The following is a 57,253-nucleotide window of genomic DNA, read 5'->3' as shown; positions in this document are numbered from 1 at the left end:
ACCAACTGGCATCGCGGTGGCAAGACGCCATGTGGGTCAAGCCCAAAGCCCACGGCATGGATCACACCGGTCTCGGCGCAGCGGACTTCGTCCAGCCGGACCGCAGCATGAGCGCAATCGGAGGCTGAACCCTTGCTTGTCCGTTACTTCGCTGCCGCGCGCGCGGCCGCCGGGGTCGAAGAAGAACGTCATGTCCTCCCGGAAGGCACCAGCCTCGAGGCCCTGCTGGAAGCTGCCCTCGCCGTCGAACGTCCGGTGCCTCCCGAAGGTACTCCAACACTGGCCAGGATCGTGGCGCGCAGCAGTTTCCTCCGCAACGAGGTTGCCGTGCGTGACCGCACGGCTCCCCTGGGAAATGATGACGTGATTGACGTCCTGCCGCCCTTCGCCGGGGGATGAAACTCAGGCCTTCCTGAACACGCTCTTCAGCAACGGGCTGTACCCGGCCGTTCCCTCACGCTTCAGGTCTGCCGTGTGCACCAGGACGCCGTCCTCAACCCGGAACGTATGCCGGGCCACGCCGTCGGCAGTTCTCCGGTCCAGAGTCAACGTACCCGCATGCCAGCTCCCCCGGACCGGGCTGGCCGGCGGCCGCCCCATGCTGTCCACGTAGTACCACAGCGTGTCGCCGTGGTCCCGATCCACGGTGAACATTCCATGGCCTTCGAAATGCGTGCCGTCTGCTTCGCGGTGCCGGTAGCTCTGAACCACGGCATATCCGCCCGCCGCCTTGGTGAACACCGCTTCGGCCTCAGCAGTCCGCGCAGTTCCCCACGGTGACGCGGCGATCTCCGTGATCCCCCGCCAATGACCCAGGAAATCCCGCAGCATCTCGGCGGCGTGGCCGCTTGGGGGCACATCCATCAGGTCTCCAAAAGTAGTCAGGGCAGCATGATCGTGTGATCATGCTGCCCTGTTGACAGTGCGGGAGTCCAGAGATTCCGGACGGGAACCTAAAGGCCGAAGGTCTCGGTTTCCTCGAACGGACCAACAACGGTGATGGTGCGGGGCGCCGCTGCGAGTTCACGGGCAAGGTCTTGAACGTCCTCCACCGTGACAGCCTTGATGCGGGCCAGGGTCTCGTCGATGTCCTGGAACTCCCCGGACACCAATTCCGCCCGGCCAAGCCGCGACATCCGCGAGCCTGTGTCCTCAAGCGCGAGAACAATCCCACCGCTGAGCTGACCCACAGCTTTCCGGAGCTCTTCGTCAGTGATGCCTTCCTTGGCCAGCTTGTCCAGTTCAAGGCCCAGGAGTTCCAACACCTGGCGGACCTTGGAAGGCGTGCATCCGGCGTACATCCCGAAGTACCCGGCGTCCGCATACGCTGCGGTGAACGAGTACGTGGAGTACACCAGCCCGCGCTTCTCACGGATTTCCTGGAACAGGCGTGAGGACATGCCACCGCCCAGTACGGCATTCAGAACGCTCATGACAAACCGGCGGTCGTCGGTAGCCACGATCGTGGGGCAACCCATGATGATGTTGGCCTGCTCCACGGGACGCTTGACCACATGCAGTCCGGACGTGCCTGTGATGACGGCTCGTTCAGTACCCCGGCGGTTTACCGGCGCGGCTTCGGCGTCGAGCTGCCATCCGGCAGCCTTCAGGGCATCCAGAACGAGTTGGCAGACGACATCGTGATCCAGCCCGCCGGCAGCGGTGATGACCAGTTCCTCCGGGCGGTAGTAGCGCTGATAGTGCGACCACACCGAGTCCCTTGCCACTGCTTTGATGGCATCGGGCGTTCCCCCAATGGGGCGCGCCAGCGGGTGGTTGCCGAGGACGGCAGCCACGAACTTCTCATGGGCCACGTCCGTGGGGTCGTCGCTGTCCATGGCGATTTCTTCCAGAATGACGTCGCGTTCCTGCTCCAATTCGGCGGGATCAAGGACCGCGCCCGTGATCATGTCGGCGATGACATCAATAGCCATGGGGAGGTCCGTGTCCAGGACGCGGGCGAAGTAGCAGGTGCTTTCCTTGGCTGTCGCCGCATTGGACTCGCCGCCCACTTCGTCGAACGCGGACGCGATCTCCAGGGCCGTGCGGCGTTTGGTGCCCTTGAACAGCAGGTGCTCAAGGAAGTGTGTGGAACCGTGCTGGCCGTCCGCTTCATCGCGCGAACCCACTGCCACCCAGAAACCAATGGTGGCCGAACGCTGGCCGGGCATCGCCTCGGTCAGGACGCGCACTCCGCCGGGAAGGACCGAGCGCCGTACGACGGAACCGCCCTCGGCACCATGGATCAATTCGCCACCGGGAAGTGTTTGCACCAGCGGCAAGGGTACGACAGTCATCAAGGCCTTTCAGGTTTCAGGTTTCAGGGTTAAGGCCGGAAGGGCCGGTGGAGCTCTTTCAAGCCCACCGGCCCTGCCGGGTGTAATGCTTACAGACTACTCTGCGGACTCTTCAGCGGCCTCGGCCGGAGCGTCCTCTGAGGCTGCGCCTTCTTCCTCGGCAACAACCGGGGAGAGGGAGAGCTTTCCGCGGTCGTCGATCTTGGTGATCTCCACCTGGACCTTCTGGCCCACGGAAACGACGTCATCAACGTTGTCCACGCGCTTGCCGTTGGCCAGCTTGCGGAGCTCGGAGATGTGCAGCAGGCCGTCCTTGCCCGGGGTGAGGGAAACGAAAGCACCGAAGGTGGTGGTCTTGACGACCGTACCCAGGTAGCGCTCACCGATTTCCGGCACCTGCGGGTTGGCGATGGCGTTGATCGCGGAACGTGCTGCATCGGCAGACGGACCGTTGGTGGCGCCGATGTAGACAGTGCCGTCATCTTCGATGGAGATGTCCGCGCCCGTGTCTTCCTGGATCTGGTTGATCATCTTGCCCTTGGGGCCAATGACCTCGCCGATCTTGTCCACGGGGATCTTGACGGCGATGACGCGCGGGGCGAACTCGGAGAGCTCATCCGGGGTGTCGATCGCTGCGTTGATGACCTCGAGGATGTGGAGGCGTGCTTCGCGGGCCTGCTTCAGTGCTGCTGCCAGCACGGAAGCGGGGATGCCGTCGAGCTTGGTGTCCAGCTGGATGGCCGTAACGAACTCGGACGTACCGGCAACCTTGAAGTCCATGTCACCGAAGGCGTCTTCGGCGCCGAGGATGTCGGTCAGCGCTGCGTAGCGGGTCTGACCGTCAACCTGGTCGGAAACCAAGCCCATGGCGATACCGGCAACAGCGGCCTTCAGCGGCACACCGGCGTTGAGCATGGAAAGGGTGGAAGCACAGACCGAGCCCATGGACGTGGAACCGTTGGAGCTGAGCGCCTCGGATACCTGGCGGATGGCGTACGGGAACTCTTCACGGGTGGGCAGAACCGGAACCAGGGCACGCTCTGCGAGAGCACCGTGGCCGATTTCGCGGCGCTTCGGGGAACCGACGCGGCCGGTCTCACCGGTGGAGTACGGCGGGAAGTTGTAGTTGTGCATGTAGCGCTTGCGCGTCACCGGCGACAACGAGTCAATCTGCTGTTCCATCTTGAGCATGTTCAGCGTGGTGACACCCATGATCTGGGTCTCGCCGCGCTCGAAGATGGCCGAACCGTGGACGCGGGGAAGAACCTCTACCTCGGCGGTGAGCTGGCGGATGTCCGTCAGGCCACGGCCGTCGATGCGGATCTGGTCCTTGAGGATGCGCTGGCGCACAACCTGCTTTGTGACCGAGCGGAACGCTGCGGACAGTTCCTTCTCGCGGCCTTCGAACTGGCCGGCAAGTGCGCCCAGGACTTCGTCCTTGAGCTCGTCGGAAGCGTTGTCGCGGTCCTGCTTGTCAGCGATCTGGAAGACAGCTGCCAGCTTGTCAGCGGCAGCGGCTTCAACAGCGGCGTAGACGTCGTCCTTGTAGTCCAGGAACACCGGGAACTCGACAGTGGGCTTGGCTGCGCGTGCTGCCAGGTCTGCCTGTGCTTCACAGAGTGCCTTGATGAACGGCTTGGCAGCCTCGAGGCCCTCGGAAACAACTTCTTCGGTGGGAGCCGTGGCGCCCTGTTCCTTGATGAGGTTCCAGGAGTTGTCCGTGGCTTCGGCTTCAACCATCATGATGGCGACGTCGTCGCCGGTGATGCGGCCGGCTACAACCATGTTGAAGACGGCGTTCTCAAGCTGGGAATGCTTGGGGAAAGCAACCCACTGTGAACCCTGTTCGTCGGCGATGAGGGCGACGCGGACGCCACCGATCGGGCCGGAGAACGGGAGGCCGGAAAGCTGCGTGGACATTGAGGACGCGTTGATGGCGACGACGTCGTAGAGCTCATCGGGGTTGATCGCCAGAACAGTAACGACGATCTGGACCTCGTTGCGGAGGCCCTTCACGAAGGCGGGGCGCAACGGGCGGTCCATCAGGCGGCAAGCCAGGATGGCTTCCGTGGAGGGACGGCCTTCGCGGCGGAAGAACGAACCCGGGATGCGGCCGGCAGCGTACATACGCTCTTCAACATCAACCGTCAGCGGGAAGAAGTCGAAACCTTCGCGCGGCTGCTTGCCTGCGGTGGTTGCCGAGAGCAGTGCGGTGTCTTCGTCGATGTAGACCATCGACGCGCCGGCTGCCTGCTTGGCAAGGCGGCCGGTTTCGAAGCGAATGACTCGCTTGCCGAAACGACCGTTGTCAATAATGGCTTCGGAGAACTGGATTTCGGGACCCTCCATAGAGAGTCACCTCCGTTTCTGTTAGCGGAAGTCCGCCGCATCAACCCAGGCCTCTTCTTTTTTTCTGGCCTGTACTACACCCGGTCATCGATCGAGATCCACGGGCGCCATCATCACAGGTGGTTCTCCCGGGAATCACTACCGAGGACCGCGAATGCGCGATGCGGTTGATTCCTGTTTTTAGTTGTTGGTGAAGAAGGCGGCCCGTTCCGGAAAGGAGCGGGCCGCCCCTAAAGGCAGACTAGCGGCGCAGGCCGAGACGCTCGATGAGCGCACGGTAGCGGGCGATGTCAGTGTTCTTCAGGTAGGAAAGCATGCGCTTGCGACGACCAACCATGGCCAGCAGACCGCGCTGGGTGTGGAAGTCGTGCTTGTGCTCCTTCATGTGCTCAGTCAGATCCTTGATCCGCTGAGTCAGGACTGCAACCTGAACCTCGGGCGAACCGGTGTCGCCTTCAGAGGTTGCGTATTCCTTGATGATGGACTGCTTTACAGCGGCGTCAAGTGCCACGTGAACTCCTAGAGTTGTGCCGTGCCTCCCGGTGCAGCGCCTCGCTGACGGGTTGCCTTTGGTACGTTGCCGCACACAAAAACAGGTCCAGCCACCACGGACTGCAGCCGGATCCAGTTATCAGTTTACCGGCACGTCAGCAGTGTTGTCGAAATGCCCCTGGCGCCGGGTCAGCAGCTCGTGCGCTTGGGCTACGTCGAGGCACATTTGTTCGACCAGCGCCTCAGGCCCACGGTAGGCCACCATGCCTCGGAGGCGCTGCGTAAATTCAACGGCAACGTTTTGCCCGTAGAGGTCGAAGTCCTCCACGTTCTCTTCGGGGCGATCGATCACGTGCGCCTCCACCTGTCGGCTGACGCCGTCAAAGGTGGGGTTGGAACCAACAGAAATGGCGGCGGGCCAGCGCGTGCCGGCTTGGTCGATCAGCCACCCCGCATAGATGCCATCCGCCGGCACATAACCGGTGGAATCATGGGCCAGGTTTGCCGTGGGGAAACCGAGATCCCGCCCGCGGGCAGCTCCGTGCACCACTTCCCCCCGCATTCGGTGGGGGCGGCCCAACACTGCAGCAGCAGTCACGACGTCGCCTTCGCTCAAAGCCTCCCTCACCCAGGTGGAGGAACAGCGGCGGTCGGTATCGCCGTCGTCGTGGACAGGGAAGCCTCCCGCACCGTATTCATTGACTACCTGCACCCCGAAGCCGAGCTGATCGCCCAGCTCCTGCATCGTCACGACGTCGCCTGCATTGCCGGCGCCGAAGCGGAGGTCGTGTCCGACGACGAGGTGCGCTGCGTGCAAACCCTCAACGAGAATTTCACGGACGAATTCCAGCGGGGTCATCGCGGCGAGGTCGAGGGTGTACTTCATCACCAGCACTGCATCCACCCCGGTGTGGCCCAGTGCTTCGAGTTTGTCCTGAAGCCCCATGATCAGCTCCGGAGCAGAATCCGGCCTGTGCACCTGGGCGGGGTGGGGATCGAAAGTCACGGCCACTGACGGGATGTTGTGCCGCTTGGCCGTGCCGGTCAATTGCGCCAGGACGTGCTGATGGCCCCGATGGACACCGTCAAAGTTCCCGATGGTAACGACAGTAGGTCCGAAGTCCTTGGGGACTTCGGTGGGATCGTTCCAGATGTGGACCATCAACCTCGCCTTTTACTGCAGATGTTCGTTCCGCCCGGCAACCTCCCGGCACCGGAACATTCTAAGGTTACCCGCTAGGGTGTTTGACTCAGGACGGCCGGCGTTTGTTGAGCCACAGAAGGCCCAGGATCGGCAGGACCAACGGGACGAAGCCGTAACCGCGCCCGAACAGGGACCACACAGTATCGTGCGGGAACGCAACCGGATCAAAGAGGCTGATCGCACCAACCACCAGCACGCCAACAAGCTCAGTGAGTACAGCGGCCAGGGAAACCTTGAACCAGGTCCGGCCGGGCTTCGCCAGCGAAATGGTGGCCACGATGTAGACGACTGCGGCGAAGGCCGAGAGGATGTGCGCCAACGGCGCTTCGGCGAACTTTGTGGCGATCTGGTACCCGGCACGGGCCGTGGCCGACAACGCGAAAATGGCGTAGACCGCGATCAGCAAACGCCCAGGCCCGGTGTTCCGGGTGTCCTTGGGCTGCGGCTGCCGGTTAGCCGGGTTGGTCTCGGTTCCAGTCACGTTGTGTTCTTCCTTCAAGGTCAGTACCAGATCTGATTCATGCGCGCGGCCATCACCAGCGCCGTAACGCCCACCGCCGCAAGGACGAAGTTACTCCAGTGGGTTCGTTCAAGAATGGCCCAATAGACGGCCCCCAACGGGATCATCATGGCAACAATGAGGTAGCCCCAGAACTCCCAGGCTTCACCGGCCATCTGCTCCCCCATGGCCACCCGGACGATCGAGCCCACCAGATACACCACCAAGGCCAGCTCAACGGCGAGGACCGAGAAGATGGTGGGGTCGTTAGGGGCCTTCTTCATTAAACCGGCCACGATGCACATGATGGTGGACACCAAACCGACGATGAGGATGGCGTAAAAGTATCCGTCCATGCCTATTTTGCCTGCCCGGCTGCGCTCTGCCCAGCTGCGCCGGTTCCCGTTCCCGGCGCAAAGACCAGCACGGGTTTTGCGAAATTGCCGGTATCCGCCAACAGGGCCACGAGCTCCCCTGAGGGCGCGAACGCTGCAGCGGGATTCTCTGCCGTGGCGGCGTCCGGGGTTCCTGCTCCCGGTCCGGCTGCGATGCGGCGGCCGAAGGAGATCTCCGTGGTTTCTTCCTCGCTCAGTTCCCGGTTGGGCATCAGCGAACGTGCCGCCAAGGACATCTCCAGGACCTCGAGCTCTTCCGCCAGTTCTTCCAAGGTGCGGGCCTGATCAAGGGAATACGGTCCGACCTGGGTCCTGCGCAGGGCTGTCAGGTGTCCCCCGACGTCCAGGGCGTTGCCGAGGTCCCGCGCCAAGGCCCTGATGTAGGTACCGGACGAACATTCCACGGTGACGTCGACGTCAACTACCTTGCCGCCGTCGATCCTGGTGATGGAGTGGATATCAAAGCGGTGGATGGTCACCGGGCGGGCCGCGAGCTTGACCTCTTCACCAGAGCGGACGCGGGCGTAGGAGCGTTCGCCGTTGACCTTGATGGCGCTCACGCTGCTGGGGACCTGCTGAATGGGCCCGGTAAGTGCGGCAACACCGGCGGCCACGGCGTGGTCGGTAACGTCCGCCGCGTTGCGGGCCTGGGTAACCTCACCTTCGGCGTCGTCGGTGATGGTGGTTTCACCCAACCGGATGGTGGCCGTGTACGTCTTGGAAGTGCCCACGATGTACGTCAACAAGCGCGTTGCCTTGTTGATGCCCAGCACCAGCACGCCGGTCGCCATGGGATCAAGCGTGCCCGCATGCCCCACTTTCCGGGTGCCGGCCAGCCGCCGCATCCGGCCAACCACATCATGGCTGGTCCATCCCTGCGGTTTGTCAACGATTACCAGTCCAGAAAGCACGCTTACCAGTATATGGGTGGCTAGGATGGCTCCCATGCCTGAGCTTGCCGCGCACGTCCGCGACGTCCCCGTGAACCAGATCCGCGAGATCACCGAAGCCGCTTGGTCCACCCCCGGAGCAATCGTGCTCAGCATCGGGGAACCGGGCTTTGCCCTCCCACGGCACATCCTGGATGCCGGTATTGCCTGCCTTGCCAGAGATGAGACCAACTACACACCCAACGCCGGGATTCCTGCGCTCCGGGAAGCCTTTGCCGCCCGCTTTCGGGAGCAGCAGAGCCTCACGCTCGGCGCAGAACGGGTCTATGTGGTGGACGGCGCCCAGCAGGGACTGCACTTTGCCATGAGCCTTCTCCTCTCCCCCGGCGATGAGATTCTTATTCCCAACCCCGGTTACCCCACTTTCGCCATGACCAGCCGGCTCCTGCACGCCGTGCCGGTTCGGTACCCGCTGTATCCGGAGAACGACTTTCAGCCGCACATAGAGGACATCGAGGCCCTCATCACAGCCCGGACCCGCGTGATCGTGTTGAACTCCCCCTCCAATCCCCTGGGTGCCGTGATCAGTGAAAAGGCCACCCGCGAGCTGGTGGAGCTGGCAGTCCGGCACGACCTCTGGATCGTCTCGGACGAGTGCTATGAAGCCTTCACTTTCGATGTCCCCCACGTCAGTCCCGCCCGGTTCGACAGCGAAGTCCCCGGTGAAGCACGGGTCTTCACGTCCCTGACGCTGTCCAAGACCTACGGACTCACAGGGCTTCGGATCGGGGCGCTGATTTGCCCGCCGGGGTTGGAACAGAAGATGAACAACGTGATGGAATCAATCGTGTCCTGCGTAGCGTCGCCTTCACAGTATGCTGCCCTGGCGGCGCTGACGGGCCCACAGGACTACGTTTCCCAGGCACGCGATCACTACCGAAGTAACCGGGACGCAGCGTCGGCGCTGCTGACGGACAAGGGAATCCCGTTCCTGGGCGCTCAAGGAGCGTTCTATCTGTGGGCCGACGTCTCGCACGTGAGCGGCGGGGACGTCCGGACCTGGGTGCGTAAGTTCCTGGCGGAATCTGGCGTGTCGTTCGCGCCCGGCACGGCGTTCGGGTCGATTGGTGAGGGATGGATCAGGATCGCCCTCTGCGGTGGCCAACAGGACCTGCTCGACGGCGTCAGCCGCCTCCCAGCCAAGCTCTAGTTTTCGCGGGTCTTCAGTACGCCGTCCGGTGGACGTGGTTCCGCCAGGCCTCGAAGGGTTCATCTGAGGAGGCCAACGCGGCATGCTCCACTGGCAGTAGTTCCGGCCTGGTGCCTGCGAAGTACTCATAGAACACGGCGTCGTCGAAGCCGGCCTTTGCCGCACCGTGCCGGTCTGCCGCGAAGTAGACCCGCCCGATCCTCGCCCAGAGCGTGGCGGACAAGCAGAGCGGGCACGGCTCGCAGCTCGCGTAGAGGACGGAACCGGTCAGGTCGAAACTCTTGGTGGCAGCCGCGGCACGACGAATCGCCACCACTTCGGCATGTGCCGTGGGATCGTGGTCCCGCGTCACACGGTTCACTCCCTCATGGACGATTCCGTCCGGGGTGACCACAACGGCACCGAACGGGCCGCCGCCGTCGGAAACGTTCTGCACGGCCAGTTTGATGGCTTGGTTCAGGTATTCATCACGTTGCTGAGGACTGTGCGCCGACATGCACTGATCCTAACGAGTTTGAGTACAGCTAATGCCCCTAAAACGCAGTCTTAGGGGCATTAGCTGTACAAAAACGCTGAGGTTCTAGCGGTTGGCGTCTTCGTCGAGCTCGTTATCGCCGGAGAGGTCAGTGTCCTCTTCGTCGAAGTCGTCCTCGTCGATATCCTCCGGGGCATCGCCCTTGTAGGGGTCAGCTTCGCCTGCGTGCTTGGCGCTGGCGGCCAAAGCGGCTACCTCTGCGTCACGACGCTTGGCTTCACGGAGCAGCTCTTCAAGGTTGGAGGCGTTGACCGGGATCTGGTCAGCCACGAACTCGAGGGTGGGAGTGAGGCGGACCGTGATGTTGCGGCCCACTTCCTGCCGCAGCACACCCTTGGCCTTCTCCAGTGCCCTGGCGGCATCCGCCTGGGCTACATCGTCACCAAAAACGGTGTAGTAGATGGTGGCGTGCTGAAGGTCGTTGGTGACGCGGGCGTCGGTGACCGTGATGGACTCGACGCGCGGATCCTTGACCCGGCGTCCGAGGGCCTCAGCAACAACCACCTTTATCCGCTGTGCCAGCTTGGCAGCGCGTGCGGGATCAGCCATGACTTCCTCCTGGAAAGTAGAAAAGGGAACGGAACGGGTCCGCCGGGGTTACCCGACGGACCCGTCCCAAACGGAACCTAGCTGCGCGGCTTCTCGCGCATTTCGAAGGTCTCGATGATGTCGCCTTCAGTAATGTCATTGAAGGAGCCAAGACCGATACCACACTCGAAGTCGGTGCGGACTTCAGTGGCGTCATCCTTGAAGCGCTTGAGCGTCTCAACGGTGAGGTTGTCACCGATGACCTTGCCGTCGCGGCTGACACGTGCCTTGGTGTTACGGCGGATGATGCCCGTGCGCACGATCGAGCCGGCGATGTTTCCGAACTTGGAAGAACGGAAGACTTCGCGAACCTCGGCGGTACCGAGCTGGACCTCTTCGTATTCCGGCTTGAGCATGCCCTTGAGAGCCATCTCGATGTCATCGATTGCTGCGTAGATGACCGAGTAGAAGCGCATGTCCACGCCTTCACGGTCGGCCAGTTCAGCAACACGCTCGGCCGGCTTGACGTTGAAGCCAATGATGATGGCGTTGTCCACCGTGGCGAGGTTGACGTCGTTCTGCGTGATGGCACCCACACCGCGGTGGATGACACGAAGCTGAACGTCGTCGTCTCCGACGTCGATCTTGAGCAAGGCGTCTTCGAGGGCTTCCACAGCACCGGACACGTCACCCTTGAGGATGAGGTTGAGGGTGTCGATCTTGCCTTCGGCAACGGCCTGGTCGAAGTCTTCCAGGCTGATGCGCTTGCGACGCTTGGCCAGTGCGGCGTTGCGGTCGGCAGCTTCACGCTTCTCAGCGATCTGGCGGGCCGTACGCTCGTCAGGTGTCACCAGGAAGGTGTCACCTGCACGCGGCACGTTGGACAGGCCGAGGACCTGAACCGGGCGGGACGGCAGTGCGACATCGAGTGCCTCGCCGTTCTCGTCGAACATGGCGCGGACGCGGCCGTGAGCCGTACCGGCCACGATCGTGTCGCCCACTGCCAGGGTTCCGGACTGAACCAGGACGGTGGCAACAGCACCGCGACCCTTGTCCAGGTTCGCTTCGATGGCAATGCCTCGAGCGTCCTTGTCCGGGTTGGCGCGCAGGTCCAGGGCGGCATCGGCCGTCAGCAGGACGGCGTCGATCAGTGCGTCGATGTTGAGGTTCTGGCGTGCAGAGACCTCAACGAACATGGTGTCGCCACCGTATTCTTCCGGAACCAGGCCGTACTCGGTCAGCTGGCCCTTGACCTTGTCAGGGTTGGCGCCTTCCTTGTCGATCTTGTTCACTGCGACGACGATCGGCACGTTGGCTGCCTGGGCGTGGTTGAGTGCTTCCACCGTCTGCGGCATAACGCCGTCGTCGGCTGCTACAACCAGGATCGCGATGTCAGTGACCTTGGCACCACGTGCACGCATGGCCGTGAAGGCCTCGTGACCGGGGGTGTCAATGAAGGTGATGTCGCGGGGCGTGCCCTCGTGGACGTGGCTGATCTGGTAGGCACCGATGTGCTGGGTGATGCCACCGTGCTCGCCGGCCACAACGTTCGAGTTGCGGATGGCGTCCAACAGGCGGGTCTTACCGTGGTCAACGTGACCCATGACGGTAACAACCGGTGCGCGTGCCTCGAGAACGTCGTCACCTTCGGCGTCGAGTTCGTCCTGGATGTTGATGTCGAACTGATCCAGCAGCTCGCGCTCTTCATCCTCAGGGGAAACAACCTGCAGCTTGTAGCCGAGTTCGGCGCCAAGCAGGCCAAAGGTGTCTTCGTCGAGGGACTGCGTTGCCGTTGCCATTTCACCGAGGTGGAACAGCACGGTCACCAGCGACGCGGGGTTCGCATCGATCTTCTCGGCAAAGTCCGTGATGGACGAGCCACGACGCAGGCGGATGATGGTCTCGCCATCACCGCGGGGTACCGATACGCCGCCCAGCGACGGAGCACTCATCTGCTCCAGTTCCTGGCGCTTGGCACGCTTCGACTTGCGCTGCTTGCCACGACCGGCGCCGCCCTTGCCGAAGGCACCCTGGGTGCCACCGCGACCGCGGCCACCCTTGCCGAAGCCACCGCCGGCGGGAGCTCCGCCACCGGTACCTGCACCAGGTGCGCCACCGGGACGACCCGGTCCGCCACCGGGGCGGCCTGCGCCACCCGGACGGCCTGCGCCACCGGGAGCAGGACGCTCAGTGCGGTTGGGCATCATGCCCGGAGTAGGACGGTTTCCGGCACCGGGGCCGCCGGCGGGACGCGGTGCGCCCGGACGGGGTGCACCGGGACGCGGTGCGCCCGGACGGGGACCACCAGTACCTGCTGCGGGACGGGGTCCACCGGCACCGGCTGCGGGACGGGGACCGCCGGTGCGTTCGCCGTCATTGCGGCGTTCGCCCCTGGGCATGCCCTGGGACGGTGCAAACGGGTTGTTGCCCGGACGCGGCGGACGATCTCCGTCGCCACCACGGCCACGGGGCATGCCCTGGGACGTAGCAAACGGGTTGTTGCCCGGACGGGGACCACCCGGACGCGGAGCCTGGCCACCTTGGCGTGCCGGAGCCGGTGTCTCTGCCTTGGGGGCAGGACGGGCGCCGGGCTTTGCCGAAACCGGGGTGGATGCAGCAGGCGCAGCGGGGGCTGCCGGGGCAGGTGCTGAAGGTGCTGCTGGCGAAGCGGCTGCCGGAGCTGCCGGAGCGGGGGCTGCAGGTGCCGGGGCCGGAGCCTTCGGAGCTGCAGGTCCCGGTGCCGGAGCGGCCGGACGGGATGCTGCGGGGCGGTTTGCCGCCGGAGCAGCTGCGGGAGCGGCGGCCTTGGCAGCGCCGGCACCCGGGTAGGCGTCGCGAAGCTTCTTCACGACGGGGGCCTCAATTGTTGATGAGGCGGAGCGAACGAATTCGCCCAATTCCTGCAGTTTGGTTACTGCATCTTTGGAAGTAATACCGAGCTCTTTGGCGAGCTCATGTACGCGGACCTTGGCCACATTTCTCCTGTCTCGGTCCGCACCGAGCCAGGCACGAACCGTCTACTTCTTACTGCGGGCCTTCGCCGCTTGCGCGATTGAAAGGCCCATTGCAGAGCGCAACAAAGTTGTCATCGTTACGCACTCATCGCTGGGAACTCATCGGGTTTCCATCAGTTTTCTGACCCGCTTTCAGGTTTGGACGGTTTTCCTGCGGTGGCCTGGGCCTCCACAAGTGGCGTGCCGGGCATCAGGTATCGTTCCACGGCGTCTGCGTTGGAAGCTCCCGCCAGGGCCCTTCCAAAAGCTCGCCGCTTGATCGCCAATGCCAAGCACTTTTCGCTGGGGTGCAGCCACGCACCCCTGCCGGCCATCCGGCGTCGTTCATCCACCAGAACAGCGGAAGAACCGCTGCCTTGGGCGACCAGCCGGACAAGCTCGGACCGGGAGCCTTGCTTCCGGCATCCGATGCACGTGCGAACAGGCCCGTGGCCGTGTTCAAGCAGTTCAGCCACGACGTGTCCAACCTGCCTTACGCTACTGGCACCCGACGGGCCCCGGTCCTGCGCATGCAGCTGAGGCACGCCAAAGCGCGCGGATACCGGACGTAAGCCCGGTTCCATCTAGTCTAGCCCCCCGGCCCCGGTCTCCCGAAACCAAGGACGCCGACAGCGCGGCGCGGAACCGGCGGCGGGGGCCGCCGGTTCAACCGCTAATCCGTCTTGGCCGGAGCGGCGTCCGAGACGATATCGATGCGCCAACCGGTCAGCTTGGCTGCGAGCCGCGCGTTCTGGCCTTCTTTGCCGATGGCCAGTGAAAGCTGGTAATCGGGCACCACGACGCGGGCCGAGCGGGTTGATTCGTCCGTGATTGTGACGGAATTCACTCGCGACGGCGACAACGAGTTGGCGATGAACGTGGCGGGGTCGTCGCTGAAGTCAACGATGTCGATCTTTTCGTCGTTGAGTTCGGTCATGACGGCCCGGACACGGGAGCCCATCTCGCCGATGCAAGCACCCTTTGCGTTGACGCCGGGTGTGTTGGCCTTGACGGCAATCTTGGTGCGGTGACCGGCTTCGCGGGCCAGTGCCACGATCTCCACAGAGTGATCCGCGATTTCCGGAACTTCCATTTCGAACAGCTTGCGGACCAGACCGGGGTGGGAACGGGACAAAGTGATGGAGGGACCCTTGGTACCGCGGTGTACATCCACCACGAACGCACGCAAGCGGCTTCCGTGGAGGTACTTCTCCCCCGGTACCTGCTCGGGCGGCGGCAGCAATGCTTCCACAGATCCGAGGTTGACCTGAATCATGTGCGGGTTGTTGCCCTGCTGGATCATGCCGGCCACAAGCTCGCCTTCACGGCCCTTGAATTCGCCCAGCACGTTGTCATCTTCCACATCGCGAAGGCGCTGCAGAATAATCTGGCGGGCTGTGCTGGCAGCGATGCGGCCGAAACCGGCCGGGGTGTCCTCGAACTCGCCGATGGGCTCGCCGTCGTCGTCGATTTCCGTCGCCCAAATGGTCACGTGACCGCTCTTGCGGTCCAACTCCGCACGGGCCTTTTCGAAGGCGCCGGGCGTCTTGTGGTACGCCACCAGCAGTGCTTGCTCGATGGTGGGAATCAGGAGATCCAGCGGGATTTCACGCTCACGCTCCAGGAGTCTCAGTGCGCTCATGTCAATATCCATTAGGCCTCCTCGGAAGGTCCGTTGTGCTCGTCTTCCAGCGCAGCCTCGTGGAGGTGGCTGAATTCAATCTCGACTTTTCCTTGGCGGATCCTGTCGAAAGGAATAGTGGTGGGTTCGCCTTGCTTGGGCTTCATGCCCTTCTTGACCTCATGCTCGGGGATGAGCGTCACGGCGTCGTCCCCCACAGAGGCAATACGTCCCAGGAGGTTGTCGCCTTGGATGACGTTGACCCTGACCATGCGGCCGCGGGCGCGGTGCCAGTGACGCGGTTCGGTCAGGGGGCGGCTTACTCCCGGGGAAGAAACCTCGAGGTCGTAGGGACGGCCGTCGTCATGGGGATCGTTGTCCAAAATATCGGACAGTCCACGTGAGACCTCCGCGATAGCGTCCAGGCTGACGCCTCCGGTCTCTTCCTGAGGAAGGTCCACGACGACGTGGACCGTGCGGTGTGAACCGGCAACGTGGATGGAAACATCCTCGAGGTAGAGCCTGCTGGCAAGGACGGCCGGTTCAAGCAGCGCTTTGAGCCTGCTCTCTTCCGGGTTGTGGATGGTGGCCGTTGAGTTCGATTCAGAACGGTCTTGTGAAGTCGTGGCTTCCGAGTCACTCACGTTGCCCGCCGCCTCCCGATAGATGTTGTTGTGACTACTAGCCTAACGATTTTCCCGGGAACATGGTGCACGGACTTCCCCGTCCACGTGACACCATGGTCTGTTGTGAACGGGGAAACAAGCGAAAAACGACGAACACCACCCTGGGGCCGGGTTTTACTGGTTGCCGTGGTGGCACTGCTTGTTGCCGGCACCGGAATGGTCCTTCTTCCGCGTGATTCCGGCACTCCCCCGGCTGTCTCGTTCTCCGAAGCGGCACGCTTGACGGCGTTGGAAGACACGTTGCTGCTGCGGGATTCGGCCACGACGCTTACGGAGTCCGCGGCTCCCGAAGCCGAAAGGCCGGCGCTCGGCAACGCTGTGACTTTGCTGACAACCCATGCCCAGGCCTTGTTGGGCCCTCACGGCGCAACATCAAGCGCAACATCCAGCGCGACTTCCAGCGCCATCCCGTCCGGCGCTGCGGCCACGGCCACAACCGCACCAAGCAGCCGCGGCTCTTTCCTGATGGGGTTGGCCGGCAGTGGCTGGAAGCGCCTGGCCGATGCCCGCACGGCCGACGGCGGGATTGCCCGCCTGCTTGCCGCCGTCGGATCCGCGCAGGTGCTTCAGGCCGAAAAGCTGGCTGCGGAGTGGCAGCTGCCCTTGCCGGATCAGACCACGGTCTTGGAAACCAAGGCTCCTGCGGCAACAGCTTTGGCAGCCTCCTGTCCCTCGGCCAGCCCCACTCCGGAACCGACGTCCGCTACCACCGACACCGCTCTGGCTGCGGTGGTTCGCTCGCAACAGCAAGCGGTCTACGTTTACCAAGTGGCCCTGAAGAGGCTGAATGAGACGAAGTCGGCGGCCGCTGCCAAGTACTTGCAGGTTCACGAGGCGCTGCTGCGGCAAGCAGAATCAGTCACCAGCGCCAACTGCGCAGACGTACCTACGAGCGAGGCGGGCTACCGGGTGCCGGAACAGCTCACCCAGGATCCGGCAACATTCCTTGGTTCCCTTGAACTTGCCTCCCTGCCTCGATTCGGTGACCTCGTGGCCTTATCCACGGATGAGACCCGTACGTGGGCCATTGATGGCCTTTTGGCCGCTGCCCGCAGGAGCACGGCCTGGGGCGCGCCCCTGCCTCCGCTGCCTGGACTCATGCTCGACGCCGGCGAGCTCCCTTCCCTGCCGACGCCCACCACCACGCCCACCGCAAAGCCCACCGCAAAGCCCGCCGCCACGACCGATTCCAAGGGCGGATAGGCGAGCCTATCCATGCTGGTCAGGACCGTCCGCCAGTGCTTGGCTTGAGGCATGGCCTCCACGGAAACTGCCACTACGCATGAGAATGAACCCCACCGGGACGATCTTGCACATCGGTTGAACTGGTTGCGGGCCGGCGTCCTGGGTGCAAATGACGGCATCGTGTCCGTCGCTGCGATTTTGGTGGGCGTGGCCGGTGCCACCACCAACACCGGGGTTATCCTCTCAGCTGGCACCGCCGGCCTGGTGGGTGGCGCCATTTCCATGGCCCTGGGCGAGTACGTGTCCGTCAGCAGCCAGAGCGACACCCAGAAAGCGCTGATCGAAAAGGAAAAACGTGAACTGGCGGAGCAACCCGAAGATGAGCTTCAGGAGTTGGCCGCCATTTACGAGTCCAAGGGGCTCAGCGCCAAGACAGCCCGGACAGTGGCTCAGGAACTCACCGAACACGATGCCTTGGCTGCCCACCTCTCAGCCGAGCTCAACATCCATGAAGATGACATCGTCAGCCCGTGGAACGCAGCCTTCGCTTCCGCCATAGCCTTCACCTTGGGAGCGGCCCTCCCCATGCTGGCCATGTTGCTCCCTCCACCCGGGATGCGGGTTCCCCTGACGTTCATCGCAGTCCTCCTGGCCTTGGCGATCACCGGTGCGGTGGGTGCATGGATCGGCGGCGCTTCCCGCTTCCGCGCAGCGGTCAGGGTAGTGCTCGGCGGGGCTTTGGCCCTGGCCGCCACCTTCTCGATCGGAACCCTGTTGGGGGCCAGCGGCGTTTTCTAAGGGGCGCGTGGCGACGCGGAGTTAGGCTGATGGCGTGAACCTTCACGCGATGATTCCCATCCCGGGCGACCTCCACGCCCGCTACAACCGCGACTCGGCGGGCAGGGATTGGCTGGCAAGCCTCCCGGGGCTCATCTCGGAGGCGTTGGACCGTTGGGAACTCTCAGTGGACCTGGCGCCGGGCCGCGAGCCTTGGAATGGCCATGGAGCCTTGGTAGTGCCCGTTATTCAGGGCGACATATCCGCTGCCTTGAAAATCGCATTTCCCCACGAAGAGGCACTGGTTGAGCGCTATGCATTGGCCCTGTGGAACGGTCACGGCGCTGTGCGGCTCCTCGCCTCGGACGACGCAAGTTGCTCCATGCTCCTCGAACGCCTGGATGCCTCCCGCTGGCTCCAGGACGCCCCTCTGGACGAAGCCAGGGACGCGTGGGGGGACATCATGCGCAAGCTTTCGATCCAGCCAGACCAGCGGGTCGAATGGCGGGCTTTGGACCATGTTGCCGCCACCGCCGAGCGGTGGAGCGACGAACTGCCTGCCGAATGGGACCACCTGGACCGCCCTTTTCCCCGGTGGTTGCTGGAAGCGGCCCTGGAGGTGTGCCAGACGCGCGGGGCTGTGGGGCGCCGCTCCGGAACAGATGTCCTGGTGCACACGGATCTTCACTTCATGAACATCCTTGCCACCACCGATGCCAAAAAGCTGTCCCTCCGCGGCGAGTATCTGGCCATTGATCCGCAACCACAGATTGGCGAAGCTGAGTTCGCGGTGGCCCCGATTCTGTGGAACCGCATCCACGATCTTCCGCGGACGGATCCGGAGGCCGGGTTGCTGGAGCGCTGCCATGACTTCAGCCGTGCCGCCGGGTTGGATCCTGAGGTTGCCCGGCAATGGAGCATCGCCCGTGAGGTGCAGAACGCGCTGTGGTACGCCGCGAAACCCCGGCACGCCGGTGACCTTGCCCGGTCCCTCTGGGTTGCCAGCACCCTGGCAGGCAGCACACTCGACGCCCTGCCGCGGGCGCACGATCTCCCCGACCCCGGCGAAGGGGGCCTGAGACCATGATCCTGAAAGTCGCACTGATTGGTTCCGGCGCCATTGGATCGCGGGTGGCGGAACTGCTCGACGCCGGGACCGCACCGGGAGTAGAACTCGCCGGCGTGGTTCCGCACGGTGATGCAGGGACGGGTTTCAGCTTCGAAGAGGCCCTGGACATCGCTGACGTGGTGGTGGAGTGCGCCGGCGTTGGATCAGTTGCCGAGTTCGGTCCCCGGATTGTTTCGGCCGGAAAGGATCTGCTGGTTACCTCGATCGGGGCGTTGTGTGATGCGTCCCTACGGAAAGCGCTGCTCGACGACGGTCCCGGGCGGACGCTCCTGACAACCGGGGCGTTGGGTGGGCTGGATGCGATCACGGCTGCCTGCGCAGGTGGCACCATTCACCGCATCACCGTGGAATCGCGAAAACTTCCTGCTGCGTTAATCCAGCCGTGGATGGATGGTGAAACGAAGGACCGGATTCTCACCGCTACCCACCCCGTGGAGCTACTGCGGGGCGGACCGGCCGACTTGATCAAGGCTTTCCCCAAATCAACCAACGTGGTGTCCGCGTTGGCCCTCGCCGCCGGCAATTGGGGTGTGGTGGAGGCGGTGTTGATCGCAGACCCTGCAGCCGAGCAGACGTCCCACCACGTCATGGCAGAGACTTCCTTGGGCACCTTTGACGTCCGGGTGACCAACGAGGCTTCCCGCAGCAATCCGGCGTCGAGCGCACTGGTGCCGCACGCCGTCGTCCGCGGTTTGAGGACGCTCGCCAACGCCAGTGGCAGCTTTATCTGACACCGTCTTAGTCTGGCACCGTGCGCAGCAGTTTTACGCTGCGAAGTTCTCGTTCCAGACGTCCACGCCGAGCTTGATGATCAAGGCGGCAACCACCACCAGGAAAACGATCCGCACAAAGCCGCTCCCCTTGGCCACAGCGGTGCGCGCCCCAAGATAGCCGCCTGCCATGTTTGCCAGCCCGAGGACCAGTCCCACGCCCCACAGCAATGACCCGTGCGGGAGGAAAAAGATCAAGGCTCCGGCGTTGGTGGCCATGTTGACGATCTTCGCCTTGGCGCTGGCCTCAAGGAAGGCATAACCCATGGCAGAAACGAGTGCGATCACCAGGAACGAGCCTGTACCGGGCCCGATCAAACCGTCGTAAAAGCCAATGACGGCGCCGATGAGGCACGCCACCACATAGTGTTTGTGACCGTCGTGGCGGAGGGCGGTCAGTTCACCGGCACTGGGACGCAGGGCAGTGAACACGGCGACGGCGATCAACGCCACCACAATGATCGGCTTGAAAACACTGGCAGGAAGCGACGCGGCAAGAATGGCTCCGCCGAAACTGCCGGCCAGGGCGATGACCGCCATGGGAATTGCGGTCTTCAGATCCGGCCCAACGCGGCGGTAGTAGGTTACGGCGCTGGTGGTGGTCCCGAAGATGGACCCCATCTTGTTCGTAGCCAGGGCCTGCACTGGGGTAATGCCCGGTACCAGCAGCAGGGCGGGGAGCTGAATCAGTCCCCCGCCTCCCACCACGGCATCAACCCAGCCGGCTGCGAATCCAGCCACCACAATCAGGATGAGTGTGGTGAGCTGGATTGATTCGAAGCCGGAAATCACCGGGATCGTACGGCGTTGACCACGTAATCCACGGCTTTGTCCACCGCAATGTTCTCGGCTTCGCCGCTGCGGCGGTCCTTGATCTCAACCACACCGTCCACCAGCCCACGGCCAACAGCCAGGATGGTCGGTACGCCCACCAGTTCCGCATCGCCGAACTTCACGCCGGGAGAGACCTTGGGGCGGTCATCGAAAATGACGTCCAGTCCGGCGGCTTCAAGCTCAGCGGAGAGCCTTTCAGCGGCCTCGAAGATCTCATCGCCACGACCAACAGCCACCACATGGACATCTGCCGGAGCCACGGAGCGCGGCCACACGAGGCCACGGTCGTCATGGTTTGCTTCAGCCAACGCTGCCACGGCACGCGTCACGCCAACGCCGTAGGAGCCCATGGTGACAACCTGCTGCTTGCCATTCTGGTCCAGGACCTTCAGATCCAGGGCTTCAGCGTACTTGCGGCCGAGCTGGAAAATGTGGCCCATTTCAATGCCTCGTGCAGTTTCCAGCGGTCCTGAACCGTCCGGGGCGGGGTCGCCCGCACGCACATCGGTGCTCTCGATCACGCCGTCCCAGGCGAAGTCGCGGCCTGCGACCAATCCGAAGACGTGCTTGCCGTCAGCGTTGGCCCCTGTCACCCAGCTGGTGCCGGAGACGACGCGGGGATCCACCAGGAAGAGAACCTTGGAAGAACCTTCAAGGCCCAGGACCGGCTCGTCGAGGGACAAACCGGGTCCGATGTAGCCCTTGACCAGCCACGGCAGCTTCTTGAGGTCTTCTTCGTTGGCAGCCTCCAGGCCGATTTCACCGGCGATGGGCAGGTGAAGGCCGATGTTTGCTTCCACGCGCTTGAGGTCCACTCCGCGGTCGCCGGGAACACCGATGACCACGATCTGGCGCTCACCCGTGGGGAGCGTTACGGCAAGCACGACGTTCTTGAGCGTGTCAGCGGCAGTCCATGCGCCGCCGTCGGACTCGCTGCGCGGAGCCATCTGGTTAGCGGCGTCCACCAGAGTATCGATGGTGGGAGTGTTCGGCGTGTCCAGGACCTGGGCGGCCGGCGCGTTGCTGAAGTCGATCTCGTCCGGGACAACAGTGGTCACGGCTTCGACGTTGGCATAGTAACCACCGGCCGAGCGTACGAACGTGTCCTCGCCGATCTCGGTGGGGAACAGGAATTCCTCACTCTTGGAGCCACCCATGGCACCGGCCGTGGCCGCGACGGGAATGACTTCCAGGCCGAGGCGCTCAAAGATCCTCAGGTAGGCACCGCGGTGTGCAGCGTAGCTTGCGTCCAGGCCCGCGTCATCGATGTCGAAGGAGTAGGAGTCCTTCATGATGAACTCGCGGCCACGGAGGAGCCCCGCCCGCGGACGTGCTTCATCACGGTACTTGTTCTGGATCTGGTAGAGGCTCAGCGGCAGGTCCTTGTACGAGGAGTACAGGTCCTTGACAAGGAGCGTGAACATTTCCTCATGCGTGGGGGCCAGGAGGTAGTCCGCGCCCTTGCGGTCTTGGAGGCGGAACAGGCCCTCGCCATATTCGGTCCAGCGGTTGGTGGCCTCGTAGGGTTCGCGGGGAAGCAGCGCCGGGAAGTGGACTTCCTGAGCTCCAATGGCGGACATCTCCTGGCGGATGATCTCCTCCACCTTGCGCAGGACGCTCAGGCCCAGTGGCAGCCACGTGTAGATGCCGGGCGCGGCACGGCGGATGTAGCCGGCGCGGACAAGGAGCTTGTGGCTGGCGACCTCGGCGTCGACGGGATCTTCACGCAGGGTGCGCAGGAACAGCTGGGAAAGGCGAAGGACCACGGGTACGTATCCGTTTCTATGGCAGATGTGGCAAAAACAACTGTCTACTAATCTACCGGCTGACTGCGCAGCCACTCGAACGGGCCGGGTTGGCGTCCCCAACAACGTGCACAAAGAAGAGCCACGCCGTCGCGTATGGAAGCCCCTGGCCGCATCCGGCTGGTCATCCTGCGATGGCGTGGCTCAGCGGCCGGCCGGCCGCAGACTCTGTCCGGAGACTAGATCGCCGTACCCTCCAGCGGAACGGGATCGCCTGCGGCTGGGAAGCAATGGAAACTGCCGAGCTCACGGATGGATTGGCCGCCGATGGCGCCCGTCAAGGTATTGATCATGATTCCCCCTGTACCACCCGCACCCCAACGACACGGCTTGGAAAGAACCTATGTGATCGCAGACACATTTTCAAGGATTGCCCGCTGCAACGGGGTTGCGACCCTTGACCGTGGTGCACGCCGGACTTACTTTTAATTCATCATCTGATGAATTATTGGAGCCGCACCGGAGGCCCGTATGACGCCCCTTCCAGCAGCAATCGAGGCGACGCGGCTTCAGGTGTCCCGCTCCCGCAGCAAGATCCTCAAAGGTTTGGACTTTACGGTTGATGCCGGCCGGATCACGGGACTCCTGGGCCCTTCCGGAAGCGGCAAGACAACTCTCATGCGGGCAATCGTAGGTGTCCAGCGAATCAGCCAGGGAAACCTCACCGTCCTCGGCCGCCCGGCCGGCAGCGCACCGCTCAGGCACGACGTCGGATACGTCACCCAGGGTGCCAGCGTGTACTCGGACCTGAGCGTCCAAGCGAACGTGCGTTACTTCGGAGCCATGCACGGCGCGACGGCGGCGGATACCGCGGAGGCAATTGCCGCCGTCGGGCTTGAATCGCTGGCCCGACACAAGGCTGCGGACCTGTCAGGTGGACAATTCAGCAGGGTCTCCCTCGCCTGCGCCCTGGTTGCGCACCCGAAACTGTTGGTCCTGGACGAGCCCACCGTCGGGCTTGATCCAGTGCTGAGGGCCGAGCTATGGGAGCGATTCGCTGCCATGGCTGCGGCCGGAACAACCCTGCTGGTCTCCAGCCACGTGATGGAGGAAGCATCACATTGTTCCTCGCTGCTGCTCCTGCGGGATGGCCTCCTGCTGGCGCAACTGACTCCCACGGAGTTGGCTGGACGCGGGCGGAGCGAAGATCTGGAGCGGGCTTTCCTGACCATCATCAAAGCCGCTGACCGTGGTCAGGAAGAAAGCCAGGTGACGTCTTGAATTTCCGCATGACGTTTGCCACCACAACACGGGTTCTGGGACAGCTGCGGCACGATCACCGGAGCGTTGCGCTGATCCTTGTGGTCCCCGCATTGCTGCTGACCGCCGTCTATTTCCTCTTCGAGAACGAAACACTCCCACCGGGGTTTCCCCGCACCTTTGACCGCGTTGGCCTGATGATGTTGGCCATCTTTCCCTTCGTGGTCATGTTCCTGGTCACCTCCATCACCATGCTTCGGGAGCGTACGTCCGGGACCTTGGAGCGACTCCTGACCACCCCCATCCATAAGGCAGACCTGCTGTTCGGCTATGCCTTGGCCTTCTCCATCATGGCCACCCTGCAGTCTCTGGTGGCGACGGCTGTGGCCTACTGGGTTTTCGACCTCGACATCAAGGGAAGCCCCGGCTTCGTAGTGATGATTGCCGTCATCAACGCCGTCCTGGGCGTCGCCCTGGGACTCCTGTGTTCCGCCTTTGCCCGCACGGAGTTCCAAGCCGTGCAATTCATGCCAGTGGTGGTGGTCCCGCAGATCCTGTTGTGCGGCTTGTTCGTGGCGCGGGAGCATATGAACGAGGTCCTGGAGGCTATCTCCGGAGTCCTGCCGCTCACGTTCTCCGTGGATGCCTTGAAAGAGATCGCAGGGAACGCCGATGCCACGGCAACGATGTGGCAAGACGCCCTGGTCATGGGCGGGATCGTCCTGGGTGTCCTGGTCCTGGCATCACTGACCCTCCGACGACAAACCCGATGAGCCTCCCCCAATCGCGCCGGGGACGCCGAAGCGCAGGAGACCATTCGAGGGAAGCCATCCTCTCAGCTGCACGGAAACTCTTTGCCGAACAAGGGTTCGAAGGGACGAGCCTGCGGCAGGTGGCACGGGAGTCATCGGTGGATCCGGCCATGGTGCACCACTTTTTCGGAAGCAAGGATGAGCTTTTTGCCGCCAGCGTGGAGTTGCCCGCCGACCCGGCAGAGGTTCTTGCCGGCGTCGAAACCCTGGACCCTGCAGTGAGGGCTGAGGCGATTGTCCGCGCCGTCCTGCGGCTATGGGAGAGTCCCGCTCAGCACGGGCTGGTGGCCTTCGTCCGGGGAACCATAGGTTCCAAGGCCAAGACGGCACTGATGCGCGAGATGGTCAACCGCACCATCCTGCCCAAAATCATGGCAGGACTTCCAGGCCCGGCAGACGAAGTACACGCGCGCGGCAATCTTGTGGCCACGCAAGTGGTGGGGCTGATGTTGGTCCGGTATGTGATCCGACTCGAACCGCTGGCATCGGCGGGTCAGGACGACGTGGTCCGCTGGGTTGCTCCCCCCATTCAGCGCTACCTCACGGGGAACCTGGACTCCCCCGAATAAATGCCTGCGGTGGCTCTTCCCAGGCCTGGGAAGAGCCACCGCAACCGGGCTACTTGATGAGCTCCACGGCCTGGTCCAGCAGATTGTTGACGTTTGCCAGCGCGGCCTCTTCAGAACCACCACCCACGCCAACCGTGGTGATCACAACGTTCTGCTTCACCGTTTGCGCCATGATCACGGATCCCTTTTCTCCAGTGGGCAGTTCGGTGTCCATCCGGTAGGCCACCATTGCATTTGCCGGTTTCTTGCCAGCCAGATCCGTGACAGTGAGGGTACTTGCACCGGTGGGACCCGACATTGTCATGGTGCTGCACTGGGCGAGCTGGTCGCTGCTTGCTTCAACCTTGGTCTTGGCATCGTCGCCGAGACCAGCGCCCAAGGAGATAGTGGTCACGCTGGCCGAAGCTGCATCCTGGCTGACACCAACGGCGGCCTTCATGCCGTCCATTGGTTGGGCCATGGAACCCATGGCCATGTCTTTGCAGACGGCGGGCTGAACATCGATCTGGGACATCAAGGCTTTGGTCTGCTCCATCGACCCGGAAAGGTCGGCACTCGACGTCACGCTAAGCCTGGTCCCCTGCTTGTCTTTAATCTGGCCCAGTACCGTGTTCAGTTCTTCGAGCGTGAAGTCCTTTGCCGGCGTCGGCGTAGGCGTGGGTGCAGCCGTCTCACTGGCTGGAGCGGACGCAGCGTCCGTGGAAGTACCGGCACCACCGCATGCGGTGAGGCCCATAACCAGCAGTCCAGAAACGGCAAAGCCGCGCAGCGCATTCTTATTCATTTGTTGTTCCCCGGGAAAGTGTGAGTGATTGGTGGCGTGCGCCAACCGAGATAAGACTACAAGCAGCGCCACCTGGGGCTAGAACAGGACCGTGGCGAAGGTTCCCACTTGTTCGAAGCCCACACGTTCATAGGTGGCCCGTGCTTTGGTGTTGTAGTCGTTGACGTAAAGGCTCGTCACCGGCGCGAAAGTTCGCGAGAGATTTACGACGGCGGCCATGTAGCCCCCGCTTTGGCCGCGTCCCCGCAACTCGGGATTCATCCATACGCCTTGAACCTGGGTGACGTCCCGCGTGACTGCCCCCAGCTCGGCTTTGAAGACCACTGTGCCGTTGGCGTCGATGTGGACCAGCGAGTGGCCCTCCCGAATGAGCCCTGCAACGCGCCTGCTATAGAACTCCTGCCCTCCGAGGAACGGAGAGTAACCCACCTCTTCTTCAAACATGGCGGCGCAGGCGGGCAGAATGCGATCAAAGTCCCCCATGGAGCCAAAGGTCAGGGCCGGATTGGCCCTGACTATGGGAGGACCTGAAATGGTGAGCAGTGGTTGTCGGGAGCGCACTTCGTGCGCAGCGTGGCCCAGTTGCTCAAAACGAGCATAGAGGGCCATCACGGTGTCGGCCGGACCGAAAATGGACGCGTAACGGCGCCCTGTTTCGTGGGCAGCGGTGGCCACATACCCCGCCAGGCCGGGATCTAGCTGCACCGGGACGAGGTTTGCACCCGCCCAGCATGCGCCGAGAAGCGTTTGGCCGTCGAACACTCCGAAAATACAGGCACCCCCGCTGGTGGGCGCCGCTGAACCAGTACTTTCCACATGGGCGAGGATGAACACATTGGCCACCACATCCTCGCTTGCAAGCGCGCGAAGAGCCAGGGTGTCGGCACTGCCGAGCACCCTGACTCCCAAGCCGTTCTCGTTACGAGACGCTAACCACGGGGCTACCCTTGACAGCATCTTCGCCATCGGCCTCCCCCATCTCTTCGGCGATGCGCATGGCCTCTTCGATCAGTGTCTCAACAATTTCGCTCTCAGGCACAGTCTTGATGACTTCGCCCTTCACGAAAATCTGGCCCTTGCCGTTTCCGGAGGCCACTCCGAGGTCGGCTTCGCGTGCTTCGCCGGGTCCGTTGACGACGCATCCCATCACGGCCACACGCAAGGGAATCTCCATGCCTTCCAAACCTGCAGTAACCTGCTCGGCCAGCGTGTACACGTCCACCTGGGCGCGGCCACAAGACGGGCAGGAGACGATCTCGAGCTTGCGCGGGCGCAGATTCAAGGACTGCAGGATCTGGTTGCCCACCTTGATTTCCTCCACCGGAGGAGCAGAGAGGGACACGCGAATGGTGTCGCCAATGCCGCGGGACAGGAGCGCACCGAACGCCGTGGCGGACTTGATGGTGCCCTGGAATGCCGGTCCGGCTTCAGTGACGCCGAGGTGCAAGGGCCAGTCGCCTTGCTCGGCGAGCATCTCATAGGCGGCCACCATGATCACGGGGTCGTTGTGCTTGACGGAGATCTTGAAGTCATGGAAGCCGTGCTCCTCGAAGAGGGAAGCTTCCCAGACTGCGGATTCAACCAACGCTTCCGGGGTGGCCTTGCCGTACTTCTTCATGATGCCGGGCTCAAGGGAGCCTGCGTTGACGCCAATCCGGATGGATGTTCCATGGTCCCGGGCCGCTGCAGCGATTTCCTTGACCTGGTCATCGAACTTGCGGATATTGCCCGGATTCACCCGGACTGCAGCACAGCCGGCCTCAATGGCGGCGAAGACGTACTTCGGTTGGAAGTGGATATCCGCGATCACGGGAATCTGGGACTTACGGGCAATGATCGGCAATGCCTCGGCGTCGTCGGCAGACGGGCAGGCAACGCGCACGATGTCGCATCCGGAAGCCGTCAGTTCAGCGATCTGCTGGAGGGTGGCGTTGATATCCGTAGTGGGGGTGGTGGTCATGGACTGAACGCTGATGGGCGAGTCAGAACCGACGCCAACGGACCCTACCTTGATCTGCCGCGTCTTACGGCGCGGGGCAAGGACGGGGGGTGGGGCTGCTGGCATTCCCAGGCTGACCGAGGTCACGTGGACTCCTTGGGTTAGGGGTGGATCGTTGTGGTGAAGGACGTCCGGACTAGGACGCGTGGGCAGCCAGGACGCCAATAATGGGCGACCATTCCGTGGTGCGGATACCCGCGATAACGCCGGCTTCGGCGAACGGATCCTGCTTGAGGAGGTCATTGAGTTCGGCTTCGTCAGCGGACTTGAAGATCAGCAGAGCGCCGGCGCCGTCACCGTAGGGGCCACTGGCAAGCAGTTTGCCTTCCTCGGCCAGTTCCCCGAGCCAGGAACGGTGCGCAGGGCGGGCTTCGTCGCGGAGGGCGCCCGAATCGGCGACGTATACGTACTCAACAGCGAAAACAGTCATGGAGCTAGCCTATCCCGCATACTGAACGGAAAATGCTCACTGCTCAGCCGAAAATGTTCACCGGCTTGACGATGTCCGCGTAGATCAGGAGTGCACCCATGGCCATCAGCAGCGCTGCGACAACGTACGTGGCCGGCAACAGCTTGGCAATGTCGAAGGCTCCCGGGTCCGGTTTGCCCAACAGCTTGGCCACCCGACGCCGGGCACCTTCGTAGAGCGCGCCAGCCACATGGCCGCCGTCCAGAGGCAAGAGCGGGATGAGGTTGAAGATGGCCAGCGCGAAGTTGAGCCCGGCCAACAACCCGATCAAAGTGCCGATCCGTGCCTGCATGGGTACTTGTTCCATGGCCGCTACCTCGCCGGCAACCCGGCCGACGCCCACCACGCTGATGGGTCCGTTGGGGTCACGGGGTTCCTCGCTGAAGGCTGCTTTTGCCACCCCAACCACTCTTGCTGGCAGGTTGAAGATCACACCGGATATCTGCTTGATGTTTTCTCCGGCCATGGGCAGAACGGCCGACGCCGGTTGGGGAACCAAGGCGCTTTGGGCTCCGATACCCAGGAAGCCGACCTCCTGGTACTGCAAGACTCCGTTGGCGTCTTGTGCTTGCCGCCCGTCGGGGCCCACCACGGGCCGGGAGGAGAGCACAGGAGTTACGGTGGTCTCCAGGGATGCCCCGTTGCGCATCACGGTGACGGGAACGTCCTTCCCGGCGGAGGTCCGGATCCAGCTGGTGAGTTCGTCCCAGCTGGTGACGGCTTTGCCGTCGAAAGAAGTGATGGTGTCATTCGGCTGGAGCCCTGCGGCCGCTGCAGGGGTCAGCTTGCAATCGGCGGAATCCGGGTCAACAGTCTCCCCTGCGGCAACCTGGCACTTGGAGACGTCCGCAATGGTGGTGGTTGCCTGGGCTGTGCCAAAGCCCATGAGCAGGACGGCCAGAAGGATCAACCCGATCAGCATGTTCATGGCGGGTCCGCCGAGCATGACGATGATCTTCTTCCAGACAGGGAGCTTGTAGAAGACGCGGTTCTCGTCGCCAGGTCCCACTTCCTCGTGTGCCATGGAACGCGCCTCGGTGGCGAGGGTCTGGAACATGCCTGTGCTGGAGGGGCGAACGGTGCCGTCTTCTTTGTTCGGCGGGTACATACCGATCATGGACACGTAGCCACCCAGCGGAAGCGCTTTGAAGCCGTACTCGGTTTCGCCCTTCTTCCTGGACCACAGTGTTGGCCCAAAGCCGATCATGTACTTGGTAACGCGCACTTTGAAGAGCTTCGCGGGCACAAGGTGGCCCACCTCGTGCAGCGCGATGGAAACAGCTACGCCGATCGCGACGAAGACGACTCCGAGGATGAAGAGAAGGACGGGACTCATGCCGGTGGGACTGCTTCCGTAAGGTTGTGGGCTACAGGGCGCTGCTGGCTAAACGATCAAGGGTTCGGGCACGTGCCCACCTCTCAGCATCCAGCACGGACTCCACCGTTAGCTCTGAAGAGCCTGAATGTTCGCTGAGGACGGATTCAACGGTATCCACAATGTCCGTGAAGCGGATGCGCCCGGCGTGGAAGGCCCCTACTGCTTCCTCATTGGCGGCGTTAAAGACAGCGGGGAAGGTGCTGCCCTGTTTGGCGGCGTCCTTGGCGAGGTCCACGGCCGGGAAGGCTACGGTATCCAGGGGCTCGAAGGTCCAACTGGTGGCTTGGGTCCAGTCGCAAGCCTTGGCGGCACGCGGGACCCTGTCCGGCCAGCCCAGTCCGAGCGCGATGGGCAGGCGCATGTCCGGAGGTGATGCTTGGGCAATGATGGAGCCATCCACGAACTGGACCATGGAGTGCACCACCGACTGCGGGTGGACCACAACATCGATCCTGTCCAACGGAACATCGAACAACAGGTGTGCCTCAATGACTTCCAGGCCCTTGTTGACGAGGCTGGCCGAGTTTGTGGTGACCATGAGGCCCATGTCCCAGGTGGGGTGGGCAAGGGCTTCCTGCGGAGTGACGTGGTGAAGTTGCTCCCGTGTGCGGCCCCGGAACGGGCCACCGGATGCCGTCAGGATCAGCTTTTCAACTTCCTGGTCGGTGCCCGAACGCAGGCACTGGGCGATAGCGGAGTGCTCTGAGTCGACAGGGACGATCTGGCCGGGGCTGGCGGCGGCTTTGACCAGGGCGCCGCCGACTATCAGCGATTCCTTATTGGCCAGTGCCAAGGTGGCCCCTGTGCCAAGGGCAGCCAAGGTTGGTGCCAGCCCGATGGAACCGGTGATGCCGTTCAGGACGACGTCGCAGTCAATGGCTGCTATCCGGGTGGAGGCGTCCGGCCCGGCAAAGATCTCCGGAGCAAAGTTGCGTACGCGTGCCTCGGTGGCGGCAGCGTCAATCAAGCGACGAAGGGCTTCTGGATCTCCCGTGGCAATTCCCACAGCTTGCGCCCTGGTGTGGACCGCCTGCTGTGCCAAGAGCTCGAGGTTCCCGCCTCCCGCGCTCAGGGCCACCACCTCGAAACGGTGTGGTGCGGCATCAACGACGTCAATCGCTTGTGTGCCAATGGAACCGGTGGACCCGAGGATGACGATCTTGCGCGGCTGCATGACTTAAGTATCCCTGCCACTGCCGGGGGCCGCGAACGGGCGCAAGCGTATGTGGAAAACCGATACCGCTTGACCAAGCCCCTGCCCTGCGTACCGTGGAACCGTGGAGTGGTTGTCCTGGTTCGATGCGCGGGACTACGAATTTGCCCGGCAGGTGTTGCAGCGTGGCACAGCCGCGCTGTACGTGGTTGCCTTCCTCTCCACGTTGAACCAGTTCCCGGCGCTTCTCGGCGAGCGCGGACTGTTGCCGGTACCTGCTTTCCTGGACATGGCCCGCCGGCTGGGCCGGCCCACCCTGTTCCGGTGGCGCTACTCCGACGCGCTGCTCCGGGCTGTGTGCTGGACGGGCATCGCTGTGTCCTTTCTGCTGGTCATCGGCCTGCCCCAAACGGGCCCTCCGTGGCTGCCCATGCTGGCTTTCCTTGCCCTGTGGTTCCTCTATATGTCGATTGTGAATGTAGGCCAGACGTTCTACGGCTTTGGTTGGGAGATCCTTCTCCTCGAAGCTGGCTTCACGGTGGCTTTCCTTGGCTCCGACCAGACTCCCCCACCGACGACCATCCTCATACTTGTTCTGTGGCTGCTGTTCCGGCTTGAGTTCGGTGCCGGCATGATCAAGATCCGCGGCGGACGCGAGTGGCGGGATATGACGGCGATGTTCTACCACCACGAGACACAGCCGATGCCCGGCCCGCTGAGCAGGCAAGCTCATCTCCTGCCGCGTCCGCTGCACAAAATTGAAGTGGCGGGTAACCATGTCGCGCAGTTGGTGGTGCCGTTCTTCCTCTTTGCCCCTCAGCCGCTGGCCAGCATCGCCGCCGGCATCATCGTCCTCACACAACTGTGGCTGGTGGTCACCGGCAACTTTGCCTGGCTGAACTGGGTGGCCATCGTCCTGGCTTTCGCGGCCGTCAGCGACCCTGTCGCCCACGCAGTCGCTCCGTTCATTCCGCTGGAGTGGCACGCAGGTGCCGATACCCCCGTCTGGTGGCTCGCCGTCGTCGTGCTTGTCACGGTTCTGTTGCTGGTGTTCAGTTACCGGCCCCTCCTCAACCTGTTCTCGAGCCATCAGCTGATGAATGCCAGCTTCAACCGGTGGCGCCTGGTGAACGCCTACGGCGCCTTTGGAACGGTGACCAAGCAAAGGATCGAGATCGTGGTGGAGGGCACGTTGGCCGAGGAGCCCGACATCCCGGATGAGCACTGGCTTGAGTACGCTTTCAAGGGAAAGCCCGGCGATGTCCGTCGGCTCCCCCGGCAATGGGCGCCGTACCATCTGCGCTTGGATTGGCTCATGTGGTTCCTGCCTCTGCGGACGGTCCATGAGGACTGGTTTTACACGTTCCTGGACAAACTGCTTGAGGCCGATGAGGCCACGCTTGGGCTGCTTCGCGATGACCCGTTCGACGGCGAACGTCCCCGTTGGGTGCGGGCGCGCAGCTACCTGTACCGTTTCGCCAGCCGTGCAGAGTTCCGGGAGACGGGCGAACGCTGGGTGCGGGTGCTGTTGTGTGACGCTGTCCCGCCCGTGCAGCTAAGTCCTGGGCGCCGCCTTGCCGGGTGAGGCTGGTTCCCTTGGCGGCGCCGTGGACTCCCGGACCACCAAATGGGTGGCAAGTTCCACGCGGCGGGAATCGATCTCTTCACCCTGCATTTGGCGAAGGATGAAGTTCAGCGCGGAACGCCCTATCTCCTGAAGCGGCTGGCTCACTGACGTGAGGGGTGGCGTGGACTCTTCGGCCTGGTATGTTCCGTCGAACCCCACGAGACTCATTTCCTCGGGAATCCGGATGTCCTGCCGGCGCGCCTCGGCCAGGACGCCCATGGCGATACTGTCGCTTCCGGCGAAGACGGCCGTGGGCGGATCTTCCAAGGCCACCAGCTTCTTGAAGGCCGCCGCTCCATTCTCGGGCCTGAACTGGCCCGCGGAAACGTATTCGTGTTCAACGGTGATCCCCTCGGCCATCAACGCGGCCATGTAGCCGTGGAGCCGGGCCTGGCTGCATTCGGCGGTGGCGGGACCCCCGATGTAGGCAATGCGTCGATGCCCCAGTTCCAGGAGGTGGGTGGCGGCGACCTTCCCGCCTGCCCAGTTGCTGGCACCCACGCTGAACAGATCAGCCGGGGGCGGGTTCAGGGGGTCGATCACCACTATGGGGATCTGGCGCCTTTGGAAGGCTTCGAGCTGCGCTGTCCCGAACGCCGACGTCACCACGATCATGCCGCTGCGTCCTTCATCGACCATGCGCTGGGCACGTTCCTCCGGACCCAGCGGGGGTGCTGCCTGCAGGCCGGTCACCGACAGGATGACTTCCATGTCCGAGACGTTGGCCTGCTCCATGATCCCTTTGAGGACTTCCATGTTGTAGGCAGAGTTCAGGGAATCAAACACCGCTTCCACGGTCCGCTGGGCAGGGTTGGCCTTGCGTTGGAGGGGTGATTTGTACCCGGTCCTTTGCAGGGCGGCCAGGACGCGGGCGCGGGTACTTTGAGCCACGTCCTCACGCCCGTTGACCACTTTGGAGACGGTGGGTACCGAGACTCCCACCTCTCGCGCGACGGCGGAAAGGGTCATCTTGGAGGGTCGTTCATCTAGGCTCACGGTTTACCGCTTTCGAAAAGTTTCGGTTGCTGACAGTCTGCATCGGAGTCATCCTCCCCGTCAATCCAGCAGCAACCAGAACGAAACTGTTCACGAAAAAGGGTTGACGGTGATGCGCGTCACGGCTAGGTTTGGTTGGCACTTCCGAAAGGACTTCCGAAACATTTCGAAAAGTTGCTGGAGCTGGGAATCGAAGTTGATCCTCAGACCGCGAAGTGCGGCTTTTACACGCACAACCGGGCAATCAGCGTCGAGCCCGAAGGACGAATGGAAACTGCACATGAATAATCTCAAGTTGCGCACCGCCGGAATGGCCGTTTCTGCAGCCGCTTTGTCGATCTCACTCGTAGCCTGCGGGTCCTCAGGTCCGGCCGGAACAGGAGCCTCGGCGGACTCGGCAACCATGTGGGGACTGACCGGTGGTGACCAGCCGGTGTTCCAAGCATCCGTGGACTCCTGGAACAAGTCGCACCCCGACTCCACCATCAAGCTCGACTTCTTTGCCAACGACGCCTACAAGACCAAGGTCCGCACGGCCGTCGGCGCAGGCCAAGGACCCACCCTCGTTTACGGCTGGGGCGGCGGAGTACTTAAGTCTTACGTCGATGCTGGTCAGGTGGATGACCTGACGGGATTCCTCAAAGAGAACCCTGACGTCCAAAGCCGTTACCTTCCCTCCATCCTCGAAAGCGGCGTGATCGAGGGCAAGACCTACGCACTGCCCAACAACAAGGTGCAGCCCGTTGTTCTCTATTACAACAAGGAAGTCTTCGAGAAGATCGGAGCACAACCGCCCAAGACCTGGGATGAGCTCATGGCGTTGGTACCCAAGTTCAAGGATGCCGGCGTGGCACCATTCTCCCTGGGGGGCCAGTCCAAGTGGCCGGACCTGATGTGGCTTGAATACCTCGTGGACCGGATCGGCGGCCCTGAAGTTTTCGCGAACATCGCGGCCAACAAGCCGAACGCCTGGTCAGACCCGGCAGTCATAGAGGCACTGACCAAGATCCAGGAACTCGTGGACGCCGGCGGCTTCATCAACGGCTTCTCCTCCATTGCCGCTGACAGCAACGCAGACCAGGCCCTGTTGTACACAGGTAAGGCAGCCATGATTCTGCAGGGCAGCTGGATCTACCAAGGCATGAAGAAGGACGCGGCTGACTTCGTTTCAAGCGGCAAGCTTGGTTACACCCCCTTCCCCACCGTTGAGGGCGGCAAGGGTGATCCGGCAAACGTTGTGGGAAACCCGTCCAACTTCTGGTCCGTTTCTTCCAAGGCCACGGAAGAGCAGAAGAAGACTGCCCTGGAATACGTCAAGGACGGAATGTTCAACGATGAGAACGTCCAAGGCCTGATCGACTCAGGAGCTGTACCTGTGGTCACCGGCATTGAGGACAAGCTCGCAGCCTCCCCTGACAAGGACTTCCTGACTTACGTGTACGGCATGGCCAAGGATGCCCCGGACTTCACGCTTTCCTGGGACCAGGCACTGAGCCCCGCCCAAGGAGATGCCATGCTGGCCAACCTCGACCAGATCTTCCTTAAAAAAATCACTCCTGAGCAGTTCGCTTCCACTATGAACGCGACGATCGGGAAGTAATCCAGTGTCCACTGCTACCACCACTCCACGGCGGGAGTTGGGCACTGGACGCACCGCGGGCACCCGACGGACCTTGGAAAAGGGTCCGTCAGGGTGGCTTGCTGTCCCAGCCCTGGCATTCTTCATGCTCTTCGCCATCCTCCCGCTCCTGGGAGTCCTGTTCCTGAGCTTCACCAGCTGGGACGGCCTGGGCGAAATCAAGCTGGATGGACTGTCCAGCTGGAACACGGTCCTGGCCGATCCCGTCACAGGCAACGCCCTGTTGGTGACGGCCAAGATCATGTTCTTCTCCTTCATTGTCCAGGCACCCATCAGCCTCCTGCTCGGCGTCTTCACCGCTGCAAGCCAGAAGTACCGGGCGGCTTTGGCTGTGCTCTACTTCGTGCCACTGCTCCTGTCGTCCGCGGCTGTGGCCATCGCCTTCAAGGCGCTGCTGGATCCGAACTTCGGGCTCGGCCCGGGCCTGGGCCTACCATTCCTGGCGCAGGACTGGCTGGGTAACTCTGACCTCGTCTTGTTCGTGGTGGTCTTCGTGATCGCCTGGCAGTTCGTGCCCTTCCACACCCTGATCTACCAAGGCGGCGTGCGACAGATTCCCGCTTCACTGTACGAAGCTGCCCAAATTGACGGAGCCGGCCGCATCCAGCAGTTCTTCAACATCACCTTGCCGCAGCTGAAGTACACCATGATCACCTCCTCCACCCTCATGGTGGTGGGATCCCTGGCGTACTTCGACCTGATCTTCGTCCTGACCGCCGGCGGCCCGGGCTACTCCACCAGACTCCTGCCGCTGCATATGTACCTCACGGGCTTCAAAGCCAACGACATGGGGGCTGCGAGCGCCTTGGGCGTCATCCTCGTTGTCATCGGCCTGGCCTTGGCATTGTTCCTGCAACGACTCGGCGGCAAAAACCGCAACGCCAGCCAATTGGAAGGTGCGTAATGACTTCCACCACTGAACTCCCCACAGCACCGGCGGCGTTGCCCCAACCGGCAACCACCCGCCGTCGGCCCACAAAGCTTGGCCGTTCGCGGCCAAACTTCCTGGGCGGCCTGGGCGGCTGGCTTTGGCTGGCGATCATCATTGTGCCGGTGTACTACGTGGTGATCACCAGCCTGAAGAACCAGGCAGGGTTCTTCACCTCCAACCCGATGCTGCCACCGGCCGAGCCAACGTTGGACAACTACAAGCTTGTTCTGGAGAACGACTTCGCCAAGTACTTCGCCAACAGCCTTATTGTCACCGTGGGCAGTGTGGTTCCGGCGCTCTTTGTCGCCTTCATGGCCGCCTATGCCATTGTGCGCGGCAAGGGCAGGTTCCTCAGCTGGACCAACAACGTCTTCCTGTTGGGCTTGGCCATTCCGCTGCACGCAACCATCATCCCCATCTACTGGATGATCACCAAGGCCCACATGTACGACACTTTGTTGGCGCTGATCCTGCCCTCCATTGCCTTCGCAATCCCCGTGTCGGTGCTCATCCTCTCCAACTTCATGCGGGATGTTCCCAATGAACTTTTTGAGTCGATGCGGCTGGACGGCTGCTCTGACTGGGCCATGATGTGGCGCCTGGCGTTGCCCATGACCAAGCCCGCTGTCATCACGGTTGGCATCTACAACGCACTGCATGTGTGGAACGGCTTCCTGTTCCCGCTGATCCTTACACAAAGCCCGGACACCAGGGTTCTGCCGTTGTCACTGTGGACCTTCCAGGGTGAGTTCAGCGTCAACATCCCCGCGGTGCTCGCCTCCGTGGTACTGGCCACTCTTCCCCTGCTGGTGATCTACGTCGTGGCGCGCCGGCAGTTGCTCAGCGGCCTCACGGCAGGTTTCAGCAAGTAGCCGGCCTGATGACCAACCAGAAAGGACTTCCTTTGACACAATCCAGACCCCTGCGCGTTGGCATGGTGGGTTATGCCTTCATGGGCGCCGCCCACTCCCACGCCTGGCGGACAGCGCCGCGCTTCTTCGACCTGCCGCTTGCTCCGGAACTGACCGCTGTGGCGGGAAGAAACGAGGATGGCGTCCGGGCAGCGGCTAGTAAATACGGTTGGGCCTCCGTCGAGACCGATTGGCGCCGCCTCATTGATCGCGACGACATCGACCTCATCGACATCTGCACTCCCGGCAACACCCACGCCGAGATAGCTATTGCAGCGCTAGAAGCCGGCAAGCACGTCCTCTGCGAGAAGCCCTTGGCCAACTCGGTGGAGGAAGCAGAAAAGATGACGCTGGTGGCCCGGTCCGCGGCCGAATGCGGAGTGCTCTCCATGTGCGGCTTCAGTTACCGACGCACCCCTGCACTGGCCTTGGCCAAGCGGATGGTGGAGGACGGCCGGTTGGGCGACATCAGGCACGTCCGCGCGCAGTACCTTCAGGACTGGCTCAGCGACGCCGACGCGCCGTTGACCTGGCGCCTGGACAAGTCCAAATCCGGGTCCGGTTCGCTGGGCGACATCGGCGCGCACAGCATCGACGCCGCCCAGTGGATCACGGGACTGAACATCTCCGGTGTCTCTGCGTTGCTGGAGACCTTTGTGAAGGAGCGCCCGGTGGGCGGGGACTTTGTGGGCCTGGGCGGTCACGGTGGCGCCGGTGGTCCGCGCGGTCCGGTCACCGTGGATGACGCTGCGCTGTTCACGGCCCGCTTTGAGGCACAGCACGACGCCGGTGCTGACGCCGACTCCCGCGGCCGCGCCGCCGCCGGGCCAATCGGCATCTTCGAAGCAACCCGTTTTGCCTTGGGACGCAAGAACGCCATGCGCCTGGAACTCAACGGCACCAAAGGGTCAATCGCCTTTGACTTCGAAGACATGAACTCATTGCAGTACTACGATTCCGCGCTGGAACCTGACGCCGGTTTCCGCAAGATCATGGTCACCGAGCCGTCCCACCCCTACACCGCCAACTGGTGGCCCACCGGTCACGGCCTCGGATATGAGCACGGCTTCACCCATCAGGTGGTGGACCTCGTCACTGCCATCGGCGCAGGCGAGCAGCCCACGCCGTCGTTCGCTGACGCTTTGCAGGTGCAAAAGGTGCTGGCCGCCGTAGAAGCCAGCGCAGAAAACGCCAGCCGCTGGCAGAACGTGTGAAAGGAACCATCATGAACAGACCTATCACTCTATTCACTGGTCAGTGGGCCGACCTTCCGTTCGAGGAAGTTGCACGGCTCGCCGGAGAGTGGGGCTTCGACGGCTTGGAGATCGCCTGCTGGGGAGATCATTTGGACCCCCAGCGGGTGGTTGAGGATGACAGCTACCTGCAGGGCAAGCTGGATATCCTGGAGAAGCACGGGCTGTCCGTCCATGCGATCGCCAACCACCTCACAGGGCAAGCGGTGTGCGATAACCCCATTGATGAACGCCACCAGGACATTCTCAGCCCTTCAGTCTGGGGCGACGGTGAGCCGGAGGGTGTCCGTCGACGGGCCGCGGAAGCCATGAAGATTACAGCACGTGCTGCGGCAAGGTTGGGGGTGAAGACGGTCACGGGATTCACGGGCTCGTCCATTTGGAAATGCGTGGCCATGTTCCCACCCGCATCCGAGGCCATGATCGAGCGCGGCTACCAGGACTTCGCAGACCGGTGGAACCCCATCATGGACGTCTTTGATGAAGTGGGCGTCCGCTTTGCTCTGGAGGTCCACCCTTCTGAAATCGCCTACGACTACTGGACCACAAAACGGACCTTGGACGTCATAGGACACCGGGCGAACTTTGGCCTCAACTTCGACCCCTCACATTTCATCTGGCAAGACCTGGACCCTGCGATGTTCTTGCAGGATTTCGCGGAAAAGATCTTCCACGTCCACGTGAAAGAGTCTGTCCGGCAACTCAACGGACGGAACGGCAGGTTGGGTTCGCACCTTCCATGGGCTGATCCCCGCCGGGGGTGGGACTTCGTCACTGCCGGCCATGGCGACGTGAACTGGGAGCCGATCTTCCGCACGCTCAACGCCATCGGCTACGAAGGCCCCACCAGCATCGAGTGGGAGGATGCTGGCATGGACCGGCTGGTCGGTGCTCCCCAGGCGCTGGGCATGGTCCGCGAACTGGCGGCCATACGACCTCCGGCTGCCGCTTTCGATGCTGCCTTTGCCACGCGTTGATCTCAACAATCCCTGACTCACTGACACAAGCCCCGAAACGAAGGAACCCATGACAAGCAACAACAAGACAGCGCTGGTGGTTCGCGGCGGCTGGGACGGACACCAGCCGGTGGAAGCCACAGAGCTTTTCATCCCCTACCTGAAAGACAACGGCTACGACGTCCGCGTGGAGGAATCCCCCAAGATCTACGCCGACCCCGACTACATGGCGGGCGTGGACCTGATCGTGCAATGCATGACCATGACCACCATCGAGAAGGACGAGTTCGAGGGGCTCCGCGCGGCAGTTGAAAACGGCACGGGTTTGGCCGGCTGGCACGGCGGGATCGCTGATTCCTACCGCAACAACTCGGACTACCTGCACCTGATAGGTGGCCAGTTCGCCTGCCACCCCGGCAAGCATGCCGATGAGCAGATCGGCGAGCAGTCAGATAACTACGTTCCTTATACCGTCAATATGCTGCCTGCCGCGTCCGAGCATCCCATCACTCAGGGAATCGGCGATTTCGACCTCGTTACGGAACAGTACTGGGTCCTGGCCGACGACTACATCGATGTCTTGGCCACCACTACCCAGAAAGTCCGCGAGTGGGACCCTTGGAACCGCGAAGTCACTTCGCCGGCCATCTGGACCCGCCAGTGGGGCAAGGGGAAGATCTTTGTCTGCACCCCGGGCCACCACGTGGACATCCTCCAGGACAGCAACGTCCGTACCATCGTTGAAAGGGGCATGCTGTGGGCAAGCCGCTAAATGTAGGAGTCATCGGCTGTGGAGCCATCATTGCCCAGTACCTGGCTAACTTCCGCCAGCTGGATTCCATCAACCTCGTGGCAGTCGCGGACCTCGATCCGGCGCGGGCGCAGGCAGTAGCCGACTCGTACGACGGTGTTCGGGCACTGAGCGTGGACGAACTCCTGGCCGCCGAGGATGTGGACCTCGTCCTGAACCTCACCATCCCTGCCGCCCACGCTGACATTGCGCTGAAGGCCATCGCGGCCGGAAAGTCCGTCTACGGTGAAAAGCCGCTGGCTGCCACCACGGCCGAAGCACAGCAAGTGCTGGATGCGGCTTTTGCGGCGGGAGTTACCGTGGGCTGCGCACCGGACACCGTGTTGGGCACCGGCATCCAGACGGCCCGGAAGGCCATCGACGACGGCCTGATCGGCGCGCCGATATCGGCAACCGCCACCATGGCAACGCCGGGTCATGAGCGCTGGCACCCGAACCCCGACTTCTACTACCAGCCCGGCGGCGGACCCCTGCTGGACATGGGCCCGTACTACGTCTCGGCACTGGTAACCCTGCTGGGGCCCGTGGTTTCGGTGATAGGCGCTGCAAGCCACACCCGCGGCGAGCGCACCATTGGTTCGGGTCCGCGTCAGGGACAGGTGGTTCCGGTAGACATCGACTCGCACGTCACCGGCGTCCTGGTGCATGCATCCGGGGCGTTGTCGACGCTGTTCATGAGCTTCGACGCCGTCAAGACCAAGAGCTCCAACATCGAGATCCACGGTGAAACGGGTTCGCTGATCGTGCCGGACCCCAATCATTTCGACGGCGATGTGCAACTGTTCGCGCTGGGCGCCGACGATTGGGAAACACTCCCCGTCTCCGCAGGCTACGTGAACTCGGGCCGGGGCTTTGGCATTGCGGACCTCGCCGCGACCCCTGCCGGGCAGGAACCCCGGGCGGGCGGCCAGTTGGCGTTCCACGCTTTGGACGTTATGGAATCGGTGCTGGAATCGGCCAAGAGCGGTCAGGCGGTGGCCATCAAGAGCACGGCCCCGCGGCCTGCTGTGGTTGAGCTGACGGAGCTGGTGGAGCACAAGGCGCTGGTCTAGCGCTCTGACCGCCCGCCGAGACTGCAGTTAATGCCCATGTTTCGCGGAAACATGGGCATTAACTGTCAACTCGCGGGGTGCCCTACTGTGAGACGTGCCGCCCGGCCCGGCGAAGGGTCGCTTCGGCGTGCTTGAGGATAGGGCCGTCGATCATCTTGCCCTTGAACTGGAACACTCCTGTACCTGCAGATGCGGCCGCTTCCAGGAGTTCAGTGGCTTGGGCTACGGCTTCGTCGGTGGGCGCGTAGGCCGCCCGTACTACAGCTACTTGGTTTGGATGGATGCAGGCTTTTGCTCCGAAGCCACTGGCCACTGCGTCCTGCGACTCAGCCGCCAAACCTTCGAGATCCGGGATGTTCACGTACACGGAGTCGATTGCTTCCTTGCCTGCGGCTTTGGCGGCGAGCAGAACAGCGGAGCGTGAGTGAAGCGCGACAGCCCGGTAACCGCCGTCGTCGTGCCTGCTGGAAAGGCCACCGAGGGAAGCCAGGAGGTCCTCGGCACCCCACATGAGCCCCACCACGTTCGGCTCGGCGGCGATGGCTGAGGAATTAACGATGCCCGCGGCGGTTTCGCACAGCGCGATGACCTGATACCCCTCAAGAGACCTGAGTTGCTCAGCACCCTCCGCCTTGGCCAGCATGACCGTACGGTAGGGCGTCTTGGCCAAAGTCTGGAGATCGAGCTCGAACTCCGGCGTCCCCACGGGACTGACCCGGACAATGGTGCGCTTTGGGTCAAGGCCGCCTTTACCCAACTGCTGGAGAATTGCCTCGCGGGCCGCCGGCTTGTCCGCAGGAGCTACTGCATCTTCAAGGTCCAGGATGACGGCATCGGAACGATCCGCTGCCTTTCCGAAACGCTCCGGCCGGTCTGCAGGGCAGAAAAGGAGAGCCGGGCCCATGGTGAACGGAGTTGCGTCTGAAGAAAGCATGAAAGTCCTTGCTGCTGGGTGCCCTGCGAAGTCATGGAAAGGGTGGGTCAGGATTGCGCGGCGTGCGCTTCCTTGGTCCACATCAGGCAGGTCCGGGTTGCCAAGGCCACCACTTTTCCGTCCTGGTTGTGGCCGGTGTGCTGCATGGTCACCACGCCTTGGCCGGGCCGCGAAGACGACAGCCGTTTACCCGTGATCACTGTTTCCGTGTACAGGGTATCGCCGTGATAGAGCGGGTGCGGAAACGTGACATCCGTCAGACCCAACTGCGCGATGATGGTGCCCTGCGTCAACTGCGTCACCGACTGCCCCACCATGGTGGACAAGGTAAACATTGAATTCATGAGCCGCTGCCCGAACGGCTGCCCGGAACTCCAGGCCGCGTCCAAATGCAGCGCCTGGGTGTTCATGGTCATGGTGGTGAAGAGGACATTATCCGTCTCGGTGACGGTGCGGCCAGGCTTGTGCGCGTAAATCACGCCCTCTTCGAGCTCATCGAAATAGAGTCCGCGCTGCTCCACAACCCGGGTCATACGGTCAGTTCCTGGTCTTCTTCGAACAGGTCCGCGCCCGTGGCCGCCACAACGTCGTCGAGGGTGACGTTGGGGGCCAGTTCGCGGAGGACCAACCGCGGTTCGCCATCATCCTTGACGACGTCGATCACCGCGAGGTCCGTGATGATACGGTCCACGCACCCTCTTCCGGTGAGCGGGAGCGTGCAGTCCTGCACGATCTTAGGCCTGCCGTTGCGGTCCACATGTTCCATCATGACAATGACTCTCTTGGCACCAAACACGAGGTCCATGGCGCCACCCATCCCTTTGACCATCTTGCCGGGAATCATCCAGTTGGCCAGATCACCGTTCACAGCCACCTCCATGGCACCCAAAACGGCTACGTCCACGTGCCCGCCGCGGATCATGCCGAAGGACGCCGCCGAATCAAAGAACGCGGCCCCGGCATTGGTGGTGACCGTTTCCTTGCCCGCATTGATGAGGTCCGGATCAATCTTGTCCTCAGCCGGATAAGGACCAACGCCGAGGATTCCGTTCTCCGAGTGAAGGATGACCTCCACGCCGTTGGGAATGTAGTTGGGGATCAACGTGGGCATACCGATGCCAAAGTTCACGTACTGCCCGTTGCTCAGCTCCTGCGCAACACGGGCGGCAAGTTCGTTGCGGGTCCAGCCTTTGGCGTCGTGATGTTCGACGTCGGCGCGGCGGTACTCGTGCCGGACGGCTTCGGGGCGGGGCGGGATGTCCTGGTACGTGTTGTCGGTCATCGTTCCGCTCCTGTCTGGCCTGTTCCTGTCTGGCCTGGCTCAGTATTGGGGGTCAGGGCCACGGTCCGCTTCTCTATCCGCTTCTCGCTGGACGTTGCCACCACCACCCTTTGAACGAAGATCCCCGGCGTGTGGATATGCTCAGGGTCCAGCTCGCCGGGTTCCACCAACTCCTCGACTTCGGCAATGGTGGTCCGGGCCGCCATTGCGCAGAGCGGGTTGAAGTTCATCGCCGTCGCATGGAAAACCAGATTGCCGTGCCTGTCACCCTTCCAGGCGTGGACCAAGCCGAAATCAGGTGTCAGGGACTCTTCCAGCACATAGTCCGCATCGTTGAAAGCGCGAACCTCCTTGGGGGAGGAAGCGATCGCAACGTTGCCGTCGGCGTCGTACTTTTGCGGAAGTCCGCCCTCGGACACTTGAGTACCCACACCGGCTTTGGTGTAGAAGGCCGGGATACCGGCACCTCCGGCGCGGAGCTTCTCGGCCAAGGTGCCCTGCGGGGTGAGGACTACTTCCAGCTCCCCCGAAAGGTACTGCCGGGCGAACTCCTTGTTCTCGCCGACGTACGAGCTGATGGTCCGCCGGATACGACCATCCTTGAGGAGAATGCCAAGGCCCCAGCCGTCCACGCCGCAGTTGTTGCTGACCGTCTCAAGATCTGTGGTGCCTTGCTGGTAGAGGGCATCGATCAGCGAAACAGGGATGCCGCATAAACCAAAACCTCCTACGGCCAATGAGGCACCGTCCGGGATGTCCTTCACCGCTTCCGCGGCGCTGGCAACAACCTTGTCAATCATCCTTGATCCTTCCCCTACGGTTACAGACCCAGCTCGCGGGCGATGAGCATCAACTGCACCTCCGTGGTGCCCTCCCCGATTTCAAGGATCTTGGAGTCACGGTAGTGGCGTGCCACCGTGAATTCGTTGATGAAGCCATAGCCGCCGAACACCTGGGTGGCGTCCCGCGCGTTGTCCATGGCTGCCTCGCCTGCGACCATCTTAGCGATGGCCGCTTCGGTCTTGAACGGCTTGCCTGCCAGCATCCTGGACGCAGCGTCGTAGTAGGCCAGGCGGGCAGTGTGGGCCCTTGCCTGCATCCGTGCGATCTTGAACTGGATGGCTTGGTACTTGCCGATGTTCTGCCCGAACGCGCTGCGTTCCTTGGCGTATTTCACGGACAAGTCCACGCACCCTTGAGCTGCGCCCGTGGCCAGTGCAGCGATGGCGATGCGTCCCTCGTCCAAAATGGAGAGGAAGTTCGCATAACCACGGCCGCGCTCCCCCAGGAGGTTTGCTTCAGGAACGCGGACATTGTCCAGGGTGAGCGGGTGGGTATCCGAGGCGTTCCATCCCACCTTGTTGTACGGCTTTTCCGCGGTGAACCCGGGCGTGTCAGTAGGCACCAGGATGGTGGAGATCTCCTTTTTGGTGCTGCCGTCCGCGTTTTCCTTCTGGCCCGTCACGGCCGTGACCGTCACCAGGGTGGTGATGTCCGTACCTGAGTTAGTGATGAACTCCTTGTTGCCGTTGATCACCCATTCGCCGTTATCCAGATGCGCGTTGGACTTGGTGCCGCCCGCATCTGAACCTGCCTCGCGCTCCGTCAGGCCGAAACCAGCTAAGGACCGCCCGGACGCCAGCTGCGGCAGCCACTCCTCTTTCTGCGCATCCGTTCCGAAGCGGTATACGGGCATCGCACCGAGGGACACCCCCGCTTCCAGCGTGATGGCCACCGACTGGTCCACTCGCCCGAGCTGTTCCAAGGCCAAAGCAAGAGCAAAGTAGTCCCCGCCCATGCCACCAAACTCTTCGGGGAACGGCAGGCCGAACAAGCCCATCTCCCCCATCTGCTTCACAACCTCGTAGGGAAAACTGTGCTCTTCGTCGTGCTTGGCGGAGACGGGTGCCACCACTTCGTCAGCGAACTCGCGGACGGAGTCGCTCAGGTCCTGATACTCCTCATTCAGTTCAAACGTGCTCATGGCTGGACTTCCTCGTCTGTGCTGGTGCTGTCTGTGCTGGTGCTGTCGGTATTGGTGCTGTCTGTGTCTACGTGAATGGTGGCGAGCACCTGGTCGGCTTTGACGAGATCGCCCGGTTTGCTGGTGAGATGAACGGTTCCCGCAACCGACGCCACCAGTTGGTGCTCCATCTTCATGGCCTCCACAGCAAGGAGCGCCTGCCCTTCCTCCACGGTGTCTCCGTCGGCTACGGAAACGGAGACCACCGTTCCGGGCATCGGTGAACGCACCTCCGGGTCCGCCGCCCCCTCGTCGCGTTGGATCCCGGCGAGCATCCGTCGCAGGCGCTCGGCCCGGTTCAGGACCTCAAGCCCGCAGGACCAGCCGTCGTTGCCCACATAGAGTTCGTGGACGCTGTTGCTACGCGGCGCCGCGGCAACCGCGAAGGTGACCGGGCCGTCGTCGAACTCCACCACGATCCTGTTGTCACCGCGATCTGCCACCCTGACGTTGACCGGAGTCCCGCCGTCGACGCTTGCCCTGACGGTGCCGTTCTCCTCGGTAAGTGACACCGTGGCGATTCCCGCGCCAGGAATACCAAAGGTGGCCGTCCACGCGCCGCGTCCGCCGGCACGCCAGGAGTCGGCGGTCTTCCACGCGTGGCCGGCCATCGCCGAACCTGTGCGATCAAGCCAGAGGGTGAGGGCGGCGGCAATCAACTCAGCAGAACCAACATGCCGGAACGTCATGGACGGCAGCCTGCGCTCGATCAGCCCCGTATCGAGATGCCCGGCGGCGACCTCGGGATCGTTGATCAACAACCGCAGGTACTCCACATTCGTGTCCACGCCGAGCAGCGTGTAGCGGCCCAGGGCAGCGTCGAGCTTATTCAGCGCCGAAGCCCGGTCCTCACCCCACGCGATGACCTTGGCAAGCATGGGGTCGTAGTCTCCCGTGATCTCCAAGTTCTCGCGCATGGCCGAATCGATCCGCACTTCCGAGCCCTCAGGTTGCTGCCCCGAAACGGCTGCATCGGGTGCGCCCCGCTCAGCCAGCGCCACGATCCGCCCCATGGACGGCATGAAATTCCGCTCGGGCACCTCGGCGTAGACACGCGCCTCCACGGCGTGGCCTCTAAGTACGACGTCGGACTGCGCCACGGTGAGAACCTCACCGGCGGCGATCCGCACCTGCCATTCAACGAGGTCGATGCCCGTGACCATTTCCGTGACAGGGTGCTCCACCTGAAGCCGGGTATTCATCTCCATGAAGAAGAACTCGTCAGGGTGTTCGTCAGAGACCAGGAATTCCACGGTTCCCGCGCCACTGTAATTAACCGAACGCGCCGCGTTGCAGGCAGCCTCGCCAATCCGGGCCCGCTCCTCCGCCCCGTTGGGCAGTGTTTCGAAAAGGGCGGACGGAGCTTCTTCGATCACCTTCTGGTGGCGCCGCTGGAGAGAACACTCGCGCTCGCCGAGGTGGATCACGTTGCCGTGGTTGTCCGCCAGGACCTGAACCTCGATGTGGCGGGGGGCGCGGATGAGCCGCTCAAGGAAAAGGGTGTCGTCGCCAAAAGCAGACGCTGCGACGCGCCTGGCTGTGACGAGTGTGGAGGCCATATCCTCCGGCCTCTCGACCACGTGCATACCTTTACCACCACCACCTGCGGACGGCTTGATCAGCAAAGGGAAACCGACACCCGGTGCGGCCTGGATCAGGTCCCGGTCGCTGAGGCCTGCTTGCGCGATTCCCGGAACGCAGGGGACGTCGTAGGCCATCACGTGATTCTTGGAGCGGATTTTGTCGCCCATGACTTCTATGGCGCCAATTCCGGGCCCAATGAAGGTGATGCCCGCCGCGTCCAGTGCCTTGGCGAACTCCACATTCTCGGACAGGAAGCCATAGCCCGGGTGGACTGCTTCCGCGCCGCTTCGGCGGCATGCGTCGATGATGGCGTCGATCTTCAGGTAGCTCTCCGCGGGTGCCTTGCCACCGATGGCGACGGCGGTATCGGCGAGGGCCACATGCTTGGCATTCTTGTCGGCATCCGAGTACACGGCGATTGAGCGGATGCCCATCTCCTTCAGGGTCCGGATGACGCGGCAGGCAATCTCGCCACGGTTGGCAACGAGGACGGCCTTGAAGGTTCGGGCTTCCACCACCGGGCTTGCCTGGACGGTGGTTGTAGTTGGCAAGGTCATGGTCACATCCTGAAGAGACCGAAGGAGGTCTCGGGCAGTTGTTGGCGGGAGACGACGTCCAGGGCCATGCCCAGGACGCGCCGTGTGTCGGCGGGATCAATGATGCCGTCGTCCCACAGCCGGGCGGTGGAATAATACGGGCTCCCCTGGTCCTCGTACTGCTGCCTGATGGGAGCCTTGAAGGCTTCTTCGTCCTCGGTAGACCATTCCTGTCCTGCCGCCTCGTATTGGTCCCTTTTGACCGTAGCCAGGACGCTGGAGGCCTGGTTTCCACCCATCACGGAAATGCGGGATGCCGGCCACATCCACAGGAACCTTGGCGAGTACGCCCGCCCGCACATGGAGTAATTGCCGGCGCCGAACGAGCCACCTATGACGACTGTCAGTTTGGGCACCCGGGCTGTGGCCACCGCGGTGACCATTTTTGCGCCGTTCTTGGCGATGCCGCCTTGCTCGACGTCTTTGCCCACCATGAAACCAGAAAGGTTTTGCAGGAAGATCAGGGGAATGCCGCGCTGATCGCAGAGCTCAATGAAGTGCGCTCCTTTGAGCGAAGATTCACTGAAGAGGACGCCGTTGTTGGCCACGATGCCCACGGGATGGCCGTGCAGGTGAGCGAATCCCGTCACCAAGGTGGTGCCGTAATTCTTCTTGAACTCGTGGAATTCGGAACCGTCAACCAGCCTGGCAATCACTTCCCGGACGTCGTATTGGGCGTTGACGTCCGTGGGAACCACACCGTAAATCTCTGACGGCTCGACGACGGGCGGCAGGACGACGTCGGACACGTCCCAGACCGGCTGCGCCGGCTTCGGCAACGTCGCCACAATGTCCCGGACAATTTCAAGGGCGTGCTGGTCGTTCTCCGCCAGGTGGTCCGTGACCCCGGAAATCCTGGAATGGACGTCGCCGCCGCCTAGTTCCTCCGCCGTGACGATCTCGCCAATGGCTGCCTTGACCAGGGGCGGGCCGCCCAGGAAGATGGTGCCCTGATTCCGGACAATGACTGTCTCATCACTCATGGCCGGGACATAGGCGCCGCCGGCCGTGCACGATCCCATGACAGAGGCGATCTGCGGGATCTTGGCCGCGGACATTTTGGCCTGATTGAAGAAGATCCGGCCGAAGTGCTCTTTGTCCGGGAAGACCTCGTCCTGCTTGGGCAGGAATGCCCCGCCCGAATCCACGAGGTAGATACAGGGGAGCTTGTTCTCCAGGGCGATTTCCTGAGCCCGGAGGTGTTTCTTCACGGTCATGGGATAGTAGGTGCCGCCCTTGACGGTGGCGTCGTTGGAGATCACCAGAACATGGCGTCCATGAACCAGGCCAATGCCTGCAATGACCCCGGCACCCGGGGACTCGTCGTTGTACATGCCGTTGGCAGCCAAGGGGGCGATCTCAAGGAACGGGCTGCCGTCATCCAGCAGATGGTCGATCCGTTCACGCGGAAGGAGTTTCCCACGGGCGATGTGCCGCTCCCGCGACTTTGCCGGTCCGCCGAGGGCCGCCGTCGCCAGCCGCTCCCTGAGTTCCTCCACCAAGGCCACTTGCGCATCTTGGTTAGCCTCGAAGGTGCTGCCCGCGGTTCCCATCAGACTGGAAATTGTCTCCATTGACCCCTGTTCCATTCCCGGCCACAGGCCATTTCGGTTAGTGCCACGTAACTGAAATTTAGGTTAGTCTTTATTAACTGTGATGTCCAGCACAGGCGAGACCAGGGGTACGGGCGTGCCCTGGCGCAAGGAGGAAGTCGTGGCCGAAGGTCAGGAAACCAGCATCAATGGCACTCGCACCGCCGCCACGCAACGCGGCCAGGCAAAGGAGCTCCGCAGACTGGCTTTGTTGTCCGCAGCGGCCGGGCTGTTTGCCGAGAACGGCTTCACCCGCGTGTCCCTTGAAGATCTGGGAGCAGCGGCAGGCGTCAGCGGACCCGCCGTCTACCGGCATTTTCCCGGCAAGCAAGCGGTCCTCGGCGAACTTCTCCTCAGCGTCAGCCGTGACTTGCTGGATGGCGGACTGCGGGTGGTATCGGTATCGGAAGACGCCCTGTCGGCGCTGAAAGGTCTGATCCGGTTCCAGGTTGACTTCGCCCTCAGCAATCCTGACGTCATCCGAGTCCAGGACAGGGACTTTGGCAGCCTCAGCGAAGCCGACCAAGCAGAAGTCAGGTCACTGCAGCGCGGCTACGTCGAAACCTGGGTGGACGTCCTGGCGCGGATCCACACCGACGCGGATGTTCCCGGGTTACGTGTCCGGGCACACGCAGCCTTTGGTCTGATCAACTCCACACCACACTCGGTGCGCCACCACGGCAGGAAGATCGCCGTGAAATCAGCCCGCCCCATCCTGGAACAGATGGCTCTGGCGGCGCTGACTTCGGCCTGATTTTGTGCTCGCCTGGTTGCGTTGGTTCGGGAGGTTGGTGCCGTCCTTTAGGGTTCCACTAAAAAATGTCAGACCCCAATGAAATGATTTATTCATGGAGAAACTGGCGCAGTCGACGGCATCATGGGCGGAACACTCCCCTGCTGTCGCTGCCCTGGCTGCCATACGGTCACAGCGCGTCCTGAGCATCCCGCACGGGATCAAGGCCGGATTCAAGGATTCGACCCCGCACATCACATTGATCGAAAATTTCCACGGTGCCGGGCTGCTCAACGGTACTGGCCGCACGGGCGCCCCGAAGCGAGACGCCGCGGCCGGCCATCCAGGATCGACGCCCGACCCATCGCGCGAAGCCCGGACCGGCTATAGCTCTGAGCCTGCTCAGCCAAGCCCACGTTCGGTCGGGCAGCTTCCGAGACCCGAACACCTCTTGGCTGCCGGGCCGGACCTGACGGCGCTGCTTGAAGACGGCGCGGCACTTCTGGACTCCGCACGCTTATCCGCCACCGCCGAGGCCCGGCTGTTGGGGTTTGTTGAGGCTGCTGACTTCGCGGGCAGGGTCGAGGAGATCTCCCGGTCGGTGGAGTTTTTGCAGGTTGTTGCGGCGCAGGCGGTGGAACGGGCCCGGAAGGAAGCAGCGCAAGCCGGTCCGGGGTCCTCGGCAGCAGCGCCGGGGTGGCGGACTGGCTGGACTGACCCGCCGACGGGAACGGACATGGCGTTAGTTTCCAACGTGGACGGCGACCGTTCCACCGACGCAGCGCAGCTCTTGGGTGGCACAGCTGTGCCCGTGGACGGCGACCGTTCCACCACGGGCACAGGGACGGGCTCAGCGGAATGGGGTGCAGGGTCCACGGCCAGTGTTCTGGATGATGGGTATCGGGACGCGGCGCAGTTCCTTCGGGCACGGTTGCGGATCGGTATCGGTGAAGCCCGCCGTCGGCTCGCCCTCGCCGCGGACGTCCTCCCCCAGGCAGGGATGACCGGCCAAGAGATCCCGGCCCGACGCGAAATCCTCGCCGACGCTGTCGGATCCGCGTTGGTGCCTTCCCGCTCCGCGACGACCATCAGCACCGCCCTGGACAAAGTCCGGCACCTCACCGACGAGGACACCATCACCCGGATGGAACACTCCCTGACCACCACCGCGGTGGAGACCGACCCGGACTTCGTCACCACCATGACCAAACGCTGGATCGACTCCATCGACCACGACGGCCCCGAACCTTCCGAAGAAGTCCTCCGCCAGCACCAAGGCGCGTTCCTGCGCCGCCGGCGCCGCTACGGACTCCACCACATCGAAATCTTCGCCACCGACGAACAATACGAAACCCTCACCACCGTCATGAACACCGCCACCAACCCCAGACTCACCACCAGCACCAAAGCCGATGACGGCCCGGAGCATGGAACCGGCACAGAATCTCAGCCCGGATCAGGCGCCGACGAATCCACTGGGCAGGAGGCAGAACACCGGCCAAACAGACCGGACCTGGACCGCCGCTCTAGGGCACAGAAACTCCTCAACGGCCTCGTCGGTGCCTGCAGCGTCGCGATGACCACCGGGAAGCTGCCCTCCAACGGCGGCTACCGACCCCAACTCGCCATCACCATCGGCTACCAAGAACTCCTCGAACAAGTAAGCAGCCACAACCAGTCCAGCCAGCACAAACAGCGCGGCACAGATACAGCGACAGGCACAGATACAGCGACAGGGACAGGTGCAGGTGCAGGTTTAGGGACGGGCACAGCGACGTTCCTCGGACCGATCCACCCCACCACCATCCGCAAAATCGCCTGCGACGCCGACATCCTCCCCGTCCTGCTCGGCAGCGACTCCCGCGTCCTGGACATCGGCCGCACCACCCGGATCTTCCCACCCCACATCCGCAAAGCCATCACCGCCCGAGACGGCGGCTGCTCCTTCCCCGACTGCACCATGCCCGCACCCTGGTGCGAAGCCCACCACACCACCTACTGGTCCCACGGCGGCACCACAGGAACCGACAACGGCACCCTGCTCTGCAGCCACCATCACCACCTCATCCATAAAGAGCAGTGGCGTATCGACATGACAACCGGAGTCCCGTGGTTCGTCCCTCCACCCCACATCGACCCCCAACAAAAACCCCGACGCAACCACCACCACACACCCCAAAGAACATAAAACTCCGCTCAAAGAGGAGGCTGGGTGCTGCCGGACTGTGCCCGGATGTCGGATGTGAAGTGATCTCCGCGGTCGGTTTCTGGGTGCTACCAGATGCGAGGGACGCTACGGGTTCCGGAGTGACAAATGCCAAGGACGCTACGGGTTCCGCGGAGTGCCAAATGCCAAGGACGCTACGGGTTCCGCGGTGCGCCAAATGCGAAGGGACGGCACGGGTTCCGGGGTCAGACTCGTGGTCGCCAGCAACCCGCAGTTAGCGCAACAGCGACGCCAGCGCCCAGCACTACCGCGAGGTCGGCCAGCCCGTGTACGACTCCGCCAGGTACGCCTTGGCGTGCTCTGACGTGACCACGGAGTGAAGCTCGCCGAGCTGGCGGGCGCGGTCGAAATCGTCGGCACCGGGCACGGTGTGCAGCATGGACGTCATCCAGTACGAGAAGTGCTGAGCCTTCCATACGCGATCCAGGGCGCGGTCGCTGTAGGAATCGAGCAGCGCAGTGGAGCCGTTGGAGTAGAAGGAATCCAGGCCTTCGAACAGCACCTTGACGTCGTGGATGGCCAGGTTGAGGCCCTTGGCTCCGGTGGGCGGGACCGTGTGCGCAGCATCGCCGGCGAGGAAAAGGTTGCCATGACGCATGGGGGTGTGCACGAAGCTGCGGAACGGCAAGACCATCTTTTCCAGGACGGGTCCCTCCTTGAGTTCAAACCCGTTGCCGTTGACGCGCTTGCGGAACTCGGTCCAGATGCGTTCGTCGTCCCAGTCGGCCACGTTCTCCTTGGGGTCGCACTGGAAGTACATGCGTTGAACGGTTTCGGTGCGCTGGCTGATCAGAGCGAAACCATTCTCGGAGTTGGCGTAGATGAGTTCGTCGGCGCTACGCGGTGCCTCGGCGAGAATTCCGAACCATGCGAACGGATACTCGTGGAAGTACCATTTGCGGTTGGCTTCGGGGATCTGGAAGCGGCAGTGGCTGCGCGACCCATCGGCACCCACAAGGAAGTCGGCCTGAATCTCGAACTCCTGGCCGTCCGCGTCGGTGAACCAGACTTTCGGCTTGCCTTCGAGGTCGTGCACAGTGGTGTCCGTGACGCTGTACCGGACGTCACCGCGGTCGGCTTCCCGCTTTGTTGCGAGATCCATGAAGACGTCGGTCTGCGGGTAGAGCCATACGGATTCCCCAACGAGTTCCTTGAAGTTGATGCGGTGACTCTCGCCGTTGAACCGCAGCTCGATACCGTCGTGTCGGTCGCCTTCGCGCAGCACCCGGTCCGAGACGCCGGAATCCACCAGCAGGTTCACGGTGCCGTGCTCCAAAATGCCTGCCCGTACTGTCTCCTGGATGTCCTTGCGGCTACGGATTTCCACCACCACGGATTCAATGCCCTGTTTGGCGAGCAGGTGGGAGAGCATCAGTCCGGCGGGGCCTGCGCCCATGATGGCGACTTGGGTGGTAATCGGTGTGCGTGCCATGGTTTTCCTCGCTCCGTTGCGGATCCCGACTTGAAATGAAGCGGGATGAATCTGAAATCAGTGTGGCCCGCGAGGCGTGATTGGCGTTACATGAATTCCGTTGAACGGAAGACGGAATCTAGTCGCTGAGCTGACGCCCAATGCCCCGAGCCGCCGTTTGGAGCGCAGGCACCAGCGCTTGGAGCCGCATCTCCGCTAGGGGCACCACCACTCCGAGCGCCGCCACGGTGCGACGCTTGCTGTTGATCACGGGCACGGCAATTCCCCACGTATCCGGATCCACCACGCCAGCCAGTTGCGCGTACCCCTGCTGCGCCGCTTCGGCCAGAAGATGACGTACGACGCCGGCAGTCACTTTTCCGGACGAATCGGCGAACTGCTCGAGGTACTCCGCCTGAAGTTCCCGCGACTGGTGTGACATCAGGGCCAGTCCTGCAGAGGAAATGTGGACCGACATACGCCCGGCAATCTGCGCCCGGTTAGCTACGGACCCCCGCCGGGAAAGCCGCTCCACAAAGAGCGCTTCCCATCCGTCAAGCACGGCCAGGTTTACGTTCTGGTTGAGGACTTGCTGGATGTCCTCCATGAAAGGCATGGCCGCCTGCCTGAGAGCCAAGGTTGGCGAATTCCTGTTGACAAGTTCCCACAAACGCAGTCCCAGGCGGACAGTCCCGCCGGCACCAAGGTCCAGGAGCCCATGCTCGGAGAGTTGCCTGACCAGCCGATGGGCCGATGACAACGGGAGCCCGGAACGGTCAGCCAGCTCGCTCAATTGCAGCGAAGTCACGCCTTCCGGAAAGGCTTCGATGACCCTCACCACGCGGTCCACCACAGAATCACCTGATGCCGAGTTGGCCATGGTGTGCTCCCTTGCTCCTGGTCGCCGAGCGGTCAGCACCGCTGTTTTGTCGCCGAGTTGTTGGCGCCGCTGTGCAGCTCCACTTCCAGCAGCTTCCATTCAATGGTAGAACGTGTGCCAAGCAACATGGTGCGGTGATACAACTCTCTTAATCGACCGACCGACCGTTCTGCGGCCGGGACGACCCATCTGAGAAGTACCGAGGACGCTATGCCGACGATGTCATCTGCCCGCCGCTCCCAATGGCCCGTCTGGCTTTGCTGGCTGGCCATGGTGTTGGACGGCTTCGACCTCGTGGTGCTGGGCACCGTTATCCCAACACTCATCAAGACCGGCGAGCTTGGCTTTGACGCTTTCGGGGCTACCTTCGCCGCCACCATTTCACTGGTGGGAGTGGGCCTGGGCGCCCTCTTCATCGCACCGCTCTCAGACAGGTTCGGACGCCGCAAACTGCTGATCGCCTGCGTGGCAAGCTTCTCACTGTTCACCATCGGGGTCGCTTTCGCCCCGAACGTAGCGGTCTTCTCACTGCTTCGGATGTTGGCCGGACTCGGCTTGGGCGCGTGCCTCCCCGCTGCTTTGGCCTACATCAACGACTACGCACCTGCCGGATCCGCCGGCAAGTCCACCACCCGGACTATGACCGGCTACCACGTTGGCGCCGTAGCAACGGCACTCCTGGCAATCTTCATCGTTCCAAACTGGCGGCTCATGTTCATCATCGGCGGCGTTGCGGGTCTGGCACTCCTGCCCTTCCTGTGGGCGAAACTCCCGGAGTCACTCCCTGAGGTTGCCTCCGCCAAGGCTGGCTCGGCAGAAGTCGGCAATCGAAAGGCGAGCGAACCCGCGAACGCCGCAGACGCCGTCGGGAGTTCAACGGCCACCAAGCCAAAGACTGGCTTCCGAGACCTCCTGCAGAAGCCGTATCCCAAGGTTGCCGTGGGGATTGGCATTGCCTCGTTCATGGGGCTGCTGCTGGTCTACGGCCTGAACACGTGGCTGCCGCAACTGATGGCCGCGGCCGGGTACCCCGTCAGCACGGGTCTCACGTTGCTATTGGTTCTAAACCTGGGCGCCGTAGCGGGTCTTTTCCTTGCCGGAATCCTTGCCGACAAACACGGGACCAAAAAGATTGTGCTGATGTGGTTCGGATTGTCCGCGGTGTTCCTGGCGATTTTGAGCGTCAAGATCCAGAACGAGTTCCTGCTCAACGCTGCCGTGTTCGTCACCGGGGTTTTCGTCTTCAGCTCGCAGGTGCTGGTTTACGCCTGGGTCAGCCAACTTTTCCCGCCCCGCCTCCGCGGGACCGCGCTGGGCTTCGCAGCAGGAGTGGGCAGGCTCGGAGCGATCGTTGGGCCCGCAGTGACGGGAACTTTGGTTGCCGCAAACATCGCCTACCCTGCGGGCTTCTACGTGTTCGCCGCGGCCGGGCTGTTGGCCGTGGCCGCGCTGTTCCTTGTCCCGCATGAGGTCAAGACGGTCGACACCAATGTGCCGGCTGACCGCTAGAGAGCATGTGCGAGCATCATCGGCGCTGCATCCAAACCTTGAGCGCTGAATCCTAAAAAAGATTCCGGGGCCCTGAGCAGAGCGACTCCCGTGCCTTCCCCAATAACTGAGGCCCTGCAGCAAAGCAGCGGTCCGTGGACTGTTGGAGAGCCGGGAATGCTCGGATTGCGGAGTCGAAGTGGTCGTCGCGGATCATGCGTTCGATGACCCGGCACTGGTCCTCTGTCTCGAGGGCTCCCACCATGGCCGAGGAAATCTTGAGGCTCAGGATGGCGTCCATGCTCGCATCGGCGTTATGCCCGCATAGGCCGCTGGAGATACTCAGCATCCGGCCCGGCAGCATGGAAAGGTAGTTGGCGAGAAAACCGAGCGCTGGTGCGGAGTCTCCCAGCTCGTCAGCCAAGGTTTGCAGGCGGCACGGTTCGAGGACAGTTGCCTCGATCTTGAGGCCTGGGTCCTCACTCACTGCTTGCTGCCTGGGGCTCTGCGGCGCCTTCCGGGGCTGTCTTGGTGGGTTCTTTGGTCCAGATGGAGGCAAGCATTCCGATGACCAGGATGGCGGGAGCGCCATACATGAGGGTGTTCATGACGATCGGTTCGCGGAGAGCGCGGATGGCGTTGCCGATGTGGGGGATGGTGGCGATCTGCTTGTCCACGGTTTTGCCTTGGAGGGTGGCGATCCAGGGGTCGATGCCGTTGTTGGCGTCGCCTTTGGTTTGGACAGCGACTCCGCCGTCGGCGGTAGTGGTGATCTCGGTGATGCGGTGGGTTTCCACTCGTTGGTCTTCGACGGGGATGTGGTAGGTGATGATGTCGCCTACCTTGACGTCGGTGATGGGGGTGGGAACGGTCACGACGACGTCGCCCGGGTTGATCAGCGGCGCCATGGAACCGGTGAGCATGGTGGAGGTCTGGTAGCCCAGGATCCGCGGCCCGATCGCCAGGAACAGGAACACCAACGCGCCCAGAACCAGCAGGCCCACACCGACGCCCCTGACCACTTTGCCGGCAACCCGGCGGAACCGACCCGTCGCGCTGGCTGCGCTCGCTCCAGGTGCGGTGGCAACGTCCGCTGAAATCACGACGGCGGCGCTAGCCTCCCCGGCGGAACGCCGGCCGTGGACTGCGGGTTCGTTGATGCTGGTGATAGTGCTCATGATCTGGCGTTCCTTCCGTGTTGGGTGGGCAAGCTCGTTGGGCTCAAGCTGCGGAGCTGCGGTGTTGGGGGTCGATCTCGTGGGGGTCCAGCTTGAGAGTCGGTGTGGGTTAATACCGGCGGACCTGATCGGACAGGGGGGCGCCCGACCAGGCCCGGCGGGGCTGGTGGTGTTGCTGCGCTTAGCTGGTGGGCTCGGCGCTTACTTGGTGGTTCAGCGCTTACTTGGTGGTTTCGGTGCGCTGGGTGCCGGTGAAGGCGAAGGCGATGGTGGACGTGGCGCCTTGGAAGTCGTTGTTCGCGGTGGTGGGGAATGCGGTGGTGACCTTGAGGTTGTCAGTCTTGGTCGAGGCCAGCGAGGTGAGGTTGGCCAGGGCCTTGTTCGCTGCGATCACGGGTCCGGAGGCCAGAACGGTGGTCTTGGTGCCCGCGCAGTTGTAGGGGGCGGTGGCACCGGTCCAGGCAACACTGCAGTTTTCGATGGTCAGCTGCAGGCCGTTAGTCACATCAGTGGTGAGCAGGGAGGCGGTGGCGCCGGCGGAAGTGGTGAGGGTGACGTTGTTCAGGTCCGAGTTGCCGGTGTTGGC

The 57,253-nt window shown here is 62.8% G+C and carries 55 protein-coding genes and 1 pseudogene (1 of these 56 cut by a window edge); 21 read left to right on the top strand and 35 right to left on the bottom strand.

Annotated features, from left to right (window positions below; all coding sequences use genetic code 11):
• Positions 1–128 carry the end of a GTP 3',8-cyclase MoaA gene (gene moaA, locus CQ020_RS13565; protein ID WP_105692322.1) on the top strand. Its footprint begins 1,012 nt before the window's first position, so 128 of the gene's 1,140 nt are visible here — the last part of the coding sequence; its start codon lies beyond the left edge, outside the window; it ends in the stop codon at positions 126–128.
• 4 nt (positions 129–132) lie between these two features.
• Entirely contained in the window at positions 133–399 is a 267-nt protein-coding gene (locus CQ020_RS13560; RefSeq protein ID WP_105692321.1) for a MoaD/ThiS family protein, read from the top strand.
• 3 nt (positions 400–402) lie between these two features.
• Here CQ020_RS13560 and CQ020_RS13555 read toward each other — a convergent pair whose 3' ends face one another.
• From CQ020_RS13555 to truB, 8 genes are all read right to left on the bottom strand, one after another.
• Positions 403–864 (bottom strand): DUF1579 family protein, encoded by a 462-nt coding sequence (locus tag CQ020_RS13555; RefSeq protein WP_105692320.1) that lies wholly within the window; start codon positions 862–864, stop codon positions 403–405.
• A gap of 89 nt (positions 865–953) precedes the next feature.
• On the bottom strand, positions 954–2,297 hold the full coding sequence (locus CQ020_RS13550) for a pitrilysin family protein (RefSeq protein ID WP_105692319.1): 1,344 nt from the start codon (positions 2,295–2,297) through the stop codon (positions 954–956).
• Between the two features lie 96 nt (positions 2,298–2,393).
• Complete coding sequence (locus tag CQ020_RS13545; RefSeq protein WP_105692318.1) at positions 2,394–4,646, bottom strand: polyribonucleotide nucleotidyltransferase; 2,253 nt, start codon at positions 4,644–4,646, stop codon at positions 2,394–2,396.
• A 241-nt stretch (positions 4,647–4,887) separates the two neighbouring features.
• Entirely contained in the window at positions 4,888–5,157 is a 270-nt protein-coding gene (gene rpsO, locus CQ020_RS13540; protein WP_017198030.1) for a 30S ribosomal protein S15, read from the bottom strand.
• 120 nt (positions 5,158–5,277) lie between these two features.
• Positions 5,278–6,300, bottom strand: coding sequence for a bifunctional riboflavin kinase/FAD synthetase (locus CQ020_RS13535; protein WP_105692317.1), 1,023 nt, complete (start codon positions 6,298–6,300; stop codon positions 5,278–5,280).
• Between the two features lie 88 nt (positions 6,301–6,388).
• A complete protein-coding gene (locus CQ020_RS13530) occupies positions 6,389–6,841 on the bottom strand; it encodes a hypothetical protein (RefSeq protein ID WP_105692316.1) in 453 nt (150 codons plus the stop codon).
• A 2-nt stretch (positions 6,842–6,843) separates the two neighbouring features.
• A complete protein-coding gene (locus CQ020_RS13525) occupies positions 6,844–7,197 on the bottom strand; it encodes a hypothetical protein (protein WP_024820337.1) in 354 nt (117 codons plus the stop codon).
• Between the two features lie 2 nt (positions 7,198–7,199).
• Positions 7,200–8,147: a tRNA pseudouridine(55) synthase TruB gene (gene truB / locus CQ020_RS13520; RefSeq protein WP_181151879.1), complete on the bottom strand. Its 948-nt coding sequence runs from the start codon at positions 8,145–8,147 to the stop codon at positions 7,200–7,202.
• 34 nt (positions 8,148–8,181) lie between these two features.
• Between truB and CQ020_RS13515 the strand changes: the two genes are divergently transcribed.
• Positions 8,182–9,336 (top strand): pyridoxal phosphate-dependent aminotransferase, encoded by a 1,155-nt coding sequence (locus CQ020_RS13515; protein ID WP_181151878.1) that lies wholly within the window; start codon positions 8,182–8,184, stop codon positions 9,334–9,336.
• 13 nt (positions 9,337–9,349) lie between these two features.
• On the opposite strand, the gene CQ020_RS13510 is transcribed toward CQ020_RS13515, so the two are convergent.
• The 6 genes from CQ020_RS13510 to rimP all read right to left on the bottom strand — a co-directional run bounded on the left by CQ020_RS13510 (position 9,350) and on the right by rimP (position 15,657).
• A complete protein-coding gene (locus tag CQ020_RS13510) occupies positions 9,350–9,832 on the bottom strand; it encodes a nucleoside deaminase (RefSeq protein WP_105692314.1) in 483 nt (160 codons plus the stop codon).
• Positions 9,833–9,916: 84 nt separating this feature from the next.
• Positions 9,917–10,420 (bottom strand): 30S ribosome-binding factor RbfA, encoded by a 504-nt coding sequence (gene rbfA / locus CQ020_RS13505; protein WP_062067557.1) that lies wholly within the window; start codon positions 10,418–10,420, stop codon positions 9,917–9,919.
• 77 nt (positions 10,421–10,497) lie between these two features.
• Positions 10,498–13,374 carry a translation initiation factor IF-2 gene (gene infB, locus CQ020_RS13500; protein WP_105692313.1) on the bottom strand — a complete coding sequence of 959 codons (2,877 nt, stop codon included), beginning with the start codon at positions 13,372–13,374 and terminating at the stop codon, positions 10,498–10,500.
• A gap of 152 nt (positions 13,375–13,526) precedes the next feature.
• Complete coding sequence (locus tag CQ020_RS13495; RefSeq protein ID WP_258141880.1) at positions 13,527–13,868, bottom strand: YlxR family protein; 342 nt, start codon at positions 13,866–13,868, stop codon at positions 13,527–13,529.
• Positions 13,869–14,065: 197 nt separating this feature from the next.
• Entirely contained in the window at positions 14,066–15,046 is a 981-nt protein-coding gene (gene nusA / locus CQ020_RS13490; protein WP_105692311.1) for a transcription termination factor NusA, read from the bottom strand.
• Positions 15,046–15,657, bottom strand: coding sequence for a ribosome maturation factor RimP (gene rimP / locus CQ020_RS13485; RefSeq protein ID WP_024820329.1), 612 nt, complete (start codon positions 15,655–15,657; stop codon positions 15,046–15,048). The genes nusA and rimP overlap by 1 nt, the downstream gene beginning before the upstream one ends.
• Before the next feature lie 105 nt (positions 15,658–15,762).
• On the opposite strand from rimP, the gene CQ020_RS13480 reads away from it, so the two are divergent.
• The 4 genes from CQ020_RS13480 to CQ020_RS13465 are packed head-to-tail and all read left to right on the top strand — an operon-like array spanning position 15,763 to position 19,521.
• On the top strand, positions 15,763–16,902 hold the full coding sequence (locus tag CQ020_RS13480; protein ID WP_258141879.1) for a ferritin-like domain-containing protein: 1,140 nt from the start codon (positions 15,763–15,765) through the stop codon (positions 16,900–16,902).
• Between the two features lie 51 nt (positions 16,903–16,953).
• Positions 16,954–17,682: a VIT family protein gene (locus CQ020_RS13475; RefSeq protein ID WP_105692309.1), complete on the top strand. Its 729-nt coding sequence runs from the start codon at positions 16,954–16,956 to the stop codon at positions 17,680–17,682.
• A gap of 34 nt (positions 17,683–17,716) precedes the next feature.
• Complete coding sequence (locus CQ020_RS13470) at positions 17,717–18,748, top strand: aminoglycoside phosphotransferase family protein (protein ID WP_258141878.1); 1,032 nt, start codon at positions 17,717–17,719, stop codon at positions 18,746–18,748.
• Positions 18,745–19,521: an aspartate dehydrogenase domain-containing protein gene (locus CQ020_RS13465; RefSeq protein ID WP_105692307.1), complete on the top strand. Its 777-nt coding sequence runs from the start codon at positions 18,745–18,747 to the stop codon at positions 19,519–19,521. Before CQ020_RS13470 ends, CQ020_RS13465 begins: the two co-directional genes overlap by 4 nt.
• Before the next feature lie 33 nt (positions 19,522–19,554).
• On the opposite strand, the gene CQ020_RS13460 is transcribed toward CQ020_RS13465, so the two are convergent.
• Both CQ020_RS13460 and CQ020_RS13455 read right to left on the bottom strand, forming a co-directional pair.
• Positions 19,555–20,352: a TSUP family transporter gene (locus tag CQ020_RS13460; RefSeq protein ID WP_024820324.1), complete on the bottom strand. Its 798-nt coding sequence runs from the start codon at positions 20,350–20,352 to the stop codon at positions 19,555–19,557.
• On the bottom strand, positions 20,349–22,160 hold the full coding sequence (locus CQ020_RS13455; protein WP_105692306.1) for a proline--tRNA ligase: 1,812 nt from the start codon (positions 22,158–22,160) through the stop codon (positions 20,349–20,351). The genes CQ020_RS13460 and CQ020_RS13455 overlap by 4 nt, the downstream gene beginning before the upstream one ends.
• 510 nt (positions 22,161–22,670) lie before the next feature.
• On the opposite strand from CQ020_RS13455, the gene CQ020_RS13450 reads away from it, so the two are divergent.
• From CQ020_RS13450 to CQ020_RS13440, 3 genes are read left to right on the top strand one after another with little or no spacing between them, the layout of a single operon-like run.
• Positions 22,671–23,420 (top strand): ABC transporter ATP-binding protein, encoded by a 750-nt coding sequence (locus CQ020_RS13450; protein WP_105692305.1) that lies wholly within the window; start codon positions 22,671–22,673, stop codon positions 23,418–23,420.
• A gap of 8 nt (positions 23,421–23,428) precedes the next feature.
• Positions 23,429–24,172, top strand: coding sequence for an ABC transporter permease (locus CQ020_RS13445; protein ID WP_105692304.1), 744 nt, complete (start codon positions 23,429–23,431; stop codon positions 24,170–24,172).
• Positions 24,169–24,780, top strand: a complete 612-nt coding sequence (locus CQ020_RS13440; protein ID WP_105692303.1) for a TetR/AcrR family transcriptional regulator — start codon at positions 24,169–24,171, stop codon at positions 24,778–24,780. Before CQ020_RS13445 ends, CQ020_RS13440 begins: the two co-directional genes overlap by 4 nt.
• A gap of 49 nt (positions 24,781–24,829) precedes the next feature.
• Here CQ020_RS13440 and CQ020_RS13435 read toward each other — a convergent pair whose 3' ends face one another.
• The 6 genes from CQ020_RS13435 to dxr form a co-directional block, all read right to left on the bottom strand.
• The gene (locus CQ020_RS13435; RefSeq protein WP_105692302.1) at positions 24,830–25,564 is read right to left on the bottom strand and encodes a hypothetical protein; all 735 of its coding nucleotides are present in this window, start codon (positions 25,562–25,564) and stop codon (positions 24,830–24,832) included.
• A 78-nt stretch (positions 25,565–25,642) separates the two neighbouring features.
• A complete protein-coding gene (locus tag CQ020_RS13430; RefSeq protein WP_105692380.1) occupies positions 25,643–26,521 on the bottom strand; it encodes a GNAT family N-acetyltransferase in 879 nt (292 codons plus the stop codon).
• Entirely contained in the window at positions 26,484–27,650 is a 1,167-nt protein-coding gene (gene ispG / locus CQ020_RS13425) for a flavodoxin-dependent (E)-4-hydroxy-3-methylbut-2-enyl-diphosphate synthase (protein WP_024820317.1), read from the bottom strand. The genes CQ020_RS13430 and ispG overlap by 38 nt, the downstream gene beginning before the upstream one ends.
• Positions 27,651–27,699: 49 nt before the next feature.
• The gene (locus CQ020_RS13420; protein ID WP_105692301.1) at positions 27,700–27,993 is read right to left on the bottom strand and encodes a YciI family protein; all 294 of its coding nucleotides are present in this window, start codon (positions 27,991–27,993) and stop codon (positions 27,700–27,702) included.
• Positions 27,994–28,036: 43 nt separating this feature from the next.
• The gene (locus CQ020_RS13415; RefSeq protein WP_105692300.1) at positions 28,037–29,368 is read right to left on the bottom strand and encodes an RIP metalloprotease; all 1,332 of its coding nucleotides are present in this window, start codon (positions 29,366–29,368) and stop codon (positions 28,037–28,039) included.
• Positions 29,369–29,399: 31 nt separating this feature from the next.
• Complete coding sequence (gene dxr, locus CQ020_RS13410; protein ID WP_105692299.1) at positions 29,400–30,584, bottom strand: 1-deoxy-D-xylulose-5-phosphate reductoisomerase; 1,185 nt, start codon at positions 30,582–30,584, stop codon at positions 29,400–29,402.
• Between the two features lie 103 nt (positions 30,585–30,687).
• Between dxr and CQ020_RS13405 the strand changes: the two genes are divergently transcribed.
• Positions 30,688–32,148 carry a lipase maturation factor family protein gene (locus tag CQ020_RS13405; protein ID WP_105692298.1) on the top strand — a complete coding sequence of 487 codons (1,461 nt, stop codon included), beginning with the start codon at positions 30,688–30,690 and terminating at the stop codon, positions 32,146–32,148.
• On the opposite strand, the gene CQ020_RS13400 is transcribed toward CQ020_RS13405, so the two are convergent.
• Positions 32,119–33,159 carry a LacI family DNA-binding transcriptional regulator gene (locus CQ020_RS13400; RefSeq protein WP_374955199.1) on the bottom strand — a complete coding sequence of 347 codons (1,041 nt, stop codon included), beginning with the start codon at positions 33,157–33,159 and terminating at the stop codon, positions 32,119–32,121. The two genes, CQ020_RS13405 and CQ020_RS13400, sit on opposite strands and share 30 nt — an antisense overlap.
• Positions 33,160–33,466: 307 nt before the next feature.
• On the opposite strand from CQ020_RS13400, the gene CQ020_RS13390 reads away from it, so the two are divergent.
• From CQ020_RS13390 to CQ020_RS13360, 7 genes are read left to right on the top strand one after another with little or no spacing between them, the layout of a single operon-like run.
• Positions 33,467–34,786: an extracellular solute-binding protein gene (locus tag CQ020_RS13390; protein ID WP_105692295.1), complete on the top strand. Its 1,320-nt coding sequence runs from the start codon at positions 33,467–33,469 to the stop codon at positions 34,784–34,786.
• 4 nt (positions 34,787–34,790) lie between these two features.
• Complete coding sequence (locus tag CQ020_RS13385; protein ID WP_105692294.1) at positions 34,791–35,729, top strand: carbohydrate ABC transporter permease; 939 nt, start codon at positions 34,791–34,793, stop codon at positions 35,727–35,729.
• Positions 35,729–36,628, top strand: a complete 900-nt coding sequence (locus CQ020_RS13380) for a carbohydrate ABC transporter permease (RefSeq protein WP_105692293.1) — start codon at positions 35,729–35,731, stop codon at positions 36,626–36,628. The genes CQ020_RS13385 and CQ020_RS13380 overlap by 1 nt, the downstream gene beginning before the upstream one ends.
• A gap of 32 nt (positions 36,629–36,660) precedes the next feature.
• Positions 36,661–37,881: a Gfo/Idh/MocA family protein gene (locus tag CQ020_RS13375; protein ID WP_105692379.1), complete on the top strand. Its 1,221-nt coding sequence runs from the start codon at positions 36,661–36,663 to the stop codon at positions 37,879–37,881.
• Between the two features lie 11 nt (positions 37,882–37,892).
• On the top strand, positions 37,893–38,897 hold the full coding sequence (locus CQ020_RS13370) for a sugar phosphate isomerase/epimerase (RefSeq protein ID WP_105692292.1): 1,005 nt from the start codon (positions 37,893–37,895) through the stop codon (positions 38,895–38,897).
• Positions 38,898–38,946: 49 nt separating this feature from the next.
• Positions 38,947–39,648, top strand: coding sequence for a ThuA domain-containing protein (locus CQ020_RS13365; protein ID WP_105692291.1), 702 nt, complete (start codon positions 38,947–38,949; stop codon positions 39,646–39,648).
• Entirely contained in the window at positions 39,633–40,739 is a 1,107-nt protein-coding gene (locus tag CQ020_RS13360; RefSeq protein WP_105692290.1) for a Gfo/Idh/MocA family protein, read from the top strand. Before CQ020_RS13365 ends, CQ020_RS13360 begins: the two co-directional genes overlap by 16 nt.
• 82 nt (positions 40,740–40,821) lie before the next feature.
• Here the strand turns inward: CQ020_RS13360 and CQ020_RS13355 are convergent, their stop codons facing one another.
• Genes CQ020_RS13355 through CQ020_RS13325 form a run of 7 tightly spaced genes read right to left on the bottom strand, consistent with a single transcriptional unit; the run spans position 40,822 to position 48,732 of the window.
• A complete protein-coding gene (locus tag CQ020_RS13355) occupies positions 40,822–41,673 on the bottom strand; it encodes a CoA ester lyase (protein ID WP_105692289.1) in 852 nt (283 codons plus the stop codon).
• Between the two features lie 47 nt (positions 41,674–41,720).
• A complete protein-coding gene (locus CQ020_RS13350; protein WP_105692288.1) occupies positions 41,721–42,206 on the bottom strand; it encodes a MaoC family dehydratase in 486 nt (161 codons plus the stop codon).
• Entirely contained in the window at positions 42,203–42,955 is a 753-nt protein-coding gene (locus CQ020_RS13345) for a CoA transferase subunit B (RefSeq protein ID WP_105692287.1), read from the bottom strand. The genes CQ020_RS13350 and CQ020_RS13345 overlap by 4 nt, the downstream gene beginning before the upstream one ends.
• Positions 42,952–43,755: a CoA transferase subunit A gene (locus tag CQ020_RS13340; RefSeq protein WP_105692286.1), complete on the bottom strand. Its 804-nt coding sequence runs from the start codon at positions 43,753–43,755 to the stop codon at positions 42,952–42,954. Before CQ020_RS13340 ends, CQ020_RS13345 begins: the two co-directional genes overlap by 4 nt.
• 20 nt (positions 43,756–43,775) lie before the next feature.
• Positions 43,776–44,939 carry an acyl-CoA dehydrogenase family protein gene (locus CQ020_RS13335; RefSeq protein WP_105692285.1) on the bottom strand — a complete coding sequence of 388 codons (1,164 nt, stop codon included), beginning with the start codon at positions 44,937–44,939 and terminating at the stop codon, positions 43,776–43,778.
• The gene (locus CQ020_RS13330; RefSeq protein ID WP_105692284.1) at positions 44,936–47,119 is read right to left on the bottom strand and encodes a biotin carboxylase N-terminal domain-containing protein; all 2,184 of its coding nucleotides are present in this window, start codon (positions 47,117–47,119) and stop codon (positions 44,936–44,938) included. Before CQ020_RS13330 ends, CQ020_RS13335 begins: the two co-directional genes overlap by 4 nt.
• A 2-nt stretch (positions 47,120–47,121) precedes the next feature.
• Positions 47,122–48,732, bottom strand: a complete 1,611-nt coding sequence (locus CQ020_RS13325; protein ID WP_105692283.1) for a carboxyl transferase domain-containing protein — start codon at positions 48,730–48,732, stop codon at positions 47,122–47,124.
• Between the two features lie 139 nt (positions 48,733–48,871).
• On the opposite strand from CQ020_RS13325, the gene CQ020_RS13320 reads away from it, so the two are divergent.
• A complete protein-coding gene (locus CQ020_RS13320; RefSeq protein WP_105692378.1) occupies positions 48,872–49,504 on the top strand; it encodes a TetR/AcrR family transcriptional regulator in 633 nt (210 codons plus the stop codon).
• A gap of 94 nt (positions 49,505–49,598) precedes the next feature.
• Entirely contained in the window at positions 49,599–51,671 is a 2,073-nt protein-coding gene (locus CQ020_RS13315; protein WP_105692282.1) for an HNH endonuclease signature motif containing protein, read from the top strand.
• A gap of 283 nt (positions 51,672–51,954) precedes the next feature.
• Here CQ020_RS13315 and CQ020_RS13310 read toward each other — a convergent pair whose 3' ends face one another.
• Positions 51,955–53,142 carry a 4-hydroxybenzoate 3-monooxygenase gene (locus CQ020_RS13310; protein WP_105692281.1) on the bottom strand — a complete coding sequence of 396 codons (1,188 nt, stop codon included), beginning with the start codon at positions 53,140–53,142 and terminating at the stop codon, positions 51,955–51,957.
• Between the two features lie 118 nt (positions 53,143–53,260).
• Positions 53,261–54,001: an IclR family transcriptional regulator gene (locus CQ020_RS13305; RefSeq protein ID WP_105692280.1), complete on the bottom strand. Its 741-nt coding sequence runs from the start codon at positions 53,999–54,001 to the stop codon at positions 53,261–53,263.
• Positions 54,002–54,211: 210 nt separating this feature from the next.
• Here CQ020_RS13305 and CQ020_RS13300 point away from each other — a divergent pair, with 210 nt between their 5' ends.
• Complete coding sequence (locus tag CQ020_RS13300; RefSeq protein WP_374955196.1) at positions 54,212–55,510, top strand: MFS transporter; 1,299 nt, start codon at positions 54,212–54,214, stop codon at positions 55,508–55,510.
• Positions 55,511–55,562: 52 nt separating this feature from the next.
• Here CQ020_RS13300 and CQ020_RS13295 read toward each other — a convergent pair whose 3' ends face one another.
• From CQ020_RS13295 to CQ020_RS13285, 3 genes and pseudogenes are all read right to left on the bottom strand, one after another.
• Entirely contained in the window at positions 55,563–55,976 is a 414-nt protein-coding gene (locus tag CQ020_RS13295; RefSeq protein ID WP_105692278.1) for an Hpt domain-containing protein, read from the bottom strand.
• Positions 55,969–56,667: a signal peptidase I gene (locus CQ020_RS13290; protein ID WP_105692277.1), complete on the bottom strand. Its 699-nt coding sequence runs from the start codon at positions 56,665–56,667 to the stop codon at positions 55,969–55,971. Before CQ020_RS13290 ends, CQ020_RS13295 begins: the two co-directional genes overlap by 8 nt.
• A 220-nt stretch (positions 56,668–56,887) precedes the next feature.
• Positions 56,888–57,253: pseudogene (locus CQ020_RS13285) on the bottom strand (hypothetical protein); the annotation flags it as partial.

This window comes from Arthrobacter sp. MYb23 (genome assembly GCF_002979775.1).
In the GTDB taxonomy this organism is placed as follows: domain Bacteria; phylum Actinomycetota; class Actinomycetes; order Actinomycetales; family Micrococcaceae; genus Arthrobacter.
The sequence above is the reverse complement of the archived record's forward strand: the minus strand, read 5'-3'. Positions and strand labels throughout refer to the sequence as shown.

Excerpts from the sequence above, each read along its gene's own strand:
- CQ020_RS13555 (WP_105692320.1), bottom strand. The coding sequence starts at position 864 with ATGGATGTGCCCCCAAGCGGCCACGCCGCCGAGATGCTGCGGGATTTC.
- CQ020_RS13550 (WP_105692319.1), bottom strand. The coding sequence starts at position 2,297 with ATGACTGTCGTACCCTTGCCGCTGGTGCAAACACTTCCCGGTGGCGAA.
- CQ020_RS13545 (WP_105692318.1), bottom strand. The coding sequence starts at position 4,646 with ATGGAGGGTCCCGAAATCCAGTTCTCCGAAGCCATTATTGACAACGGT.
- CQ020_RS13535 (WP_105692317.1), bottom strand. The coding sequence starts at position 6,300 with ATGGTCCACATCTGGAACGATCCCACCGAAGTCCCCAAGGACTTCGGA.
- CQ020_RS13525 (WP_024820337.1), bottom strand. The coding sequence starts at position 7,197 with ATGGACGGATACTTTTACGCCATCCTCATCGTCGGTTTGGTGTCCACC.
- CQ020_RS13515 (WP_181151878.1), top strand. The coding sequence starts at position 8,182 with ATGCCTGAGCTTGCCGCGCACGTCCGCGACGTCCCCGTGAACCAGATC.
- CQ020_RS13510 (WP_105692314.1), bottom strand. The coding sequence starts at position 9,832 with ATGTCGGCGCACAGTCCTCAGCAACGTGATGAATACCTGAACCAAGCC.
- rbfA (WP_062067557.1), bottom strand. The coding sequence starts at position 10,420 with ATGGCTGATCCCGCACGCGCTGCCAAGCTGGCACAGCGGATAAAGGTG.
- nusA (WP_105692311.1), bottom strand. The coding sequence starts at position 15,046 with ATGGATATTGACATGAGCGCACTGAGACTCCTGGAGCGTGAGCGTGAA.
- CQ020_RS13475 (WP_105692309.1), top strand. The coding sequence starts at position 16,954 with ATGGCCTCCACGGAAACTGCCACTACGCATGAGAATGAACCCCACCGG.
- CQ020_RS13465 (WP_105692307.1), top strand. The coding sequence starts at position 18,745 with ATGATCCTGAAAGTCGCACTGATTGGTTCCGGCGCCATTGGATCGCGG.
- CQ020_RS13450 (WP_105692305.1), top strand. The coding sequence starts at position 22,671 with ATGACGCCCCTTCCAGCAGCAATCGAGGCGACGCGGCTTCAGGTGTCC.
- CQ020_RS13445 (WP_105692304.1), top strand. The coding sequence starts at position 23,429 with ATGACGTTTGCCACCACAACACGGGTTCTGGGACAGCTGCGGCACGAT.
- CQ020_RS13440 (WP_105692303.1), top strand. The coding sequence starts at position 24,169 with ATGAGCCTCCCCCAATCGCGCCGGGGACGCCGAAGCGCAGGAGACCAT.
- CQ020_RS13435 (WP_105692302.1), bottom strand. The coding sequence starts at position 25,564 with ATGAATAAGAATGCGCTGCGCGGCTTTGCCGTTTCTGGACTGCTGGTT.
- CQ020_RS13430 (WP_105692380.1), bottom strand. The coding sequence starts at position 26,521 with ATGCTGTCAAGGGTAGCCCCGTGGTTAGCGTCTCGTAACGAGAACGGC.
- CQ020_RS13420 (WP_105692301.1), bottom strand. The coding sequence starts at position 27,993 with ATGACTGTTTTCGCTGTTGAGTACGTATACGTCGCCGATTCGGGCGCC.
- CQ020_RS13415 (WP_105692300.1), bottom strand. The coding sequence starts at position 29,368 with ATGAGTCCCGTCCTTCTCTTCATCCTCGGAGTCGTCTTCGTCGCGATC.
- dxr (WP_105692299.1), bottom strand. The coding sequence starts at position 30,584 with ATGCAGCCGCGCAAGATCGTCATCCTCGGGTCCACCGGTTCCATTGGC.
- CQ020_RS13400 (WP_374955199.1), bottom strand. The coding sequence starts at position 33,159 with ATGACCCTTTCCGCCGTCGCGCGAGAGGTGGGAGTCTCGGTACCCACC.
- CQ020_RS13390 (WP_105692295.1), top strand. The coding sequence starts at position 33,467 with ATGAATAATCTCAAGTTGCGCACCGCCGGAATGGCCGTTTCTGCAGCC.
- CQ020_RS13380 (WP_105692293.1), top strand. The coding sequence starts at position 35,729 with ATGACTTCCACCACTGAACTCCCCACAGCACCGGCGGCGTTGCCCCAA.
- CQ020_RS13370 (WP_105692292.1), top strand. The coding sequence starts at position 37,893 with ATGAACAGACCTATCACTCTATTCACTGGTCAGTGGGCCGACCTTCCG.
- CQ020_RS13365 (WP_105692291.1), top strand. The coding sequence starts at position 38,947 with ATGACAAGCAACAACAAGACAGCGCTGGTGGTTCGCGGCGGCTGGGAC.
- CQ020_RS13355 (WP_105692289.1), bottom strand. The coding sequence starts at position 41,673 with ATGCTTTCTTCAGACGCAACTCCGTTCACCATGGGCCCGGCTCTCCTT.
- CQ020_RS13350 (WP_105692288.1), bottom strand. The coding sequence starts at position 42,206 with ATGACCCGGGTTGTGGAGCAGCGCGGACTCTATTTCGATGAGCTCGAA.
- CQ020_RS13345 (WP_105692287.1), bottom strand. The coding sequence starts at position 42,955 with ATGACCGACAACACGTACCAGGACATCCCGCCCCGCCCCGAAGCCGTC.
- CQ020_RS13340 (WP_105692286.1), bottom strand. The coding sequence starts at position 43,755 with ATGATTGACAAGGTTGTTGCCAGCGCCGCGGAAGCGGTGAAGGACATC.
- CQ020_RS13335 (WP_105692285.1), bottom strand. The coding sequence starts at position 44,939 with ATGAGCACGTTTGAACTGAATGAGGAGTATCAGGACCTGAGCGACTCC.
- CQ020_RS13330 (WP_105692284.1), bottom strand. The coding sequence starts at position 47,119 with ATGACCTTGCCAACTACAACCACCGTCCAGGCAAGCCCGGTGGTGGAA.
- CQ020_RS13325 (WP_105692283.1), bottom strand. The coding sequence starts at position 48,732 with ATGGAGACAATTTCCAGTCTGATGGGAACCGCGGGCAGCACCTTCGAG.
- CQ020_RS13315 (WP_105692282.1), top strand. The coding sequence starts at position 49,599 with ATGGAGAAACTGGCGCAGTCGACGGCATCATGGGCGGAACACTCCCCT.
- CQ020_RS13310 (WP_105692281.1), bottom strand. The coding sequence starts at position 53,142 with ATGGCACGCACACCGATTACCACCCAAGTCGCCATCATGGGCGCAGGC.
- CQ020_RS13305 (WP_105692280.1), bottom strand. The coding sequence starts at position 54,001 with ATGGCCAACTCGGCATCAGGTGATTCTGTGGTGGACCGCGTGGTGAGG.
- CQ020_RS13300 (WP_374955196.1), top strand. The coding sequence starts at position 54,212 with ATGCCGACGATGTCATCTGCCCGCCGCTCCCAATGGCCCGTCTGGCTT.
- CQ020_RS13290 (WP_105692277.1), bottom strand. The coding sequence starts at position 56,667 with ATGAGCACTATCACCAGCATCAACGAACCCGCAGTCCACGGCCGGCGT.